The 55947-nt window shown below is 64.5% G+C and carries 56 protein-coding genes, 1 tRNA gene and 2 pseudogenes (2 of these 59 running past the window's edge); 38 read left to right on the top strand and 21 right to left on the bottom strand.

Annotated features, from left to right (window positions below):
* The 8 genes from nrdR to CIT39_RS19625 all read left to right on the top strand — a co-directional run.
* Positions 1-397: the 3' portion of a transcriptional regulator NrdR gene (nrdR, locus tag CIT39_RS19660; RefSeq protein WP_094891832.1), read on the top strand. 86 nt of this gene lie to the left of the window's left edge; 397 of the gene's 483 nt are visible here — the last part of the coding sequence; its start codon lies off the left edge, out of view; it ends in the stop codon at positions 395-397.
* Positions 394-1542: a bifunctional diaminohydroxyphosphoribosylaminopyrimidine deaminase/5-amino-6-(5-phosphoribosylamino)uracil reductase RibD gene (gene ribD, locus CIT39_RS19655; RefSeq protein ID WP_094977596.1), complete on the top strand. Its 1149-nt coding sequence runs from the start codon at positions 394-396 to the stop codon at positions 1540-1542. The genes nrdR and ribD overlap by 4 nt, the downstream gene beginning before the upstream one ends.
* Positions 1542-2153, top strand: a complete 612-nt coding sequence (locus CIT39_RS19650) for a riboflavin synthase (RefSeq protein ID WP_094977597.1) — start codon at positions 1542-1544, stop codon at positions 2151-2153. The genes ribD and CIT39_RS19650 overlap by 1 nt, the downstream gene beginning before the upstream one ends.
* 61 nt (positions 2154-2214) lie before the next feature.
* On the top strand, positions 2215-2706 hold the full coding sequence (ribH, locus tag CIT39_RS19645; RefSeq protein ID WP_094977598.1) for a 6,7-dimethyl-8-ribityllumazine synthase: 492 nt from the start codon (positions 2215-2217) through the stop codon (positions 2704-2706).
* Positions 2707-2708: 2 nt separating this feature from the next.
* Positions 2709-3203 (top strand): transcription antitermination factor NusB, encoded by a 495-nt coding sequence (gene nusB, locus CIT39_RS19640; RefSeq protein WP_094977599.1) that lies wholly within the window; start codon positions 2709-2711, stop codon positions 3201-3203.
* Positions 3204-3246: 43 nt separating this feature from the next.
* The gene (gene thiL, locus CIT39_RS19635; RefSeq protein WP_094977861.1) at positions 3247-4239 is read left to right on the top strand and encodes a thiamine-phosphate kinase; all 993 of its coding nucleotides are present in this window, start codon (positions 3247-3249) and stop codon (positions 4237-4239) included.
* 231 nt (positions 4240-4470) lie between these two features.
* Positions 4471-6591, top strand: a complete 2121-nt coding sequence (locus tag CIT39_RS19630) for a sodium-translocating pyrophosphatase (RefSeq protein WP_094977600.1) — start codon at positions 4471-4473, stop codon at positions 6589-6591.
* A 284-nt stretch (positions 6592-6875) separates the two neighbouring features.
* Positions 6876-8315, top strand: a complete 1440-nt coding sequence (locus tag CIT39_RS19625) for a peroxidase family protein (protein WP_244607400.1) — start codon at positions 6876-6878, stop codon at positions 8313-8315.
* A gap of 48 nt (positions 8316-8363) precedes the next feature.
* Here the strand turns inward: CIT39_RS19625 and CIT39_RS19620 are convergent, their stop codons facing one another.
* Complete coding sequence (locus CIT39_RS19620) at positions 8364-9365, bottom strand: Bug family tripartite tricarboxylate transporter substrate binding protein (RefSeq protein WP_094977602.1); 1002 nt, start codon at positions 9363-9365, stop codon at positions 8364-8366.
* A gap of 117 nt (positions 9366-9482) precedes the next feature.
* Complete coding sequence (locus tag CIT39_RS19615; RefSeq protein WP_162308588.1) at positions 9483-9968, bottom strand: outer membrane protein assembly factor BamE; 486 nt, start codon at positions 9966-9968, stop codon at positions 9483-9485.
* A gap of 98 nt (positions 9969-10066) precedes the next feature.
* Here CIT39_RS19615 and CIT39_RS19610 point away from each other — a divergent pair, with 98 nt between their 5' ends.
* The 8 genes from CIT39_RS19610 to CIT39_RS19575 all read left to right on the top strand — a co-directional run bounded on the left by CIT39_RS19610 (position 10067) and on the right by CIT39_RS19575 (position 15424).
* Positions 10067-10633 carry a ubiquinol-cytochrome C chaperone family protein gene (locus CIT39_RS19610; RefSeq protein WP_094977603.1) on the top strand — a complete coding sequence of 189 codons (567 nt, stop codon included), beginning with the start codon at positions 10067-10069 and terminating at the stop codon, positions 10631-10633.
* Positions 10630-11211, top strand: a complete 582-nt coding sequence (locus tag CIT39_RS19605; protein ID WP_094977604.1) for a YceD family protein — start codon at positions 10630-10632, stop codon at positions 11209-11211. Before CIT39_RS19610 ends, CIT39_RS19605 begins: the two co-directional genes overlap by 4 nt.
* Positions 11212-11509: 298 nt before the next feature.
* Complete coding sequence (plsX, locus tag CIT39_RS19600) at positions 11510-12571, top strand: phosphate acyltransferase PlsX (protein ID WP_094977605.1); 1062 nt, start codon at positions 11510-11512, stop codon at positions 12569-12571.
* Positions 12568-13548, top strand: a complete 981-nt coding sequence (locus CIT39_RS19595; RefSeq protein WP_094977606.1) for a beta-ketoacyl-ACP synthase III — start codon at positions 12568-12570, stop codon at positions 13546-13548. The genes plsX and CIT39_RS19595 overlap by 4 nt, the downstream gene beginning before the upstream one ends.
* A 134-nt stretch (positions 13549-13682) precedes the next feature.
* On the top strand, positions 13683-14024 hold the full coding sequence (locus CIT39_RS19590; protein WP_026311906.1) for an integration host factor subunit alpha: 342 nt from the start codon (positions 13683-13685) through the stop codon (positions 14022-14024).
* 26 nt (positions 14025-14050) lie between these two features.
* Complete coding sequence (locus tag CIT39_RS19585; RefSeq protein WP_094977607.1) at positions 14051-14638, top strand: MerR family transcriptional regulator; 588 nt, start codon at positions 14051-14053, stop codon at positions 14636-14638.
* A gap of 111 nt (positions 14639-14749) precedes the next feature.
* Positions 14750-14827, top strand: a tRNA-Pro gene (locus CIT39_RS19580).
* A gap of 321 nt (positions 14828-15148) precedes the next feature.
* A complete protein-coding gene (locus tag CIT39_RS19575; RefSeq protein WP_148667331.1) occupies positions 15149-15424 on the top strand; it encodes a hypothetical protein in 276 nt (91 codons plus the stop codon).
* A 133-nt stretch (positions 15425-15557) separates the two neighbouring features.
* Here CIT39_RS19575 and CIT39_RS19570 read toward each other — a convergent pair whose 3' ends face one another.
* From CIT39_RS19570 to CIT39_RS19560, 3 genes are all read right to left on the bottom strand, one after another.
* Complete coding sequence (locus CIT39_RS19570) at positions 15558-15815, bottom strand: hypothetical protein (protein ID WP_244607399.1); 258 nt, start codon at positions 15813-15815, stop codon at positions 15558-15560.
* A gap of 41 nt (positions 15816-15856) precedes the next feature.
* A complete protein-coding gene (locus CIT39_RS19565; RefSeq protein WP_334272994.1) occupies positions 15857-17140 on the bottom strand; it encodes an OpgC domain-containing protein in 1284 nt (427 codons plus the stop codon).
* 387 nt (positions 17141-17527) lie between these two features.
* Positions 17528-17767, bottom strand: a complete 240-nt coding sequence (locus CIT39_RS19560) for a hypothetical protein (protein ID WP_094891819.1) — start codon at positions 17765-17767, stop codon at positions 17528-17530.
* A 609-nt stretch (positions 17768-18376) separates the two neighbouring features.
* Between CIT39_RS19560 and CIT39_RS19555 the strand changes: the two genes are divergently transcribed.
* Positions 18377-19348 (top strand): SDR family NAD(P)-dependent oxidoreductase, encoded by a 972-nt coding sequence (locus CIT39_RS19555; RefSeq protein ID WP_094977610.1) that lies wholly within the window; start codon positions 18377-18379, stop codon positions 19346-19348.
* Between the two features lie 253 nt (positions 19349-19601).
* Positions 19602-20716: pseudogene (locus tag CIT39_RS19550) on the top strand (alpha/beta hydrolase family protein).
* 16 nt (positions 20717-20732) lie between these two features.
* Here CIT39_RS19550 and CIT39_RS19545 read toward each other — a convergent pair.
* Positions 20733-21239, bottom strand: coding sequence for a MarR family winged helix-turn-helix transcriptional regulator (locus tag CIT39_RS19545; protein ID WP_162308587.1), 507 nt, complete (start codon positions 21237-21239; stop codon positions 20733-20735).
* 406 nt (positions 21240-21645) lie between these two features.
* Here CIT39_RS19545 and CIT39_RS19540 point away from each other — a divergent pair, with 406 nt between their 5' ends.
* Complete coding sequence (locus CIT39_RS19540) at positions 21646-23172, top strand: porin (RefSeq protein ID WP_094977613.1); 1527 nt, start codon at positions 21646-21648, stop codon at positions 23170-23172.
* 284 nt (positions 23173-23456) lie between these two features.
* Here the strand turns inward: CIT39_RS19540 and CIT39_RS19535 are convergent, their stop codons facing one another.
* The 3 genes from CIT39_RS19535 to CIT39_RS19525 all read right to left on the bottom strand — a co-directional run bounded on the left by CIT39_RS19535 (position 23457) and on the right by CIT39_RS19525 (position 25337).
* Positions 23457-23927, bottom strand: a complete 471-nt coding sequence (locus CIT39_RS19535) for a GcrA family cell cycle regulator (RefSeq protein WP_094977614.1) — start codon at positions 23925-23927, stop codon at positions 23457-23459.
* Positions 23928-23998: 71 nt separating this feature from the next.
* Positions 23999-24196 (bottom strand): hypothetical protein, encoded by a 198-nt coding sequence (locus CIT39_RS19530; RefSeq protein ID WP_007603456.1) that lies wholly within the window; start codon positions 24194-24196, stop codon positions 23999-24001.
* A gap of 199 nt (positions 24197-24395) precedes the next feature.
* On the bottom strand, positions 24396-25337 hold the full coding sequence (locus tag CIT39_RS19525) for an acetamidase/formamidase family protein (protein ID WP_094977615.1): 942 nt from the start codon (positions 25335-25337) through the stop codon (positions 24396-24398).
* Positions 25338-25504: 167 nt separating this feature from the next.
* On the opposite strand from CIT39_RS19525, the gene CIT39_RS19520 reads away from it, so the two are divergent.
* From CIT39_RS19520 to CIT39_RS19505, 4 genes are all read left to right on the top strand, one after another.
* The gene (locus tag CIT39_RS19520; protein WP_094977616.1) at positions 25505-26272 is read left to right on the top strand and encodes a YdcF family protein; all 768 of its coding nucleotides are present in this window, start codon (positions 25505-25507) and stop codon (positions 26270-26272) included.
* Between the two features lie 61 nt (positions 26273-26333).
* Positions 26334-27116: a DUF169 domain-containing protein gene (locus CIT39_RS19515; RefSeq protein WP_094977617.1), complete on the top strand. Its 783-nt coding sequence runs from the start codon at positions 26334-26336 to the stop codon at positions 27114-27116.
* 9 nt (positions 27117-27125) lie between these two features.
* Positions 27126-28304 (top strand): saccharopine dehydrogenase family protein, encoded by a 1179-nt coding sequence (locus CIT39_RS19510; protein ID WP_094977618.1) that lies wholly within the window; start codon positions 27126-27128, stop codon positions 28302-28304.
* 28 nt (positions 28305-28332) lie between these two features.
* Entirely contained in the window at positions 28333-29508 is a 1176-nt protein-coding gene (locus CIT39_RS19505) for a saccharopine dehydrogenase family protein (protein WP_094977619.1), read from the top strand.
* 116 nt (positions 29509-29624) lie between these two features.
* Here CIT39_RS19505 and CIT39_RS19500 read toward each other — a convergent pair whose 3' ends face one another.
* Positions 29625-30821: an FAD-dependent monooxygenase gene (locus CIT39_RS19500; RefSeq protein ID WP_094977620.1), complete on the bottom strand. Its 1197-nt coding sequence runs from the start codon at positions 30819-30821 to the stop codon at positions 29625-29627.
* A gap of 147 nt (positions 30822-30968) precedes the next feature.
* Here CIT39_RS19500 and CIT39_RS19495 point away from each other — a divergent pair, with 147 nt between their 5' ends.
* Entirely contained in the window at positions 30969-31445 is a 477-nt protein-coding gene (locus CIT39_RS19495) for a MarR family transcriptional regulator (protein ID WP_162308905.1), read from the top strand.
* On the opposite strand, the gene CIT39_RS19490 is transcribed toward CIT39_RS19495, so the two are convergent.
* The 3 genes from CIT39_RS19490 to CIT39_RS19480 form a co-directional block, all read right to left on the bottom strand.
* Entirely contained in the window at positions 31414-32670 is a 1257-nt protein-coding gene (locus CIT39_RS19490) for an O-antigen ligase family protein (RefSeq protein WP_094977622.1), read from the bottom strand. The two genes, CIT39_RS19495 and CIT39_RS19490, sit on opposite strands and share 32 nt — an antisense overlap.
* A gap of 73 nt (positions 32671-32743) precedes the next feature.
* The gene (locus CIT39_RS19485; RefSeq protein ID WP_094977623.1) at positions 32744-34291 is read right to left on the bottom strand and encodes an undecaprenyl-phosphate glucose phosphotransferase; all 1548 of its coding nucleotides are present in this window, start codon (positions 34289-34291) and stop codon (positions 32744-32746) included.
* Between the two features lie 119 nt (positions 34292-34410).
* On the bottom strand, positions 34411-35544 hold the full coding sequence (locus tag CIT39_RS19480) for a glycosyltransferase family 4 protein (RefSeq protein WP_094977624.1): 1134 nt from the start codon (positions 35542-35544) through the stop codon (positions 34411-34413).
* 204 nt (positions 35545-35748) lie between these two features.
* Here CIT39_RS19480 and CIT39_RS19475 point away from each other — a divergent pair.
* Positions 35749-38086 (top strand): annotated as a pseudogene (locus tag CIT39_RS19475) (GumC family protein).
* A 163-nt stretch (positions 38087-38249) separates the two neighbouring features.
* Here the strand turns inward: CIT39_RS19475 and CIT39_RS19470 are convergent.
* Complete coding sequence (locus tag CIT39_RS19470) at positions 38250-39431, bottom strand: GNAT family N-acetyltransferase (RefSeq protein WP_094977626.1); 1182 nt, start codon at positions 39429-39431, stop codon at positions 38250-38252.
* Positions 39432-39560: 129 nt separating this feature from the next.
* On the opposite strand from CIT39_RS19470, the gene CIT39_RS19465 reads away from it, so the two are divergent.
* On the top strand, positions 39561-40604 hold the full coding sequence (locus tag CIT39_RS19465; RefSeq protein ID WP_094977627.1) for a polysaccharide deacetylase family protein: 1044 nt from the start codon (positions 39561-39563) through the stop codon (positions 40602-40604).
* Here the strand turns inward: CIT39_RS19465 and CIT39_RS19460 are convergent.
* Positions 40594-40815, bottom strand: a complete 222-nt coding sequence (locus CIT39_RS19460; RefSeq protein ID WP_094977628.1) for a DUF2842 domain-containing protein — start codon at positions 40813-40815, stop codon at positions 40594-40596. The genes CIT39_RS19465 and CIT39_RS19460 overlap by 11 nt on opposite strands.
* Before the next feature lie 103 nt (positions 40816-40918).
* Here CIT39_RS19460 and CIT39_RS19455 point away from each other — a divergent pair, with 103 nt between their 5' ends.
* Positions 40919-42001, top strand: a complete 1083-nt coding sequence (locus tag CIT39_RS19455) for a COX15/CtaA family protein (RefSeq protein ID WP_094977629.1) — start codon at positions 40919-40921, stop codon at positions 41999-42001.
* Positions 42002-42020: 19 nt separating this feature from the next.
* Here CIT39_RS19455 and CIT39_RS19450 read toward each other — a convergent pair whose 3' ends face one another.
* The 4 genes from CIT39_RS19450 to CIT39_RS19435 form a co-directional block, all read right to left on the bottom strand.
* Positions 42021-42365, bottom strand: coding sequence for a hypothetical protein (locus CIT39_RS19450; RefSeq protein ID WP_094977863.1), 345 nt, complete (start codon positions 42363-42365; stop codon positions 42021-42023).
* 117 nt (positions 42366-42482) lie between these two features.
* Positions 42483-43763, bottom strand: a complete 1281-nt coding sequence (locus tag CIT39_RS19445; protein WP_094977630.1) for an O-acetylhomoserine aminocarboxypropyltransferase — start codon at positions 43761-43763, stop codon at positions 42483-42485.
* Between the two features lie 148 nt (positions 43764-43911).
* Positions 43912-44496 carry a CoA-binding protein gene (locus CIT39_RS19440; RefSeq protein ID WP_094977631.1) on the bottom strand — a complete coding sequence of 195 codons (585 nt, stop codon included), beginning with the start codon at positions 44494-44496 and terminating at the stop codon, positions 43912-43914.
* Between the two features lie 19 nt (positions 44497-44515).
* Complete coding sequence (locus CIT39_RS19435) at positions 44516-45340, bottom strand: enoyl-CoA hydratase (protein WP_094977632.1); 825 nt, start codon at positions 45338-45340, stop codon at positions 44516-44518.
* Positions 45341-45425: 85 nt separating this feature from the next.
* Between CIT39_RS19435 and CIT39_RS19430 the strand changes: the two genes are divergently transcribed.
* From CIT39_RS19430 to CIT39_RS19405, 6 genes are all read left to right on the top strand, one after another.
* Positions 45426-45854: a PaaI family thioesterase gene (locus CIT39_RS19430; RefSeq protein ID WP_094977633.1), complete on the top strand. Its 429-nt coding sequence runs from the start codon at positions 45426-45428 to the stop codon at positions 45852-45854.
* A gap of 158 nt (positions 45855-46012) precedes the next feature.
* Positions 46013-46477 carry a 50S ribosomal protein L13 gene (gene rplM, locus CIT39_RS19425; RefSeq protein ID WP_091965253.1) on the top strand — a complete coding sequence of 155 codons (465 nt, stop codon included), beginning with the start codon at positions 46013-46015 and terminating at the stop codon, positions 46475-46477.
* 1 nt (position 46478) lies between these two features.
* Positions 46479-46958, top strand: a complete 480-nt coding sequence (rpsI, locus tag CIT39_RS19420; RefSeq protein ID WP_008137962.1) for a 30S ribosomal protein S9 — start codon at positions 46479-46481, stop codon at positions 46956-46958.
* Positions 46959-47186: 228 nt separating this feature from the next.
* Positions 47187-48401 (top strand): GGDEF domain-containing protein, encoded by a 1215-nt coding sequence (locus CIT39_RS19415; RefSeq protein WP_094977634.1) that lies wholly within the window; start codon positions 47187-47189, stop codon positions 48399-48401.
* A gap of 60 nt (positions 48402-48461) precedes the next feature.
* Positions 48462-48701: a hypothetical protein gene (locus CIT39_RS19410; protein ID WP_094977635.1), complete on the top strand. Its 240-nt coding sequence runs from the start codon at positions 48462-48464 to the stop codon at positions 48699-48701.
* 102 nt (positions 48702-48803) lie between these two features.
* On the top strand, positions 48804-49100 hold the full coding sequence (locus tag CIT39_RS19405; RefSeq protein ID WP_094977636.1) for an antibiotic biosynthesis monooxygenase family protein: 297 nt from the start codon (positions 48804-48806) through the stop codon (positions 49098-49100).
* A gap of 6 nt (positions 49101-49106) precedes the next feature.
* On the opposite strand, the gene CIT39_RS19400 is transcribed toward CIT39_RS19405, so the two are convergent.
* On the bottom strand, positions 49107-50243 hold the full coding sequence (locus CIT39_RS19400) for an AI-2E family transporter (protein ID WP_162308586.1): 1137 nt from the start codon (positions 50241-50243) through the stop codon (positions 49107-49109).
* Between the two features lie 134 nt (positions 50244-50377).
* Between CIT39_RS19400 and CIT39_RS19395 the strand changes: the two genes are divergently transcribed.
* Positions 50378-51088: a hypothetical protein gene (locus CIT39_RS19395; protein WP_094977638.1), complete on the top strand. Its 711-nt coding sequence runs from the start codon at positions 50378-50380 to the stop codon at positions 51086-51088.
* Between the two features lie 91 nt (positions 51089-51179).
* Positions 51180-51953 carry a gamma-glutamyl-gamma-aminobutyrate hydrolase family protein gene (locus tag CIT39_RS19390; protein WP_162308585.1) on the top strand — a complete coding sequence of 258 codons (774 nt, stop codon included), beginning with the start codon at positions 51180-51182 and terminating at the stop codon, positions 51951-51953.
* Positions 51954-52048: 95 nt separating this feature from the next.
* Here the strand turns inward: CIT39_RS19390 and CIT39_RS19385 are convergent, their stop codons facing one another.
* Positions 52049-52477, bottom strand: coding sequence for an EF-hand domain-containing protein (locus tag CIT39_RS19385; RefSeq protein WP_162308584.1), 429 nt, complete (start codon positions 52475-52477; stop codon positions 52049-52051).
* A gap of 1004 nt (positions 52478-53481) precedes the next feature.
* On the opposite strand from CIT39_RS19385, the gene CIT39_RS19380 reads away from it, so the two are divergent.
* From CIT39_RS19380 to CIT39_RS19370, 3 genes are all read left to right on the top strand, one after another.
* A complete protein-coding gene (locus CIT39_RS19380; protein WP_094977640.1) occupies positions 53482-53718 on the top strand; it encodes a hypothetical protein in 237 nt (78 codons plus the stop codon).
* Positions 53719-54029: 311 nt separating this feature from the next.
* Positions 54030-54569, top strand: coding sequence for a TRAP transporter small permease subunit (locus tag CIT39_RS19375; RefSeq protein ID WP_094977641.1), 540 nt, complete (start codon positions 54030-54032; stop codon positions 54567-54569).
* Positions 54566-55947: the 5' portion of a TRAP transporter large permease gene (locus CIT39_RS19370; protein ID WP_094977642.1), read on the top strand. Its footprint extends 223 nt past the window's final position; 1382 of the gene's 1605 nt are visible here — the first part of the coding sequence; the start codon lies at positions 54566-54568; the stop codon falls past the right edge of the window. The genes CIT39_RS19375 and CIT39_RS19370 overlap by 4 nt, the downstream gene beginning before the upstream one ends.

The following is a 55947-nucleotide window of genomic DNA, read 5'->3' as shown; positions in this document are numbered from 1 at the left end:
TGTGTGCGTCGCCTGCAATTTCCGCTTCACCACCTTCGAGCGCGTGCAGCTGCGCGAGCTCACCGTGGTCAAGCGCAACGGCCGCCGCGTGCCGTTCGACCGCGACAAGCTGATGCGCTCGGTTTCGATCTCTTTGCGCAAGCGGCAGGTCGAGCCTGAAAGGGTGGAGAAGATGGTCTCCACCATCGTGCGCGAGCTCGAGACCGGCGGCGAGGCCGAGATCTCGTCCGAGGTGATCGGCGAGACCGTGATGGAGCATCTGCGCACGCTCGACGACGTCGCCTACGTGCGCTTCGCCTCGGTCTACCGCAATTTCCGCGAGGCCAAGGATTTCGCCGACGTGCTCGGCGAGCTCTCCGGTGAGGAGGAAGCGCGGCTCGCCGCGATCCGCAAATGATCTTCCGTATCCTGGAGGATCAGTTCGCGCAGAAGGCCCGCGAGGCCAAGGATTCCGATCGCCGCTTCATGGAGCTGGCGCTGGCGCTCGGACGCCGCGGGCAAGGGCGCACCTGGCCGAACCCCGCGGTCGGTGCCGTCGTCGTCAAGGACGGCGTCATCGTCGGCCGCGGCTGGACCCAGGCGGGCGGGCGTCCGCATGCCGAGCCCGAAGCCCTGCGGCGGGCAGGCGAAGCCGCACGCGGCGCCACACTCTACGTCACGCTCGAACCTTGCTCCCATTTCGGCAAATCGCCGCCCTGCGCCGACGCGGTGATCGCGGCCGGCATCAAGCGCGTGGTGGCGGCAATCGAGGATCCCAATCCGGAGGTCGCAGGCCAGGGGCATGCGCGGCTGCGCGCTGCCGGCATCAATGTGGAATTGGGCCTGTGCGCGGCGGAAGCCGCATTCGACCATGCCGGGCATTTCCGCCGCATCCGGGACAAGCGCCCGCATGTGATCCTGAAGCTCGCAGTCTCGCCCGATGGCAAGATCAGCGCCGCCGGCGGCAAGCCGGTCGCGATCACCGGGGAGGCGGCGCGCAACCGCGTGCATCTGCTGCGCGCGCAGAGCGATGCCATCCTGGTCGGTATCGGAACGGTGCTGGCGGACGATCCGCTTCTCACCTGCCGCCTGCCGGGCCTGGAAGCGCGTTCGCCGGTGCGAGTGGTCCTCGACCAGAATCTGCGCATTCCGGCCGCAAGCCAGCTGGTGCGCTCCGCGCGCGAGACGCCGCTCTGGGTGGTCGGTTCTGAACTCGCCGAAGCCGCCGCCGCGACTCGTCTTGGCGCTGCCGGCGCCCAGATCATCCGCGTGCCGCCCGGGAGCGTTTCCGGGCTCGATCTTCCGTCCGTGCTCCATGCTCTGGCCGGGAAGGGCATCACGCGGCTGATGGTCGAGGGCGGCAGCCGGGTAGCGGCATCGTTCATTGCCGCCGACCTCGTCGACGAAATCTGGCTGTTCCGCGGAGCGGAAGCGGTGGGGCCCGGGGGAGTCGACGCGCTCGATGCATTGCCCCTGTCGAAAATCACGCAGTCGCAGGCCTACAAGGTTCATGCTAGCGAAACATTCGACAAGGATACTCTCACCATCTACGAGCGCGCGTAATGTTCACTGGCATTGTCACCGATCTCGGCGAGATCGTCGGCTTCACGCCGACGGCGCAGGGGCAGCTGCACCGGCTGCGCATCGCCTGCCGCTATGACCAGACCACCATTGCCGACGGCGCCTCGATCGCCTGCAATGGTGTCTGCCTGACGGTGGTCGCCTCGGGCGTCGAAGGCAGCAGGACCTGGTTCGACGTCGATGCCGCGGCCGAGACGCTGGCATTGACGACCGCGAAGCACTGGAAGCTCGGCACGCGGCTCAATCTCGAGCGCGCGCTGAAGATCGGTGATGAACTCGGTGGCCACATCGTCGCCGGCCACGTCGACGGTATTGCCACACTCGTCAGCCGCGAGGATCTGCCCGACATGGCGCGGTTCGAGCTCTCGACCACGCGGGAGCTGGCGCGGTTCATCGCCACCAAGGGCTCGATCACGCTCGACGGCGTCTCGCTGACGGTCAATACGGTCAGGGACGTGACTTTTTCGGTGCTGATCATTCCGCACACTCTCTCGGTCACGACGATCGGCGGCTGGAAGGCGGGGGACGAGGTCAATATCGAGGTCGATTTGATGGCCCGGTACGCGGCGCGGCTGACGGAAATGACAGTTTAAAACTTGGCTTACCCGGCTGCGGCGACTACATAGCGCCAACCCCTGTGAAACGGATCGAACGATGGCAGACGCGCGGCGCGCACCCCTGAAGGACCAGACCGACATCTCCGGCGCGCGCGCGCTGATCGTCGAGGCGCGGTTCTATGACGATCTCCAGGACGCGCTGCTGGACGGCGCGGTGGCCGAGCTGAAGGCGGCCGGTGTGACGCATGACGTCATCACGGTTCCTGGCGCGCTGGAGATTCCGGCGGCGGTGGCTATCGCCGTCGACGCGGCTGCCGCCAACGGCAAGCCCTACGACGCGGCGATCGCGCTCGGCTGCGTGATCCGCGGCGACACCATTCATTTCGAGATCGTGTCGCAGGAATCCTCGCGCGCGCTGATGGACCTTGCGGTGGCGCGCAAGCTGCCGCTCGGCAACGGGATCCTCACCGTCAATAATGAGGACCAGGCCTGGGCGCGGGCGCGCGCCAGCGAGCTCAACAAGGGCGGCGATGCCGCGCGCGCGGCGATCGCGATGCTGCGCATCAAGCGCCGGCTGGCGCGGGCCTGATCATGGCTGACAACAAAAAACCGGCGGGGCCCACGGAGAAGAAGGCGAACCGACGTGGTGCAGCACGGCTTGCGGCCGTGCAGGCGCTGTACCAGATGGACATCGCCGGCGCCGGCATCAACGACATCTTCGCCGAGTTCGAGAGCCACTGGCTCGGCAACGAGGTCGAGGGCGACACGTACCTGCCGGCCGAAGCCGCCTTCTTCCGCGACGTCGTCTCGGGGGTAGTGCGCGACCAGAAGAAGCTCGATCCCCTGATCGACGAGGCGCTGTCGAAGGGCTGGCCCTTGAAGCGGATCGAAGCGATCCTGCGCGCGGTGCTGCGGGCAGGGGCCTATGAGCTGCAGCATCGCAAGGACGTGCCCGGCCGCGTCGTCGTCTCCGAATATGTCGATGTCGCCAACGCCTTTGTCGACCGCGAGGAGACCGGAATGGTCAACGCCGTGCTCGACCAGATCGGCCGCCAGTTTCGCGGCGACGAGTTCGGGCGCGGGTAGTTTCCCGCGAGGGCGAAGACAGTGGTGGGTGTAGCTGCCGATGATGGCGAACAATCCTTCCCCCGAAGACTCCCTCATCGCGCGCTATTTCAAGCCGCTGGCGACCGATCCCGGCGCGTTCGGCCTGGTCGATGACGCGGCGGTGCTGTCGTCGTCGGGCGACGACATCGTCGTCACCACCGACGCCGTCGTCGAAGGCGTGCACTATCTTGCCACCGATCCGCCTGACACCATCGCGCGAAAAGCACTGCGGGTGAACCTGTCCGATCTCGCGGCCAAGGGTGCGGTGCCCGCCGGCTTCGTGCTGACGCTGGCGCTGCGCAGCAAGGAGGATGCCTGGCTGCGGCCCTTCGCGGACGCGCTGGGCGAGGACGCGAGAGAATTCGCCTGTCCGCTGCTCGGCGGCGACACGGTGTCGACGCCGGGGCCGCAGATGATCTCGATCACCGCCTTCGGCCGCGTGCCGAAGGGGCGGATGGTCGGCCGTACCGGTGCGAGGCCAGGCGATCGCATCCTGGTGACCGGCACGATCGGTGACGCAGCGCTCGGCCTCGAGGTGCTCACCGGCGGTGCCGCTGCGGCCGCGCTCGCGACCGATCCCGCTGCAAGGGAAGCCCTGGTGTCACGCTATCGGGTGCCGCAGCCGCGCAACCCGCTGGCACGGGCCGTGCGCGATCATGCGACCGCGGCGATGGACGTCTCCGACGGCCTCGCCGGTGATTTGACCAAACTATGCGCGGCGTCCGGGGTCTCGGCCACGGTCGACGTGGCGCGCGTGCCGCTCTCGGCGGCGGCAGCAGACCTGGTTGCCCGCAACGCCGTTTGCGTCGAGACGCTGCTTGCGGGTGGCGACGATTACGAGGTGCTGTGCACCGTCTCGCCGGCGCAGGCCGATGCACTGATTGCCGCGGGGCGGGCGACCGGCCTTGCCGTCACCGCGATCGGCACCATCGTCGCGGGCCAGCAGGGGCCGCGCTTCCTGGACGGCCAGGGCCAGGAATTGGTCTTGAGGCGGCTGTCCTACAGCCACTTCTAGGAATTGCTCCAAACCGGCATCCAGTTCTCGGCGCTTGCCTAAATACCTGCCGAGATCGGCGTTTTCGGCCTTATCCGGCGTTGCACCCTCAATTCGATTTTGGCAAGCTTGTGACCGACTAAGGCCGCCCCTCTTGGGCAGGGGCGGCTTTGTTCGAAATCAAGGCGCCGCACCGCAAGACGGACAACAAAAGGCGCCGGGGACACATCAAGGATCTGAGGCAAAAATCAAATGACAGCATTATGGTTGATTGTGCTCTGCGGAGTGCTTTCCGTCGTCTACGCGATTTGGGCGACGTCTTCGGTGTTGAGCGCGGATGCGGGGTCGCCGCGCATGCAGGAGATCGCGGCAGCGGTCGCGGAGGGGGCACAGGCATATCTGCGGCGCCAGTACACGACGATCGCCATGGTCGGCGTGGTCATCTTCGTCTTGCTCGTCTATTTCCTCGGAATCTACGTCGCCATCGGCTTTCTGATCGGCGCCGTCCTGTCGGGGGCGGCCGGCTTCATCGGCATGAACGTCTCGGTCCGCGCCAATGTGCGCACCGCGCAAGCCGCGACGACGTCGCTCGCCGGCGGCCTCGAACTCGCCTTCAAGGCAGGCGCGATCACCGGCATGCTGGTGGCGGGTCTCGCATTGCTCGGCGTGACGCTCTATTTCGGCTTCCTGGTGCATTCGCTGAAGCTTGCGCCTAACAGCCGTATCGTCATCGACGCCCTGGTGGCGCTCGGCTTCGGCGCCTCGCTGATCTCGATCTTCGCCCGTCTCGGCGGCGGCATCTTCACCAAGGGTGCGGACGTCGGCGGCGACCTCGTCGGCAAGGTCGAGGCCGGCATTCCCGAGGACGATCCGCGCAACCCGGCCACCATCGCCGACAACGTCGGCGACAACGTGGGCGACTGCGCCGGCATGGCCGCCGATTTGTTCGAGACCTATGCGGTGACCGCGGTCGCCACCATGGTGCTCGCTGCGATCTTCTTCGCCAAGACGCCCATCCTCGCCAACATGATGACGCTGCCGCTCGCGATCGGCGGCATCTGCATCATCACCTCGATCATCGGCACCTTCTTCGTCAAGCTCGGGCCGAGCCAGTCGATCATGGGCGCGCTCTACAAGGGCCTGATCGCAACCGGCGTCCTGTCGCTGATCGGCATCGCCGGCGTGATCTACAGCCTGATCGGCTTCGGCAAGCTCGATGGCGTCGACTACACCGGCATGGCGCTGTTCGAATGCGGCGTGGTCGGCCTCATCGTCACCGCGCTGATCATCTGGATCACCGAATACTACACCGGCACCGACTATCGTCCGGTGAAGTCGATCGCCCAGGCCTCGGTGACCGGCCACGGCACCAATGTGATCCAGGGGCTTGCCGTCTCGATGGAAGCGACCGCGCTGCCCGCGATCGTGATCATCGCCGGCATCCTGGTCACCTACAGCCTCGCCGGCCTGTTCGGCATCGCGATCGCGACTGCCACCATGCTGGCGCTGGCCGGCATGGTCGTCGCGCTCGACGCGTTCGGTCCGGTGACGGACAACGCCGGCGGCATCGCCGAGATGGCGGGCCTGCCGAAGGAGGTGCGCAAATCGACCGACGCGCTCGACGCGGTCGGCAACACCACCAAGGCAGTCACCAAGGGCTACGCGATCGGGTCCGCCGGTCTCGGTGCCCTCGTGCTGTTCGCGGCCTACAACCAGGACCTCAAGTTCTTCGTTGCGGACTCCGCGCATCATCCCTACTTCGCCGGCGTCAATCCGGACTTCTCGCTCAACAACCCCTATGTGGTTGTCGGCCTGTTGTTCGGCGGCTTGCTGCCGTATCTGTTCGGCGCGATGGGCATGACCGCTGTGGGGCGTGCGGCGAGCGCGATCGTCGAGGAGGTGCGGCGCCAGTTCCGTGAGAAGCCGGGCATCATGCAGGGCACCGACAAGCCTGATTACGGCAAGGCGGTCGACCTGCTGACCAAGGCGGCGATCAAGGAGATGATCATCCCCTCGCTGCTCCCGGTGCTGTCGCCGATCTTCGTCTATTTCGCGATCTATGCGATCGCGGGTGGCGGCGTGGCCGGCAAGTCGGCGGCGTTCTCGGCGGTCGGCGCCATGCTGCTCGGCGTGATCGTGACGGGCCTGTTCGTCGCGATCTCCATGACCTCGGGCGGCGGCGCCTGGGATAATGCCAAGAAGTACATCGAGGACGGTCATTTCGGCGGCAAGGGCTCCGACGCCCACAAGGCGGCCGTGACCGGCGACACCGTCGGCGATCCCTACAAGGACACGGCGGGTCCCGCGGTGAACCCGATGATCAAGATCACCAACATCGTGGCGCTGCTGCTGCTCGCGATCCTGGCGCACTGAACGGCGTCACCAGTTTGCAAGACAAGCCCCGCGGCGCGAGCCGCGGGGTTTTTGGCTCACGATAACGTTCATTCGCAGCCGCCTTTGTCGCAGGGGAACTGTGAGCTCAATTACAAAGTGTCTTCCCTGAGGGGGCTACCGTGCAGGTGCTGTCTCACCCACTGGAGGGAAGAATGACGCAAGCTGCAAACCTGAATCCAAGACACGGGAAAGCCGGACGCCAGCCGACCAGGGCGGGTTTGAAACCCCCCAGCGCCAATGCAGACCCCGGCATGTTCGGCCGGATGTTTGACTTGCCGGCCTTTACGGCACCGGAAGCTGCACTGCAGGCGCTTGCCGCCGCGATGAAGGACGCCAGTCCGGACGATCAGGTCGGCGACAATGCCAACGTCCCCTCAGGCTTCACCTATCTCGGCCAATTCGTCGATCACGACATTACGCTCGATCTCACGTCGCTTGCCGAGAAGCAGGAGGACCCCCACGCCACCACGAACTTCAGAACCCCAAGGCTCGATCTGGACAGCATCTACGGTCTGGGACCGGACGGCAGCCCGCAGCTCTACGCTCGCGATCCCAACAACATCACGCAGCCCGGGCCGAAGTTCCTGCTCGGCAAGACGGCGCCCACGCCGCGCGCGGCCGGCGTGTTTCCGAATGATCTGACGAGGAATTCGGAAGGACGAGCCCTGATCGGCGACCACCGCAATGACGAAAATCTCCTGGTCGCGCAGACGCACCTTGCGTTCCTGAAATTCCACAACAAGGTCGTCGATATGCTCGCAGCCGGTCCCAACCCACCGGCGGCCAACAAGCTCTTCTCCGAAGCAAGGAAGCTTGTGGCTTGGCACTATCAATGGATGGTGCTGCACGATTTCGTCGAGCGCTTAACGGAGAAGGGCATCGTCGCCCGGATTCTGCACGAGGGCCGGAAGTTCTACCGATTCCAGAAGGTGCCCTACATGCCGGTCGAGTTCTCGGCGGCAGCCTACCGGCTTGGGCACAGCATGGTTCGCGAGACATATAGCCACAACCGTGTGTTCACGCAGCCCGGCGGCTTTGCTGCGGCAAGCCTCAGCCTTGAGTTCTTCTTCTCCGGGCTCTCCGGCCGCATCCTGGGCGAAATTGCCGGCACCACTCCCAACGCACCCAATTCCCCACCCAATGTCAGCACTTTGCCCACGGATTGGATCATCGACTGGAGCCGCTTCTACGCATTCGATCCGGCGCCTCCGCCGACCCCAAACTTCCTGTTCAACCATTCGCGCAAGATCGATCCATTCCTGATTCCGAAATTGCACGATCTTCCAGGTGGCGGCGGAAGCCTTCCGTTCCGCAACCTGCAGCGCGGGGTCAATCTCGGATTGCCGTCGGGGCAGGATGTGGCGCGTGCGATGGGGATTCCGGTGCTCAAGCCAACGGAGATCGCAACCGGTACGGACGGCGCCGTTGCGGCCGCCCAGGGCTTCGATCGAAAGACGCCGCTCTGGTACTACATCCTCAAAGAGGCCCAGGTGAAGACCGGCGGCCTTCGGCTCGGTCCGGTCGGCGCGCGCATCGTGGCCGAGGTGTTCATTGGCATCGTCGCTGGCGATAACCAATCCTATCTCAGCCAGCAGAACTGGAAGCCGACGCTGCCGGCGAAGACTCCGGGCACTTTCCTGATGAGCGATCTGTTGCGCTTCGTCGGAGATATCAGCCCGATCGACGGCGTCACGACCGGATAGCAGTTGCTCAAGTCCCGGATGCCGCAGACGGCATCCGGGACACGAGAACTACTGCACATCCATCTGCAGCCCTTCCTTCTGGATGATGCCGGCGAACTTCTTCGTCTCGGCATCCACGAAGGCGGCGAACTGCTCGGGCGTGCCGTAGTCGGCGCGGGCGCCCATGGTGGCGATCTGCTTCTTGATGTCGTCGCGCTCCAGCATGGCCTTGACCTGCAGATTGAGCGCGCTCAGCACCTCGGGCGAGACGCCCTTCGGCAGGAACACCGAGAACCACGACGAGACGTCGAAATTCGCCAGCTCCGGCGCGCTCTCGCGCATGGTCGGCAGGTTCGGCGCGAGGGCGCTGCGCTCGGTCGTGGTGACGCACAGGCCGTTGAGCGTGCCGTTCTGCACCTGCGGCAGGCTCGGATAGAGATTGTCGAACAGGATCTGGATGTCGCCGGCGAGCGCGGCCTGGAGCGCGGGACCGGCGCCGCGGAACGGGATGTGCGTCATCTTGAGGCCGGTGAGCTGGAGAAACCAGGCGCCGGTGAGGTGAGGGCTCTGGCCGACGCCGGAGGAGGCGTAGCTGAGCTTGTCCGGATTGGCCTTGAGATAGGTGATCAACTCGGCGACCGACTTGATGCCGGTTTTCGGATGCGCCGACACGATGTTCGGGATCCGGATCATGTTGGAGACAGGCTGGAGCTGGTCCGGCTTGTAGGTCAGATTCTTGAAGATGCTGTAGGCGATCGCGTTTGGACCGGGGTTGCCGACCAGGATGGTGTGGCCGTCAGGCTTGGCGCGAACCACCTCGGCCGTGCCGATCGTGCCGCCGCCGCCGGAGCGGTTTTCCACGACGGCCGACTGGCCCCATGCGGTTTGCAGATGCGCGGCCAGGAGCCGGCCCAACACGTCGGTCGAGCCGCCGGCTGCGGCCGGAACGACGAGACGGACGTTTTCGGTCGGCTTCCAGTCGGCAAGGCTTGATCGCGGCAGGATCGCTGCGGCCGTAAGGCCGGCCGCACCGGTGAGCACGCGACGTCGGGATAGCAAATTTCTGGGCACGAATCCTCTCCCTGCTTCTTGTTTTGCAGGGAGCGTAGGGAACCAGGCACGCGACGGCAAGTCGCATGCGACTGCAATGGCCGCAACGACAGCGGCAGGACGCCGCAGGTGCGATTCTCAGTTAAAGCTAAGCAGCTTGAACAACGGCGCGAGGTAGCTCATCTCCTGGCCCGACGTCGGCGTAGTGCGGCTGATGAAGTCGAATATCTTGCCGTCCTGCAGGCCGTAATTCGCCAGCCGCCGGACGCGCCGGCTCTTGTCGAAATAGATCGCGATGACGCGCTGGTCGACCACCTTCTGGTTCATGAAGGCGACCACGCGCTCCGAGCGCTGCGAGATGTAGTAGAACACTTCGCCGTCGAGGGTCGCCACCGTGGAGGGCGTGCCCATCACGATCAGTACCTGGTCCTGGCTCGCGCCGATCGGAATCTGCTCCAGCGCGCCGGGTGGCAGGATGTAGCCCTTCTGGAACTGCTCGCCGGTGCAGCCCGTGAGCGCGGCGCCGACCAGGGCGACGGCGGCGAACATGCGCAAGCCGAGCCAGCGTGCATGAAGGCCGCGCCGCTTGTCCGCGCGCAGGCTGGTCTGGTTCGTTATCGTCATAGCGGAACTGATTCCGTCCCCTTGCGTCGCGCGAGGCGCTGAAGTACCGGGCTGAGCGCCACAATGCAACACACGCGCGCCTGCTTGCGGAAACCACAATGCTTTGGCCGTTCAATCACTTCAGGAAACCCCGGCTAACCCCGCGCGGCACCATTGAAGCCATCTATGGCATGATCGTGACGCAGGCGCGAGAACCCATATTTTACCGCGACTTGGGCGTGCCCGATACGGTTAACGGGCGTTTCGACCTGTTGCTGCTGCATCTCTGGCTGCTGCTGCGGCGCCTGCGCACGGTCCAGGGCGCCAGTGGAGGAGCCTCGGAGCTGTCGCAGGCGCTGTTCGATCGCTTCTGCGAGGACATGGACGACAATCTGCGCGAGATGGGGGTCGGCGACCAGACGGTACCGAAGCGGATGCGGGCCTTCGGCGAGGCGTTTTACGGCCGCGTCCAGGCCTATGACCAGGCCGTGGAGGCCGGCGGCGGCGAGGCCCTGGCAGAGGCGATCTGCAAGAATATCTTGAACGGGACCGGCCTGGACCGGGCGAAGCGGCTCGCGGCCTATGCGCGGGCCAGCGAGGCCGATCTCGGCCGGGCCGACGAGGCCGCGCTGCTGCGCGGCGCCTTCAGGTTTCCTCCAGCGCTTTCCGAGGGTGACACGCCATGAGCCGACCAAATACCGGATCCGAGCCCGATCCCTGGCGGGTCCCCGTCCTCGTTGCGCAAATCCCCGACACCGGCCTGCACCGCAAGCTCGAGGCCTCGGCCGCCGAGCGGCAGGCCATGGCGGAGACCGGCGGCCTGCGCGAGGTGCTCTCCGCCCAGGCCGACTTCGATGTGGTGCCGAGGAGCGGCGGCCGGGTCCAGGTGACCGGCAGCGTCCGGGCCCGAATCGGCCAGACCTGCGTGGTCACGCTCGATCCGATCGAGAGCGAGGTCGACGAGGAGGTGGACCTGACGTTCGCCCCCGAGGCCGAGGCGCGCCGCCTGGCCGACCTGATCGCGGAGCGGCGGGACGACGAGGATCCGTCCGAGGTCGCCGACCCGCCGGAGCCGATCGTCAACGGCATCATCGACCTCGGCCGCCTCGCCACCGACGCCCTGTTCCTGGCGATCGATCCCTATCCGCGCAAGGAGGGGGTCGTGTTCGAGGCGGAGGTCACCGCCCCGGATCCGGAGGACCATCCATTCGCGGTCCTGAAGGCGCTGCAAGACGAGAAGCAGGACAAGAAGAAAGGCAAATAGCTGGGCATTCCCGGGAGCACCGCTTTGCTACGGGGCGCGAGGTGCTTGCGTGAGTGGTTTGAAAGGCTGATTTATCTGTTTGATTTCAATGTGCTTCCTGTGTATTTGCCAGTTGGCGGCCGGACCGCCCTGAAAGCAAAAGGCTGGGGGCAAGAGGTTGTTTCGGGATAACAAAACGCTATTGTCGCGGCCCGGCCGGGGCGCGGCGTGGCGCTCGACCGATCGCCATGTCCGTGGCGAACCCATTCTGCGGCCCCGCTCGTTCAAGACCGCACCAGACCAGGTTTCCGGGACTTTTATGCCAAGCAAGGTTCGCATCGCGCTGGACGCCATGGGGGGCGACGGAGGCGCCGCAGTGGTCATTCCCGGCGCCGCCATCTCGCTTCAGAGGCATCGGGGGGCCGAATTCCTGCTGGTCGGGGACCGCGCCATGATCGAGCCCGAGCTGGAGAAGCATCCCGACCTCAGGGCCGCTTCGAGGATCATCCACACCGACGTGGCCGTCAGCGGCTCGGACAAGCCGAGCCAGGCGCTGCGGCGCGGCCGCAAGACCTCCTCGATGTGGCTTGCCATCGACGCGGTGAAGAAGGGCGAGGCGGATGTTGCGGTCTCCGCCGGCAACACCGGCGCGCTGATGGCGATGTCGCGCTTCCATCTGCGCACGTTGCCGGGGGTCGACCGTCCGGCAATCACCGGGGTATGGCCGACCAAGCGCGGCGATTCCGTCGTGCTCGACCTCGGCGCAACCATCGGCGGCGACGCGCACCATCTGGTGTCGCTCGCGGTGATGGGGGCTGCGATGGCAAGCGTGCTGTTCGACAAGAAGCGCCCCACGGTCGGGCTGCTCAATATCGGGGTCGAGGAGATCAAGGGGCACGAGGAGATCCGCGAGGCCGGTGAAATCCTGCGCGCCAGGAACCTGCCGGAACTCGACTATATCGGTTTCGTCGAGGGCGACGGCATCGGCAAAGGGCACGCCGACGTCATCGTGACCGAAGGTTACAGCGGCAATATCGCGCTCAAGGCTGCCGAGGGAACCGCGCGGCAGATGGCGGAATTGCTGCGCGAAGGGATGCAGCGGAGCTGGATGACCAAGCTCGGCTATCTCTTGGCCCGCGACGCCTTTCAGGCGCTGCGCAACAAGATGGACCCGAACAAGTCGAACGGGGGCGTGTTCCTGGGGTTGAACGGATTAGTGGTCAAGAGCCATGGCGGAATCAGCGCCGAAGGCTTTGCCTCTGCGATCAATGTTGGCTATGAGATGGTCAAATTCGATCTCCTGAACAAGATCAATCAGATGCTCAACCGCGAAGGTGGTGCACTCAATTCCGTGCAGGCCGCGCAGGAGGCTGTTTCGTGACTCAGATTCGTTCGGTCGTGCTGGGCTGCGGCTCTTATTTGCCGGAGCAGGTGGTGACCAACGCCCAGCTGGCGGCGCGTATCGACACCTCCGACGAGTGGATCGTGCAGCGCACCGGCATTCGCGAGCGGCACATCGCGGGCGAGGGAGAGTTCACCTCGCACCTCGCGATCAAGGCGGCGCAGGCTGCGCTGACCGACGCCGGCCTGGATGCGCAGTCGATCGACTTGATCGTGCTGGCGACCTCGACGCCGGACAACACGTTTCCCGCGACCGCCGTTGCCGTGCAGCACGCCCTCGGCATCAACCACGGCGCGGCCTTCGACCTCCAGGCGGTGTGCTCGGGCTTCGTGTTCGCGCTCGCCACCGCCGATAATTTCCTGCGCACCGGCGCCTTCAAGCGCGCGCTGGTGATCGGCGCGGAGACCTTCTCGCGCATCCTCGACTGGACCGACCGCGGCACCTGCGTGCTGTTCGGCGACGGCGCCGGCGCGGTGGTGCTGGAGGCGCAGGAGCAGCCGGGCAAGGCTGCGACCGATCGCGGCATCGTCACCACGCATCTGCGCTCCGACGGCCGCCACAAGGCAAAACTGTTCGTCGACGGTGGCCCGTCCTCGACCCAGACGGTCGGTCATCTGCGCATGGAAGGCCGCGAGGTCTTCAAGCATGCGGTCGGCATGATCACCGACGTCATCGTCGACGCCTTCGAGGCGACCGGGCTCAATGCCGACAGCATCGACTGGTTCGTGCCGCACCAGGCCAACAAGCGAATCATCGACGCTTCCGCCCACAAGCTGCATATCGCGCCGGAGAAGGTGGTGCTGACGGTGGACCGTCACGGCAACACCTCGGCCGCCTCGATTCCGCTGGCGTTGTCGGCAGCGCGCAAGGACGGTCGCATCAAGCGCGGCGACATGGTTCTCATGGAGGCCATGGGCGGCGGCTTCACCTGGGGCTCGGCGATGGTGCGCTGGTAGAGCCACAGTCGATAAAATTTTGCCGGAATCAGCCGCGATTATCGATGCGCCTGCATTGATGAGCGCTGTTGACCGCCGTATCGTAAGCTCATAATTTCAGACAACAATTGTTCGCCGTGATGTGGGGCAGGGCGATGACCGATCAAAGTAAAACCGTAACGCGTGTCGATCTGTGCGAGGCCGTCTACCAGAAGGTGGGCCTGTCGCGCACGGAATCGTCCGCCTTCGTGGAACTCGTGCTGAAGGAGATCACCGACTGCCTGGAAAAGGGCGAGACGGTGAAGCTGTCTTCGTTCGGGTCCTTCATGGTCCGCAAGAAGGGCCAGCGCATCGGTCGCAACCCGAAGACCGGCACCGAGGTGCCGATCTCGCCGCGCCGGGTCATGGTGTTCAAGCCGTCGGCGATCCTGAAGCAGCGCATCAACGCGCAGCACCGTACCAACGGCGACGGCAGCAAGGTTCAACCCGAGGCGTAAGTCGCCCCGCGCAGAGGATTTGGCATTTGGACAAGGCGCCGGATGCGTTCCGAACCATCAGCGAAGTAGCGCAGGAGCTCGACATCCCGCAGCACGTGCTGCGGTTCTGGGAGACCCGGTTCTCCCAGATCAAGCCGATGAAGCGCAGCGGCGGCCGCCGCTATTACCGCCCCGACGACGTCGACCTGCTCAAGGGCATCCGCCGGCTGCTCTACGGCGAGGGCTACACCATCCGCGGCGTGCAGCGGATCCTGAAGGAGCACGGCGTCAAATCGGTGCAGGGTCTCGCCGACAGCGCGGCCGCGGTCTCGTTCGGGGCCATCGAGGACGCCATCGGCGCCAGCCTGATGGAGCCCGAGGACGAGGAGGCGCCCATCATCAAGGGCGTCACCGATGCCGACGAGGACGACTACCAGGGTGACGAGGAGGAAGGCATCGACTTCCGCTTCAGCGAGGTCGACGACGAGGACATCCTCACCACCTTCCGCAAAGGCGGCACGACTGCCGCGGCCCCGGCCGGCCCCAGTGCGCTGGACCGGGAACGGTTAGGGCGCGTCCTCGCCGACCTCGTCGCCTGCCGCGAGATGCTGGACCAGGCGCTGAAGGACGGGTGAGGGGCCTTTTCCGCGGCTTTGCGGGCAGTTCCGGCGACTGTGGGCAGGGACGCCAAAATGCTGCGGCCTCGCCTTGCGCATCGCGCCGATCCTAGCTAATGGAACGACGTTCGGAGCGTGGCGCAGCCCGGTTAGCGCACTAGTCTGGGAGACTAGGGGTCGGAGGTTCAAATCCTCTCGCTCCGACCATTTTTTCAAAGCATCTGTTGGGTGGATGACCGGGGCGTAGGGCTCGCTCTGGCCGAGGACGCGTGCGCGACGGTCGCCGGGGCTGCTTCGGTGGCCGGCAGGCCAAAATGCCGAAAACAACCCCATGCACAGTAGCGATGTCGTTGGTTGTATGAGGTTTTTCCGAAGCGATTTGACGCGCCGAGCAGAACAGGGCATGATGTCGATATGCCAGCGTGTGGGCGGGTCATGTATCGGATTGGACTGGTCTGAGGGTTCGCGCTGACCGCCTCGCCCATGTTGGCGGGTGACCGATCGGCAGATCGAGAAACTGATCGGCTCATGCAGGTCCTTCGTGACGAGATCGCGCGCGAGGATTGTCTGTGGCGCGAGAGCCTGACGCGATGGTCTGATCAAACGTTGGATGAGCAGCAGAAGATTTCTGGACTCGTCGCCTATTTCTGCAGTCAGAAGAATAGAGAACAGATCGTCCAAGGGGACACGACCGAAGATCTCATCAGGCACGAAGTTGCGGCGTACGACCAGTTATGGGCGCAGGAGAGGGCGATTGCGATCGGGCGGCAGATTCGGGAACTCAGGGAGCGTCGGCTTCGCTAGAAGCGGACGTGCCATGGAAATGCCCACCTACCTCAAATACCTCAGCACCGCGGGACTCGCTTCCCTGCGCGCCGGGGGCGTATCCTATCCTCGCATTTGAGCAAGCGCGTCCAGGTTTCGGGCATCGTTCCTCCTACCTCAAATACCCCACCACCAACCCCGTCGTCTCATCCACCAGCACCTTCACCGTCTTCTCCGTCAGCATCTCGGCGCCGTTCAGCACGGTGTTGTGCGCGACCGACTCGATCGTGCTCACGCACATGAACGCGGCGAGCGCGGGGTCGATCTTGCGCATCTGCTTGCGGCGGCTTTCGAGATAGGTGCGTCCCAACGCATGGCCTCGCGGTTCGCCCCCGCTCATCTGGGCGACAAAGGCGCCGGCTCTGACCACGAACCGAATTTCTTGGGAGCTGCGGACCGGGGGCGACCTGGTCAAGGCTCTTTGTCGACGTCGGTGCGGTTGGTCAAACCTTTGTTAAGGCGGCTGCCGCGCATCCATCCGCGAGCGACCTGCGCCGCGCTGCCGGCGCCGCGCAGCACAAGATGCTCGAGGGCGCCGGTGCTTTCCGGCGCCTTCTTTCCATCTACCGGACTCTCATGTGAAGATTTCTCCACTCGCTTAGACCAGGATCTGTAGTAGGCAACCGCCGTCATGATCGCGATCCCCGCGGCTCCGACGAGCAGTTGGGCGAGGATGCCGTTCCCTGCCAACTGCAGGATGAAGTACCCGATGAAGGCCAGGAGAATGCCCACACAAAACACTTCCAGAGACTGCTGGCCGCACTTTACCAGGGGTCGCCAGATGGTGGCTCGCAGCCCGGGCGCATCGATCGGTATGAACCGGGCACCAAGGATGATCAGCACCATCAAATGAAGATAGCGGTAGGGCGCCAGGTTGGTCTTGTCGTTGGGATTGAAAAGCTCGAACAAGGCAGGCGCAAACAAGGCCCGGAGCTGAGGCTGGTGAGCAGCCAACGTCATGAGCGCCGCAAAGATCAGATAGGCAATCGCAACAACCAGCACGAGCCTGGACCGCAGCAGGAAATGCAGACGCCCCGCACCCGTCAACGCGAGCCATGCGCCCGTGACAAACAGAAGCTGCCACGCCAGCGGATTGAAGTACCAGTTTTCCGATGGATAGGAAGGCAGGTTCCAATGGAATCGCCGCGCAGCCAGATAAAGCAGCACCGACCCGATCATGACGGCATCGGGAAATCTCAACATCAACCAGAGGATCGGAGGAAACAGGCCCATCAAAACGACGTAGAGCGGCAGCACGTCCAAATTCAGAGGCTTGTATCTCAGCAAAAGCCCCTGCGTCATCATCTCGATCGGCGCGCTGGTGACCGGTGCGGCGTTGAACAGATCGACCAGATCAGGCGCGTTGAACCTTTCCGACAGGAAATGGATGAAAGCCAAGTAGATCATGAATAGCAGGATATGCGCCGTGTAGATTTGCCAAACGCGCCTCAATAGCCTGCTGGCTCCGAACACAAAGCCCCGCTCCATCTTTCGCGTATATACGAGCGCCGAGGTGTAGCCGGAGATGAACACAAACAGATCGGCCCCGTCGCTGAATCCATAATTCCGGAACGAACACCACACCAGCACCGTGCCGGGGACATGGCCGAGAAACATCGCCCAGTTGGCGAGGCCGCGAAACAGGTCGAGACGCAAATCACGTTGAGGTGGTGGCGGCGCAAGCCCGAGCTTCATTCTGCTTTCCGTCGTGCAAACGATTCACGATCGATGTCCGCGCCCCAGCACGGAGAAGCCGCCGAGGTCGCTCACGCCAGATGCCGGGCCGAGAGCCTCGTTTGAGAAGGATCAAATGGCCAGCCGCGAGTTCAGTTTGATACGGTCAATACGACAATGTTGGCGCACTCAGGTCAGCAGGATATTGACCTGAGTCAAGCGACCTGCCGTGAGCCGCGGTACCATGCATGACTTCGAGCGCGCGGAGACCAAACGGCGTCCGGAGTTTTCCAGGGTAACTGGCAGGAAATCTCAGTTCCGAGCAAAACGCGCGCGCTGTGTCATCGGACCTGGCCCGGTGGGCGTTTCCTCGGTTGGTCGTGTTCTGGTCAGTAGTTTTGCGGGGCCTTACGCGTGGCCCTTGATCTCGTAATGGCCGGGCACGCATTTGTACCGATCCAGGCGCCAATTGGCGTGATAGATCGGATGCTCGCCCATCCATTTCGCCAACGGCGCCTGTGCGCCGATCGCACACTGCATCATCGATATCTCGGGCGTCATGTTGCTGTCGGTCACGATTTCCTCGATGCAACTGCCTGAGCTGGCTGCACTCAGCCGGCAGAGCACGGCAACGACGGTCACGAACATTCCTGTCACCTCATCGGTAGTTTCAGACCACGAAGAAGATGCAAGCGGAGTGCCAGAGCCTGTGACACGCAAGCCACACGCTGGCCTGGCCGACTCGACCCAGCGTCATTTGGCGATTCGGATTGTAAAAAAATTGCCCATAAACCGAAGCCGGACAATTACGGGAATCGGCCAGTAAAGCTCCGGTTGCGGCGCCAGCGCCTTCGGCTGGTGCTTCGCGCACGGTGGGCCAGCGCATGTGCTTCCCAGCGACAACGGAGCAAGCGCCTCGTCCTTCGAGACGACCGCTGCGCGGTCTCCTCAGGATGAGGCTAAAGGGCACGGCCCTCGTTGCAACTGCCTCCATATACTCCGCCCTCATCCTGAGGGCCCGCCAACGGCGGGCGTCTCGAAGGATGTGCTGCGGGTGGGGCTGCCTCACACGCACGGACCGTGTGGTGATCGCACCGGCGCGGCCGATAGTCCGCGCGCCGAAATAATTGATGCCGAAGATTGCTTCGCCGATCCGCTTTCATTTGCCGATGCGGCGCTGCTACATTTCGCGCGCGCGGCCGGTCAGCGGCACTGCGACGAAGAAACAGACCGACAAGGGGAGGGGCCGAAAGTCCCATGAAGGATTTCGCAGGAAAGATCGCCGTCATCACCGGCGGCGGCACGGGAATGGGGCGCGAGCTCGCACGGCAGCTCGTCGCCGAGGGCTGCAATGTCGCCATGTGCGACGTCTCGGAAGCCGCGATGGCCGAGACCAAGCGGCTCTGCGAGGTCGAGACGCTGCCGCAAGGCCTGCGCGTCACGACGCATGTTGCCGACGTCTCGATCGAGGATCATCTGAAGCGCTTCCGCGACGAGCTCGCCGAGCAGCAGAAGACGGACAGGATCCATTTGCTGTTCAACAATGCCGGCATCGGCGGCGGCGGCAGCCTGTTCACCAACACGCGCGAGCAGTGGGAGCGCACCTTCAACATCTGCTGGGGCGGCGTCTATCTCGGCGTGCGCACCTTCCTGCCGATGCTGGTGGCCGCCGACGAGGCCCATATCGTCAACACCGCGAGCGTCAACGGCTTCTGGGCTTCGATCGGGATGGGGCAGGCACACACCGCCTACAGCTCGGCCAAGTTCGCGGTGAAGGGATTTACCGAAGCGCTGATCAACGACCTCCGCCTGCACGCGCCGCACGTCAAATGCTCGGTGGTGATGCCCGGCCATATCGGCACTTCGATCGTGTCCAATTCGCGCAAGGTGCAGAGCGCCGACGGCTCGGAGCGGCTCAACGCGGACGAGGTCGCGCTGACCCGCAAGCGCATGGTCGCGGCCGGCGTGCCGGATGCCGACAAGATGTCGGACGAGGACATCCAGGCGGTGTTCGCCGAGCGCGCCCGTAGCTTCCTCGAGGATGCGCCGACCACGGCTGCACAGGCCGCGAAGATCATTCTCGACGGGGTCAAGGCGGAGCGCTGGCGCATCCTCGTCGGCGAGGACGCCAAGCGCCTCGACGAACGCGTCCGCGCCACGCCGGAGCAGGCTTACGACCGCGCCTTTTACGAAAGCTTTACGCAGGAGGTCGGCTGGCGGCTGGGTTGAGATCGCCTCCAGGGCGCGCCGATATAGGTATGATCATCATCATGGCAAGAGGCGTGCAGGTATTTGTAGGTGCCACACCTCCTGCCAATGTTGATCGCCTCATGACGAATTGGAATGTCACGCATGCGAGCGGACCGGGTTCGTTCAAGCGATGGTGATCTCGAAGGGCTCTCATTCAGTGCACGGCTGCTTGGTCGGTGCACTGAATTGGTTTACTCAATGAAGGGTAACGCGATGATAGAGCGTAGCTCCGATGATACCCGCATGCCTCTCCGACGACTGGATCCTCTGCCCGGAGCGGGAGGACATTTCCGCTGAATTCACGCGGCTCCTGACCGCGGCCCAGGAGGGCGGCGCCACGATCGCTGAATGCCTGATGATCGCGCGGCAGCTGAAGCGGGGCGACGACCGGTCCTGGCATCGCGAGTGGAAGAAGCTGGCGCAGGCCAATCGGCATCGCGCCGAGGCAGCGTTCGCGGAGGGCCACATGGCGAGCGCGCAGCGCAACTGGCTGCGCGCCATGAACTATTATGGTGCGGCGGCGATGCCGCTCGAGCCGGACGACGAGCGCCGCTGGGTTGCGGTGCTCGCGATGCAGGAATGCGCGCGCCGCTACCTTTCGGCGCGCAGCCCGGCGGGCGAGGTCGTGACGATCCCCTGGCTCGACGGACATGCGCTGCAGGGCTACTTCCTTCCGGCGCCGTCGGGAAGCGGGCGGGCTCCGACCGTGATCTGCATCGGAGAGCCCGGCCACCGCAAGGAGGAATTCCTGCACAAGCTCGTGCCGCATGCGCGCGAGCGCGGATTCTCGATGCTGGCGCTCGACCTGCTCGGCGACCAGCGCGACGACATCATCGACGAGCTGTTGCGGCGGGGGATCTCGAAAGCGCGATTCCCTGCGTCATGGACTATCTGGAGACGCGCGGCGACATCGATTTCGCCCGGGTCGGGATCATCGCCGACGGCTGGGGCTCGTCCTTCGTGGCGCGCGCGGTGTTGCAGGAGCCGCGGCTTGCTGCCGCCGTCTGCGATGGCGGCCTGTGGGACCTGCACGAGCGGGCGTTCTTTGCCAGCCGTTTCGCGATGAGCGACGTCACCATCGTGCCGGTGCCGCACGCGCCGCTGATGGCCTCCAGCGCCGACTGTCCGGTGCTGATCACGCTCGGCGAAGACGGCTGGCTCAAGGCCGACCGGGCGCGCCAGATCGTCGAGAGCTCCCGGCTCGGCAGCTCGGATGTCATGTTGAAGGTGTTCACTTCGGCCGAGACCGGCGCGGCGCAGGCCCATGCGGACAATCCGAGCCTTGCCAACGAATATATCTTCGACTGGCTCGAATCGCGGCTCGGCGCCGCCACGCGGCGGATTTGACCGCCGCACCAAGCCTTCAGAAGTCGATCGAGATCCGGACGCAGGCTTTCTGCAGGCGATTCTTCAGCGTCGCGAGCTTGCCGGTGAATTCCGTCAATTCGTCCTCATCGAACCCCTGGAAGACGAATTCGCGGATCGTCTTGTACTGCTCGTTGAGGCTCGCGATGTGCTTCTGGGTCTTGTCGGCGAGCGACAGCCGCACCACGCGGGCGTCGGTCGGGGAGGGACGACGGCGGAGCAGGCCCTTCTTCTCGAGCAGCTTGGACTGGGTGGTGACGAAGGATGGATCGACGTGGAGCAGCTTGGAGACGACGTTGACCGGAATGCCGTCGTCCTTGTCGAGGTCGGAGATGGCCATCAGGATCAGCCATTGCGGGCCGCTGATGCCGAGCGTCTTCGCCCAGAACTGACGCAGCTCTTCCAGATACATGTTGATCGACGAGATCTCCCAGGTGAAGCGCCTGATGATATCCAGGTTGCCGATCGAGCGCAGGCGCGCTCCTTCTTTCCTCGTCGCGGACACAGCGTCACTCCCGTGAACCGATCGTTTAGGCCGGTTGCTCATCGACGGCCATAGTCCACGCAAGCCTGCTCTGACGCAAGTGCAGAGCAGGCTAATTGTGTCAGTAGGATTACAAAGATGATCGGCTCAACAGATTGGCTCACCCTGGGTGTTGCCTGTGGGGCACAGGTTTAGGTGAAACAGAAAGCTGACTAAATAAAGTATTTTGATCGGCGGAACGGCGCAGGCATATTGCTTCTGACGGTGGGGGGTACTCGATCGTCCCGTTGCAGGTGGTTCGCTCACGTCCCTCGCGTTCAAGCGGGAGTGTCCGAAAGCGCAAAGCGGCCGAGCGGATTTGAAGAGACGGGGATCTGGGGGGCCTCACGGTCCAGTCTCCGCAAAATGGACAACTTGGAGGTTTTATATGAAAGTGGTGAAGAGCCTTTTGCTCGGCACTGCGGCGGGTCTGATCGCCGTCGGTGGAGCCCAGGCGGCCGATCTTCCGGTCAAGGCCAAGGCGATCGAGTACGTGAAGATCTGCTCGCTGTACGGAGCGGGTTTCTACTACATCCCGGGCACCGACACCTGCATCAAGCTGGGCGGTTATCTGCGTGCCGAAGTCGCGCTCAACTCGGGCGGTCACTACAATGGCCAGTTCAGCGGTGTCGCAGGTGGGCACGACCGTCTGAGCAACTACTACAGCATGCGTTCTCGTCAAGATCTCAACATCGATACGCGCACCGCGACCGAGTATGGCGTGGTCCGCACCTTCTTCGATGCGACATTCACCTGGACGTCGGGAAGCTATGCCGGTGCAGGCACGGGTGCTACCGGAGGCGCCACCGCCTATGATTCGGCCCCGGCAGGAACGAGCGGTTCGGGCTCGGTCTCCGGCGGTGCGCTTGGCGTCTACTTCGCTTTCATCCAGTTCGCCGGATTCACGATGGGTAAGGCAGTGTCGCAGTTCGACGCACCTTGGACCAACTATCCCGGCAACAACTTCGACGGTCTCGTCGGTGGCGGCGGCACGGTTACGGGTGTCAACCAGTTCACCTATACCGCTGACTTCGGTCAGGGTATCACGGCGGCTATCTCGGCGCAGGACCAGGTTGCCTACGGCCAGACGAACATCTGGAACACCACGGGCGCGACCGCTGGCGGCATCGTCGGTGGTGCTTACGGTCTGAACGACATCGGCGGTACGCGGTCGCCCGACATCATCGGCATGGTGCGTGTCGACCAGGCGTGGGGCCTGTTCCAGGCGTCGGTTGCGGCGCACGACAACCACGCCGGTTACTATGGCGCCAGCGAAACTACCGGAGCAGCGTCGGACAAGTGGGGTTGGGCTGCTGCGCTGGCCTTGTCGATCAAGAACATCCCGACAGGCGCGGGTGACGTGCTCAACATCCAGGGCGTCTACACCGAGGGTGCGAGCCGCTACAACTTCCAGAGCCTGGCGACGACGAGCTACTCCATGTTCAGTGGCAGCGGCAATGGCGCTTACCAGAGCGTCGGCTTCGCTGGTGTGTCCGACGCCGTATTCGGGGCCGGCACGGGCCTCGAACTCACCAAGACTTTCGGCATGCGCGGTGCGTTCACCCACAATTGGAATGCGTACTGGAACTCGGCTCTCTACGGTGCGTACGGTGCCGTCCGTTACAGCGGCACTGCGAAGGGTCTGATCTGCGGCAGCGCAGGCATGGCCGCTCTGGCTCTGACCGGCACTTGCAATCCGGACTTCGACATCGCTCAGGTGGGCTTCATCACCCGCTGGACTCCGGTCAAGAACCTGACGTTCTCGGGTGATTTCAACTGGACCAGGATCGACCAGAAGTATTCCGGCACGGTTGCTTACGGTGGAAGCGCGGCCACTGCCAAGCCTGCAGCCGTCTACGAGTTGAAGGATCAGGACAGCTTCACCCTGCTGCTGCGCGCCCAGCGCAACTGGTGATGTGATCTGACGACGACCAGGCCCCGGCGGGACACCGCCGGGGCCTTTCTTCCAATGTGGCATTCGGAAAATCCGGTGGCGGTTGCGGGCGGCGAAGACGAGCCATGCGATTCGATCACCTGCAAACTTATTTACTTACCTGAGTTAATCAGCTATATATCGCTCAGCCAAATACGAAAGTTGCGGCTCTTAGCTTCATGCTAAGCCTCCAGAAACCTCCGGTGATGCCCCGCCGGAGGTTTTTCGTTTTTGGGGTGCTGTTTCAAAGCGTCTCGAGCGAAATATCAGCCACGCATCACGCGGGCCCGTCCGTTCGGCCGGTAGGCGAGGCGGCTGTGGCCGCTGCAATAGGGCTGGCTGTCCGGCGCGGAATTGCCGCAGAAGCAGAAATCCTCGGCGCCCGGCGTCGAGATCGGCCAGCGGCAGCGGTTCTCCGAGAGCTCCAGCAGCGAGCAGCGATTGGCCTCGTCGATCGGCCCGGCCACGACCGGCGCGTCGGTGTCGCCATAGATCGTGGCGAGCATCTCGTATTGCAGCCGCGGCACGGTTCTCGGCGCCCGCGCCGGCCGGTCCTGAACCTTGCGGTCGTCGATGGTGCGGCCGCGCGTGAGATTGAGGCGGGACAGCTTGCCGATCACGGCATTGCGGCTGACTCCGATGTCGGCGGCGATCTCGCGGCACGAGAGGCCGGCCTCGAAGTGCTGCTTCAGAAGTTCAATTCGTTCGTCGGTCCAGGTGGGCGAAAGAACAGGCATGTGTCACGGTCCCAGGTTGCAGATGTGGCCATCCGCCTTCCGAGATCCGTCCGTTCACGTCCGGCGCGCGCTCACGTCCTGCCATTGTCGCGAATCGACAGAAGCCCGTCCTTGATGGCGAGACGGATGCCTTCCTCGATCAGGGTACGTGCGACGCCGGGAACGCTGGTGCCGTGGGTGCCCTGTCTCACCAGCTTCTCCAGATAGGTGATGGTCGAGAGCGCCAAGGTTACGGGAATACGGTCAGTCTCGGCTTTTTCGGTGGCCATGGCCGAACGCTAGCCTCATACTCGGGTACATAAAAGTAACGATTAAGACTCTATTTAGGTTCAGGGGTGGGAGTCAAATCCGGGCAAGTCCAGTGTGACAGCTCGTTGAAATCGCTGGAGATTTTTCACGTGGTTAGGCGCGCCGCGCGGGACATCGGGCAGCGGCGTGGCGTCGACAGGTCGGGAGGTGCGGGCCGGCTCAGCCGTGCACGATCGCCTTTTCGATCATGCAATGGATGCCCTTGGCGCCGTTGACGGTCTGGGTCACCCTGAGGTCGGCGGCCAGGCTGCACAGCATGTAGGCGTCCTCGCGCGACAGGTTTCGCGTCTCGCCGAGCAGAGCGATCATGTCCCGCAGCGCGCGCACCACGCACTGGTCGAGGTCGGGATCCATCGCCATGGTCATGTAATGCGTGGCCGTTTCGGCGCGGGGATAGTCGAAGGTCAGGTCCTTGCGCAGCGTCAGGCGGAAGCGCCCCTGCAGCGCGGTCTCGATCGCGGTGACGCAGACCTCGCCGTCGCCCTGCACGCCGTGGCCGTCGCCGCAGGAGAACATCGCGCCCGGCACGAACACCGGCAGATAGAGCGTCGCGCCGGCGCCGAGCTCCTTGTTGTCGAGATTGCCGCCCATGGCGCGCGGGATCAGCGAGGAGATGCGGCCCCAGGCCGGCGGCGGCGACACGCCCATCACGCCGAAGAACGGTTTGAGTGCGAGATCGAGGCCCCACGGCATGCGGCCGACCATCCGCGTCCGGTCCAGCGGAATGTTCAGGATACGGGTCTCGTGGAAATCGTCGGGCAGGGTGCCGGACAGCGGCTTGATCATGTTCCAGCCCCAATCCTGCCGGAGCTGGACGTCGAGGATCTCGACTGCGAGCACGTCGCCGGGCTCGGCGCCTTCCACCGCGATCGGCCCGGTGAGGATGTGCCCCGGCAGCATGCGTTCGTTATTGGCGTGAACCTCGAACATCTCGGGGGGAATGTGAAACTTGTCGCGGTCGGGCAGCATGTCCGGGCCGCCGCTGATGGTGTCGACCGTCACCTCGTCGCCGCTTTTGACGGTGAGGACAGGCTCGAGCGCGGCTTCGAAGAAGCCCCAATGACAGGTTTTGGGGTTGGAATGCAGGTGGTGATGGGTCATTTGCCGGGTCCGGTCGCTTTCATCAGGCCGGGCTTGACCCGGCGATCGATCCTCTTTCAAGAAGCTTTCTGAAGATCGTCGGGTAGGTCAAGCCCTGCGCGGACCGGCAAGATCATTCCAGCGAGGCTCCCCTGTTTTTCGTTCTGTCCAAGACCCTCGGCACCGCGCTGCTGCCGATCAACCTTCTGGTCGAGCTCGGTATCCTGTCGCTGGTGCTGATGGCGACGCGCTTTGCCGCGCTTGGCCGCAAGCTTGCCGTGACCACGCTGGTGTTGCTGGCGGTGGCGGCGTTCTCGCCGCTCGGCAATCTCCTGATCTATCCGCTCGAGTCGCGCTTTCCCGCGTGGGACCCCGCGCGCGGCGCGCCCGACGGCATCATCGTGCTCGGCGGCTCGGTCGACACCGATCTGTCGGCGGCGCATCGCACGCCCGTCGTCGCACACGCGGCCGATCGTCTGTTCGCGCCGGCCGAGCTCGCGCGCCGCTATCCGAATGCGCGCATCGTGTTTACCGGGGGGAGCGCGAACCTGGTTTCGACCGATGCGAAAGAGGCCGACTATTCCGCGCCGATCCTGGAGAATCTCGGCATATCGAAGGACCGCCTGATCCTCGAGCGCAATTCGCGCAACACCTGGGAGAACGCGATCTTCACGAAACAGCTGGTCACGCCGAAGCCGGGCGAGCGCTGGCTGCTGGTGACGTCGGCCTTCCACATGCCGCGCTCGATCGGAATCTTCCGCAAGGCCGGATTCGACGTCGAGGCCTATCCGGTGGACTGGCGGATGGGCGGGCGTGACGATCTCTTCTCCTTCACCAATATGGGCGCGGACGGGCTGGGCCGAACCGAAGTCGCGGTGCGCGAGTGGATCGGCCTGGTGGCTTACCGTCTGATGGGCAGGACCGGCGAGTTGCTTCCGGGACCGGGCAAGGACTAGAACGAGAGCTGCACAACAAGAACATAGCGCCAGCGCAAGATCGCCGGCCCGGAGGAAGCCAATGCAACAGCAGAGTGCAGACAGTATCGATCTCGGCGGCCTCGTCGCCGATCTCAACAACCTGCTGCGGCTGAAGACGAATGTGATCGGCATGAAGCTGTTCGCGCGCGCCGCGGACATGGAGGCGATCCCCAAGATCCGGCGGCCGAATGCGATCCACACCACCGACCAGATCGTCAGCATGGCTTCGCGCCTGGGCTGGACCGTCGGCATCACCTCAGAAGATCTCGTCGGCGCACAATGCCGCGCGGTGATCGGGCTTGCGCCGCAGGACGAGAAATGGCTCGCCGGCGAAAATTACGTCGGGGTCTGGCACGGCACCGCGGAGGACGCGCGCAAACGCCAGGAGGCGCTGGACGTGGTTCCGTTCGGACAATATCAGGCGCTCGCCGTCAGTCCGCTCGCCAGCGGCCGGCTCGATCCGCCCGACATCTGCCTGGTCTATGCGACGCCGGGGCAGATGATCATCCTGATCAACGGGCTGCAATATACCGGCTACAAGAAGTTCGAATGGGGCGTGGTCGGTGAGACCGCGTGCGCGGATTCCTGGGGGCGGGCGCTCAAGACCGGGGAGCCCAGCCTGTCCTTGCCATGCTATGCGGAACGGCGCTATGGCGGCGTGCCGGACGAGGAGATGCTGATGGCCTTGAAGCCGTCCCATCTCGCCAAGGCGATTGAAGGCATGAAGGCGCTGGCCAGGAACGGCCTGCGCTACCCGATACCGCCCTACGGCATTCAAAGTGACGTCCGTGCGGGCATGGGCGTGAGTTATGCGAAGAAGTAAAGGCCGATCATGAGCTCTGCGAAATTCGACATCGTCGTCTACGGTGCCACCGGTTTCACCGGCCAGCTCGTCGCCGAATATCTGACCCGGCATTACAAGAGCGACAAGACGCTCAAATGGGCGATGGCAGGCCGGAGCCTCGGCAAGCTGAAATCCGTGCGCGATGCGATCGGCGCGCCCGGTAATACAGAGTTGATTGTCGCGGATGCGTCCGACGCGGCCTCGCTGAGGGCGATGGCGGAGCGGACGATGTCGGTGATCACGACGGTCGGTCCGTATCAGCTCTACGGTGAGGAACTGTTGGCTGCCTGCGTCGCCACCGGCACGGATTATCTCGATCTCTGCGGCGAGCCGATCTGGATGCGGCAGATGATCGACATGTACGAGGCGGCTGCGAAAGAGAGCGGCGCGCGCATCGTCTTCTCCTGCGGCTTCGATTCCGTGCCGTTCGAGCTCGGCACCTTCTTCGTCCAGGAGGAGGCCAAACGCGTGTTCGGCGCACCCGCCGCGCGCGTGAAGGGCCGTGTGCGCGACATGCGCGGCACGCTCTCGGGCGGCACCGCCGCGAGCGCGAAGGCGACCTTCGACGCCGTCGCCAGGGACATCAGCCTGATCGCGATCCTGAACGATCCGTTCGCGTTGACGCCGGGTTTCACCGGCCCGAAGCAGCCGAGGGGTAACAAGCCGCTGATGGAGGAGGACCTGAATTCCTGGGCCGCCCCGTTCATGATGGCGCTGATCAACACCCGCAACGTGCATCGCTCCAACATGCTGATGGGATTTCCCTACGGGCAGGAGTTCGTCTACGACGAGATGGTCCTGACTGGTCCCGGCGAGAAAGGCGAGGCCAACGCCAGGCGCGTGATGGCGGCCAATGCCGAGAAGACCGGCCCGAGCGCGCCGAAGCCGGGCGAGGGGCCGTCGAAGGAGGAGCGCGAGAACGGGCTCTTCAATCTGCTCTATGTCGCGATCGCACCCGACGGCCGCATGGTCCGCGCCGGCGTTACCGGCGACCGCGATCCCGGCTACGGCTCGACCTCGAAGATGATCTCCGAATGCGCGATCTGCCTGCTGCGTGACACGACGGACGTCGCCGCCGGATTCTGGACGCCGGGCGCAGCAATGCAGCACAAGCTGATCGAGCGGCTGCGGGACAATGCGGGACTGACGTTCACGGTGGAAGCGTAAGGTCGGCGTTCTGCAGGAAACCTCATCCGTGTCCGCGAAGTTCGACATCGTCGTCTATGGCGCGACCGGATACACCGGCCAGCTCGTCGCCGAATATCTCGCTGCGAACTATGTCGGTGACGGCGCGCCGACATGGGCGATGGCAGGGCGGAGCAGAGACAAACTCGCGTCCGTTCGCGATGCGATCGGCGCACCCGCGAACACCGCGCTCATCGTTGCGGACGCTGCCGATCCCGCATCGCTCCGGGCGATGGTGGATCAGGCAAAGCTGGTGGTCACCACTGTCGGTCCCTACCAGCTCTACGGCTCCGATCTGCTTGCGGCCTGCGTCGCGTCGGGCACTGACTACATGGATCTCTGTGGCGAGCCGATCTGGCTGAAGCAGATGATCGACAGGCATGAGGCGACCGCCAAGGCGAGCGGCGCGCGCATCATGTTCTCTTGCGGCTTCGATTCCATCCCGTTCGAGCTCGGTGCGTTCTTCGTGCAGGAGGAGGCCCGGCGCCTGTTCGGAGCGCCGGCGCCGCGCGTCAAGGGACGCGTCCGCGGTCTTAGCTGGAAGTTCTCCGGCGGCACCTCCGCGAGCGCAAGGGTCACCTTCGAAGCGGTTGCCCAGGATCTCAGCCTGGTGTCGATCCTCAAGGACCCGTTTGCCTTCACGCCGGGCTTCGAGGGACCCAAGCAGCCGCGCGGCAACAAGCCTGTTTTCGAGGAGGACCTGCAATCCTGGTCCGCTCCGTTCGCGATGGCGCTTCTGAACACGCGCAACGTCCATCGCTCCAACATGCTGATGGGATTCCGGTATGGCCGGGATTTCGTCTACGACGAGATGGTGCTGACGGGAGCGGGGGACGAAGGGCAGGCCAACGCCAAGCTCGTCATGGCCGCCAATAGCGACAAGACCGGCCCCGCAGCGCTCAAGCCCGGCGAGGGGCCGTCGAAAGAAGAGCGCGACAGCGGTCACTATGATCTGCTCTATGTCGCGATCGCGCCCGATGGCTGTACCGTTCGCGCCGCGGTGAAGGGCGATCTTGATCCCGGCTATGCGTCGACGGCGAAGATCATCTCCGAATGCGCGGTCTGCCTGCTGCGCGATGCGCCCGATGTGCCGGCCGGTCTCTGGACACCGGGCGCGGCGATGCAGCACAAGCTGATCAAGCGGCTGCGGGATAGTGCCGGGCTGAGCTTCGAGGTGGAGAGCTAGGTCAGCTCTCGTAGGGTGGGCAAAGTGAAGCGTGCCCACGTTCTTTCGCAATCATTGAGAGGGTCGTGGGCACGGCGCGTTGCGCCTTTGCCCAGCCTACGGCACCGGTCGTCCGGCTACACCGCCCGTGCATCATAGGCGTACATGAAATCCATGTGCTTTGCGCCGAGCGGCAGCAGCAATTTCATCATCTGATTGCGCATCCACGCGCCGGTGGCGCTGAATTCGCGCTTGTTGTTGCCGTTGCGGCGCGCCAGCGCGACGATCTTCTCGGTGCGCGGGCGGCGCTCGGCCTCGAAGGCCTGGAAGGTGGCGCCGAGCTCCTGGCCCTCCTGCATCAGGCGGGCGAGCCGCATCGCATCTTCGAGCGCGAGCGAAGCGCCCTGGCCCGCGTGCGGGCTGGTCGCGTGCGCGGCGTCCCCGATCAGCAGCGAACGCTTGCGCGACCAGGCCGGCAGGGTCGCGACGTCGAGCGTGTCGGTGACCACGATGTTCTCGGCGGCTTCGATGATATCAGGGATCGGATCGTGCCAGCCGTGATGGAAGCCGCGCAAATGCTGTTTCAGCGTTGCCTGGTCGAGCGCGCGAAACATCGCTGCATCCATGCCGTGGGCCGGCTGGGTGCTCCACCACATCACGCCGTCGCTGGGATCCGGGCTGCAATAGCCGTAGCCGAAGAAGCCGCTCTGGCCGAACGTGGTCTCGACATGCCGGCCGATCGACTGGCGGTCGAGGACGGCATGCGGCACGAAGCCGCCGAAGCCGATCAGCCCGGTGTTGAAGGGTTGCGGCCCCTCCGGCACGACCTGGCGGCGTGCCACCGAATGGACGCCGTCGGCACCGATCAGGAAGTCGCCTTCGGCGGTGGTGCCGTCGGCGAAATAGGCGACGATCGGCTGGTCGCCGCGATCCTCGACCTTGATGAGGCTCTTCTCGAAATAGAGCGAGGCGCAGGCACACCAGGCCTTGTCGATGAGCATCTCGTTCAGCGCGGCGCGGCAGACGTTCACCGCGGGCTGGCCGAAGCGCTGCGCCATGTCGCGGTTGATCGAGCCGAGCTTTGCGCCGCCTTGCGAATAGAAGTCGAAGGACTCCGCGACCGAGCCGCGGTTGACCAGCTCATTCGCGAGCCCGATCTCGTCCATCACATGCATTCCGTTCGGCGCGATCTGGAGGCCGCCGCCGATGCCCTTGGAATAGGGCCATGCCTCGTAGATCGCGGATTCGATGCCGGCGCGGCGCAACAGGATCGCGGCCACGGGTCCGGCAATGCCGGCGCCGATGATCAGGGCCTTGCGGGGACGGTAGGACATGGCTTGCTCCCGACGTTTCCGTGGTGCTAGGAGAAATTACGGTCGCTAAATCTCTTAGTGACTAAGATATATATCGCCTAAGATATGAGGCTGACCTTGTCAAGGACGAAGGCGCGCGCGGCGCTGTTGCAGGAGCTCGAGGAGGCGATGCGCAGGTCTTCCGCGCAGGGCGTGCTTTACGGGCAAACCGTTGCCAACGTTGCCGGAATTGCCAATTCCGACCTCGAATGCATGGACATCCTGTATCTCGAGGGCCGCGTCACCGCAGGCCGGCTCGCCGAGGTCACGGGCCTCACGACCGGCGCCATTACCGGCGTGGTCGACCGGCTCGAAACGGCCGGCCTCGTCCGCCGCGAGCGCGACGATGCCGATCGCCGCAAGGTCTTCATCGCCGTCGTGCCGGAAGCGATCGCGAAGATCAGCCAGTTCTACGTGCCGATGCAGCAGGCGATGGAGAAGGTCTATAGCGGCTATTCCGACGAGGAGCTGCGCCTGCTGCTGCGCTTCGCCAATGAAGGCTACAAAGGGGTGGTCGCGGCAACCGAAGCGCTGAAGGGACTGCTCGACACGCCGCCGGAGAAACGTCCGGCCCTCAAGCTGAAGACGCGTCCTCGCCGGCCCTGATCTTGTAGATCTGCGCGGCCGCGATCATGCCCCACATCGTGCCCAGCATCATCCAGAAGTGCCGCCAGTGGTCGGTGTCGATCACGAAGCTTTCGCCGACGGTGCCGACGAAGGCGGAGAAGACGGCGAGATATGCACGCTGCCAGGGTACGGGGACGAAGACGTGCCTGAAGCCCATGATGACGGTGGTGAAGACCAGCGCGGGATAGCACACGCCGGACAGCCAGCCGCCGGACATGAAGGCGTTAAGATAGGAGTTGTGGGTGTCCTCGGGGAAGAAGCGGTGGAATTGCAGGGGGCCGATGCCGAACGGCAGGTCGAGCGCCATCTCCGCGCCCAGGATGTGGCGGCCGAACCGGCCGAAGCGGCCCTCGTCGTAGCTCTGGTCGAAGCTCGCGCGCTGCTTGAACATCTCGGCGGTGGAATCGAACGACAGCAGCACCGCGATCAGCGCAAGGCCCAGCACGGCGGCGACGATCGCCATGACGATGATGCGCGAGCGCTGCGCGTTGGTGCGGCTGGTCAGCACCATCAGCGCCAGCATGAAGGCGGAGGTCAGCACCAGGCCGCCCCAGGCCGCACGCGAGAAGGCGAGCAGGATCGCGAGCGACATGATGCCGAAGGCGATGACGTTGCGGAAGGCCTTGCGGAACTTGTCCGAGACTACGCTCTGGAGCGCGAACAGCGCGGGCAGGATCAGGAAGGCGCCGAGCACGTTCGGGTCCTTGAACGTGCCGCGCGCGCGGCCGTAGAGCGTGAGCAGGTCGTTGCCGCCGGGCACCAGATGGAAATAGCCGGCAATCGCCAGCAGCGAGGCGATCATCGCGCCGACCACGAGGCCGCGGCGGAGCATGTCGAGCCGGGCCGCAGTGTCCTCGGAGGTGACCATCGCGAAGAACACCACGGTCACTGCCATGTACCAGGAGGTCGCGATCCAGCTCACCACCTCGGACTGTCCGTACAGCGGGATCGCGCTGATGGTGTAGCCGACATTGAGCAGCACCAGCATCAGCACCAGCGGCATCAGCGCCAGTCGCAGCCGCAGGCCGGTGGCGAAGAAAATGACGGCCGCGAGCAGCGTCGTGATCTCGTAGGGGCTCGGCTCGATGAAGACGACCGCGCCGGAGGCGCCGACCAGCCACACCAGCGCGCGCTGCAGCGCCAGCACGCCGGGCGCAGCCGGTACGGCCAAGTTCACTTCACCGGCAGTCGCCGCATACGCCATTACATGCTCACGCTACTCGTACGCTACAAACCCGTTGTCATCGCCTGGCTTGACCGGGGCATGACGGAGAAACTCAATACGCGTTCTCGTTCTTGGTCAGCAGCGAGATCGGCGTCTTCAGGAGAATGTAGAGGTCGAACAGCACCGACCAGTTCTCGATGTAATAGAGGTCGAACTCGACGCGCTTCTGGATCTTCTCTTGATTGTCGATCTCGCCGCGCCAGCCGTTGATCTGGGCCCAGCCGGTGATGCCGGGCTTGACGCGGTGGCGGGCGAAATAGCCGTCGACGGCCTCGTCGAACAGCCGGCTCTGCAGCTTGCCCTGTACCGCGTGCGGGCGCGGCCCGACCAGAGAGAGATTGCCGGAGAACACCACGTTGAAGAGCTGCGGCAGCTCGTCGAGGCTGGTCTTGCGGATGAAGCGGCCGACGCGGGTGACGCGCGGATCGTTCTTGGTCACGACCTTGGAGGCGGTGGGATCGGCCTGATGGTGGTACATCGAGCGGAATTTGTAGACGTCGATGCGCTCATTGTTGAAGCCGAAGCGCTTCTGTTGGAACAGCACCGGGCCGGGGCTGTCGAGCCTCACCGCCAGCGCCACCAGCCCCATCACCGGCAGGGCCGCGAGCAGCGCGAGGCTGCCGACGACGCGGTCGAACAGCCATTTCATCACCAGATCCCAATCGGTGATCGGCGCCTCGAACACGTCGAGCGTCGGCACCTCGCCGAGATAGGAATAGGAGCGGGGCCGGAAGCGCAGCTTGTTGGTGTGAGCGGAGAGGCGGATGTCGACCGGCAGCACCCAGAGCTTCTTCAGCATTTCCAGGATGCGCGTCTCCGCCGAGATCGGCAGCGCGAACAGCACGAGATCGACGCGGGTGCGGCGGGCGAATTCGACGATGTCGTCGACCTTGCCGAGCTTGCGGGCGCCGGCGCAGGTGTCGAGCGCGCGACTGTCGTTGCGGTCGTCGAACACGCCGAGCACGTGGATGTCGGAATCTTCCTGCGCCTTCAGTGCTTCGACCAGCTGCTCGCCATTGCTGTCGGAGCCGACGATGATGGTGCGGCGGTCGAGCCGGCCCTGGCGCGCCCAGCCGCGCACCAGCGAGCGCAGCACCAGACGCTCGGCGATCAGCGCGGCGAGTCCGAAGAAGTAGAAGGCGGCTAGCCACAGCCGCGAGATTTCACTGCCGTATTTGGCGAAGAAGGAGATGCCGATGAACAGCAGGAAGACGAACGACCAGGACGAGATCATCCGCGTCATCTGCCGGAGCTGCCCCCGGAACAGTTGCACCTGATAGATGTCGGCGGCCTGGAAGCAGACCACGGCTGCGATCGATACGGCGATGACCTCGGCGGGATAGACCCAGCTGAAGCCGGAGAGCTGCATGACATAGCCGACATAGAGCGCGATGCCGACGAGGTTGAGCAGCGTGAAGTCGGCGAGGCGGACGAATCCGGTGATTACGATCGGCGAATAGGCGCGGGAGACCTTCTGGTTGACGACGTCGAGGGCTGCGGGCGAGAGCCGGCGGCGACGCTCCACGAAGGGTTCGTCAGCGGGTTTCGCCGCGGCGCTGGTCGCGGCATCGAGCATCGAGCGTGCGTTGAGCGGTTCCACGGGTCCACGTCCATTTCAAGCATCCGCGGGCCAATGGCGTTGGCACCCCGGGCGGCATCCCCTGGTCCTTGGATTATCGAACAAATCGGAAGATTCTCTAAAGCGGGCTTTAAGGATGGTTAATGATTGGCAAATGCGTCGCGATAGCCGGCGATCACGCCGTCGACCATGGCGGCTTGCGAGAAATGCGCCGAGATGCGTTCGCGCAACAGCACTGCGCGCTGTGCGGTGGTCTGCGGATCGTCGAGTGCAGCGGCAATGGCCTCCGCCATGGCTTCGGAATTGCTCGGCGCGAACAGAGCCGGATTGTCGGAACCGAAGATCTCGGGGATGCCGCCGATACGCGACGCGATCATGGGAATGCCGGCCGCGCCGGCCTCGATCACGACATAGGGCATGGAATCGCCGCGCGAGGGGACGACGAGCAGCCGTCCCTTGGAGAAGCCGTAGCGCGCCTTGACGTGACCGAGGAAGCGGATCGAATGGGTGAGGTCGAGTCTCTCGACCTGCGCCTTCAGCGCCGCTGTCTCCTCGCCGTCGCCGCCGAGCGTCAACGTGACCTTCTTGCCGCCCTCGTGCAGGCGCGCCACGGCGTCGACCAGCACATCGGCGCCCTTGATGTGCCTGAACTCGCCGACGTAGCAGAGGTCCGTGGCGTCTTCGGCAGTCGCGACGGGCTCGAACTCCTCGGGCGTGACGCCGTTGAAGACGCAATGCACCACGCCTTTGGGGGTGCCGACGATGCGTTGATAGGTGTCGCGAGCGAACGCACTCTCGAACAGGAACAGGTCGGTCGCGTCCATCAGCGTCCGCTCCAGCCGTGCGTAAAACTCGCCCTTGAAGGTGTTGAGTGGGTAGTGCAGCGAGCCGCCATGCGGCGTGTAGATGCGGATTGTGTCGTCGGAGCGTCGCCGCATCCGGATGAACGCGCCGGCCTTGGCGCCGTGGCCGTGCATGACGTCGGGCTTGAGCGTGGCGATCAGGCGTCGCATGCGAAGCCAGACCAGGACATCGTCCGGCGACGGCTCGCGGCGAATCGCGAGCCGGTGCACGCCGAGCTTCAGCCGCGGCGCGAGCTCGGCCAGCGCCTTGTCGGCGCGCTCGCCGCCGGTGAGGCTGTCGGCGAGGATGCCGACATGATGGCCGCGGTCGACCTGGCCGTTGGCGACGTCAAGGATGTGGCGGAAGATGCCGCCGACCGGAGCACGCACGGCGTGCAGGATACGAAGCGGCCGGTCAGGAGAGGGGGGCATCAATCAAAACCAGCGCTCGACGGCAAATGCGGAACAATTCCCAGGAAAATATCGAGATGGATTAAGGGGGCTCGTGGTTAACAAACGGTGACGAGTGCGCCTGCGCAAGTCGCCGCATGCCGCGATTAACCCAGCGGCAACCTTAATGGAGTGTAATCGCGCCGGTTGAGGTAGCTTGGTGGCGTTGCGCTGCGGGAGTGTTCGATGCGATTAGCGTTCTGGCGTGCCGGCAAGGACAAGGCCGTTGTCGCGCGGGCTGTTGCAAAGTCCAAAACCAAAGTCGCGCCCAAAGCTGAGGTCAAGGTCGAGCCCAAGGTCGAGCCCAAGATCGAACCCAAGATCGAGCAGAAGACCGAAGTCAGGCCTGCGCCGCTCGTCACCAAGCAGGCCCAAGTCGAATCCGGCGATATCGACCTGCACGCGCTCGGCGCGGCATTGGCGCGCAAGCGTGGCTGGATCATCGTGCCGACGGTGCTGGCGCTCGTCGCATCCGTCGCAATCGTCAATTTCGTCACGCCGCGCTACAAATCCGAATCGCGCATCCTCATCGACGGCCGCGAGAACGTGTTCTTGCGACCCAGCAGCGACCGCACCGAGGAACGGCAGGCGCTCGACGCCGAGGCCGTCACCAGCCAGGTGCAGCTCGTGCTGTCGCGCGATCTGGCGCGGGAGATCATCAAGAAGAACAAGCTCGCGGAACGCCCCGAGTTCGATCCGGTCCTGCAAGGCATCTCGCCGCTGAAGTCGCTGGCCGCGATGATCGGTATCGGCCGCGATCCATTCTCGATGACGCCGGAAGAACGCGTGCTCGACGCCTATTACGATCGCCTTCAGGCCTACGCCGTCGACAAGTCGCGCGTGATCGTGGTCGAATTTCAGTCCGCCGATCCGGAGCTTGCCGCACGCGTCGCCAATTCGATCGCGGACGGTTATCTCGTGCTCCAGCAGGGCGTGCGCCAGGAGCAGGCCAAGAACGCCAGCCAGTGGCTTTCCGGCGAGATCGACAGCTTGCGCAAGAAGGTCTCCGACGCCGAGGCGAGGGTCGAGGACTTCCGTTCGAAGTCGAGCCTGTTCATCGGCACCAACAACACCACGTTGTCGAACCAGCAGATGGGCGAGGTGAACACCCAGCTCAACAATGCGCGCTCGATGAAGGCGGATGCGGAATCCAAGGCGCGGCTGATCAAGGAGATGCTCCAGAGCGGCAAGCCGATCGAGGCGTCCGAGGTCGTGAACTCGGAATTGATGCGGCGGCTGTCGGAGCAAAAGGGTAACGTTGCGCGCGCAACTCGCCGAGCAGTCGTCCACGCTGCTTGGCAACCACCCGCGGATCAAGGAGTTGAAGGCCCAGCTTGGCGACCTCGACAATCAAATCCGCGACGAGGCGGCCAAGATTTCCCGGTCGCTCGAAAGCGACGCGCGCATCGCCAGCGGGCGGGTCGACGGCCTGACCGTGAGCCTCGAGCAGCTCAAGAAGCAGGCGACCTCGACCAACGGCCAGGACGTCCAGCTCCGCGCGATGGAGCGCGAGGCAAAGGCGCAGCGCGATCTGCTCGAGAGCTATCTCGCCAAGTATCGCGAGGCCAATACCCGCGAGACCATCGACACCGCGCCGACCGACGGCCGCGTCATCTCGCGCGCCGTCGTCTCGAACACGCCGGCCTATCCGAAGAAGCTGCCGATCGTGCTGATCGCGACGATCGCAACGCTGCTGCTCTCGTCCGGCGTCGTCGTCACCGGCGAGTTGCTGAGCCAGACCGCGCCGCGCGCGGTGGCCGCGCTCAGGCCGGTGCAAGCGCAAGCGCCGTTGCGCCAGGAACCCGTTGTCCAACCGGTTGCCCAGCCGGTCGTTCAGCCGGAGATCGAACCGATCGCAGATCCGGTCACGGCGGAGCTGGCGCCGCTTCAGCCGGAGATGACCGATGATGCCGAAGTCACCGAATTCACCGAGATCGAAAATCTGGCCGACAGCCTGCGCGCCGCGGGTGCTGCGGCGAAGAAGGTCACGGTGCTCGGCACCGCTTCCGGCGAAGCCATTACACTGTCGACGCTGACGCTGGCCCGGCATCTGGCGCGCGAGGCCCGCGTCGTCGTGGTCGATCTTGCCGCGTCCTCGCCGACGATTGCCGCGGTATCCGTCGATGCTTCGGCGCCCGGCCTTGCCGAGCTGATGCAGGGTGAGGCGTCGTTCGCGCAAATCATCACGAAGGACAAGCTGTCGCGGCTGCATCTCGTCATGGCCGGCCGTCCCGGCTTCGACCGCAGCGTGCTGCAATCGCCGCGGGTGACGCTCGCCATCGACGCGCTGCTGCGCGCCTATGATCACGTGCTGATCGACGCTGGCGGCGCCTCCGACCTCCCGGCCGAACTGCTGACGGCGCATGCCCGCGCCGTCGTAGTGCCGGATGCGTCGATGGCGAGCGATGCGCGCACGCTGATGTGCGAGCAGCTGAAGGCGGTCGGCTTCAGCGAGGTGACGATGCTGAGCAAGCCGGTGCAGCCGTCGAATGCGGTTGACGCGCCGCGCGTGGTGGCGGCTTAGTTCTTATCCTCTCTCCGCAGGCTCGATATCGTAGGGTGGGCAAAGGCGCACTCGCGCCGTGCCCACCACTTCGAATTGGTGGGCACGCTTCCGCCTTCGCTCTGCGAGCTACGGCGGACAAGCCGCTTTGCCCACCCTACGATATCGGCGCACATGGACAGATTTACCCGAACGCCTGCCGCAGCCGTCGGGCCAGGTCGAACAGCATCTGGTTCTGCTTCACCAGCCGCTTGCCGTGGCTGAGCGATGACATCGCCATCGCGGCGAGCCTGCCGCGCGAGGTCAGCGGGACAAAACTGTCGAAGATCTCTTCGTCGTCCTTGCAGAACATCCGCTTGTAGTCGTCCGAACCGATGCCGAGGTCGAGTGAGCGGTAGCCGCGCTCGGCGTAGCGATCGATGATATAGCGCATCAGGATCAGGCCGGGGCTGTAACGGGCGTGCTCGGACATCGTGTAGGTGTTGAACATCATCGAGAAGCGCTCGCCGTCGGCGACGCCGGCGAATATCGCGATCACCTCGTCGTCGCATTCGAGCGCATGGATGTCGATGACGCGGCCTTCACCGCGCGGCGCAAGGCAGGCGCTGCGGATGAACTCTTCGACGCCCGGTTCGGCGAAGACGTTCGGGAGCTTCTGTTCTGCCATCCGCACCGGCTTGACGCGGAAGAACCAGTCGAGAAGGCGGGTGACGTCCGCGTCCGACGTGGCAAGGTGATAGCGATAGCCGGCGAGCGCCTGGAGCTTCTTTTCCTTGCTCTTGAGGCGGCGGCGGAAGGAATTGCTGATCCGCGATGCCGGCGGCCCGCCTGGCTCCATCACCAATTGCGGACAGCCGTTGATCGGGCTCTGTCGTGGCAGAGCTGCAAACGGGTTCTGCTGGCCGTGCCAGCGCTGCGGCTGCTGCGTCAGCACGAGTACGTCGACGTGCTCGCGGAGCGGCGCGAACAACGTATCGAGATCGGCGGCAACGGTCTGCGCGGCACACGCGGCGTTCCACAGGCCCATGTTGAAGGTCGTATGCTTGCCGCCCATGAAGCAGGCCGTGTGCACGCCGTGGCTTTGGCGCAGCGAGAGCGGCAGCAGCAGCAGCGGCCTGTGGTCATCATCGCGGGCGATGACGACGAAGGGGCGCGCGCCTTCGCGCTCGCCGACCAGTCGCTGCCAGGGGCTCAGTAGATCAAATCGCTGATAGGGCGTGAAGAGATGGCCGGGCTGCTCGAAGGCGCGCCAGATCGCCTCGGCGGCGTCGAGATCGGTGACGATATCGACATGCGCGATACGGCTCGCTTTCGACCGCGCTGGCGCTTCTGCCGTCCGGCTTTGCATCGCCGCAGCCATGGTCATTCACGAAACCTGTCGAGAAATCAAGATAGACGTAATTCGGCCGGTGGCCGACCTTTGCAAAGAAATGTCAACAAAGGGTAAGGACAATGGAGAGGGAACGGGCGCTCGAGGGCGCGAAGGGTCAAGATATTGGCATCCGACGACAGATGGCTGGAGCGGCTGCGCCTCGAACTGGCCTGGTTCACCGGCCAGGCCGCGCTGCGCAGTCGCGGTGCCGGCGCCATTCTGCGCTTTGAACGTGTGCGTCCGCGCCGGCGCGGCGGATTTCAGCCGCTGCGCGCGAGCGAGATCACGCCACGATTTCTCGACCGCGCCATTCGCGCATTGAAGCGCTGGAATTATGAGTTTCTCGGCATGGACGAGGTCTGCCGCCGCGCCGTGACGCTGCCGGAGCAGCGGCGTTTCGTGGCGCTCACCTTCGACGGTGCGCCGAAGGATCTGATCGACTTCGCCTATCCGGTGCTGTCGCATCACGCCGTGCCCTTCACGATCTACGTGCCCACCGCTTTTCCTGATGGCGTCGGACAGGCCTGGTGGCTCGGGCTCGAACAGGTGATTGCGCGCGAGAGCCGCATCAGCCTGATGATGGGCGAGAAGGAGCAGCGTTTCGTCGTCACCGACAGTGCCGAGAAACAGGCGCTGTTTTCGCATCTCGAGCGCTGGCTGCGCTCGCTGTCGCCGGCGGATCTGTCGGCGGCGATCGCCGATCTCTGTACGCGCTACCGGATCGATCTTGCCGCGCTCTCGCGCGAGGCGTCGATGGATTGGGAGGATCTCGCGAAGCTCGCCGCCGATCCGCTCGTCACGATCGGCAGCGCGACCGTGAACTATCCCGTGCTCGCGAACATGAAGGACAGTGCGGCGCTGCGCGAGATGACGATGGGCAAGGCCGTCGCCGAATCCGCCTTCCGCCGCGAGGTCGGTCATTTCGCCTTTCCGTTCGGCGATCGCGCCTCCTTCCGGCGCAGTCACGTCATGATGGCAGAGGAAGCCGGCCTTGCCAGCGCGGTGTCGACGATATCAGGTATCGTCGATGCGGAGGGGCGGACCAATCTGCGCGCGCTGCCGCGGATTTCCTGGGACGGCCGTGTGCGCTCGCTGCGCATGCTGCGTGTGCTGGTGTCAGGCCTCGCCTTTGCGCCGGTGAAGCCGACGGGCAGCGCTACGAATTAGATTTGAGGCGATCAGGCCGCTGCATCCAGCTCACGATCGGCATCGCCGGCAGCACCCAGCCCAGGCCGACCACCACGTAATAGATCGCCTGACGCCAGCCGGATTCGGCGATCCACGGCATCTGCGCCGCCGCCATGCCGAGCAGGGCCCAGACGGTGCAAAGCATCAGGAGCAGGATGGCGCCGAGGAACTTGCGGGTGCGGATCGTCATGGCGATTATGAGCGGCTTTCGCGTAACTTGCGCTGCGGGAGCGGGGGACTATAAGGGGCACGCAGTCCGGTTCAAGCCTTCAAGTCTTGGTTTTGCTCCCGAAATGACACCGATTTCCGCCCCGTCCAACCCGCATCGCGCCGTGCGCTGGTGGCTGATCTCCGTCGCCGCGCTGATCGCGCTGATGGTGCTGGTCGGCGGCGCGACGCGGCTGACGGAATCCGGCCTCTCGATCGTCGAATGGAAGCCGGTCACGGGCAGCCTGCCGCCGCTGTCGGAGGCGCAGTGGACCGAGGCGTTCGAGGCCTACAAGAGGATCCCGCAATATCGCGAGCTCAACGCGGGCATGAGCCTGTCCGAGTTCAAGCAGATTTTCTGGTGGGAATGGAGCCACCGGCTGCTTGGCCGTTTCATTGGCGTCGCCTATCTCTTGCCGTTCCTGTTCTTCCTGTGGCGCGGTGGCCTCTCCGGTGAGCTGAAGCGCAGGCTGTGGCTGCTGTTCGCGCTCGGCGGTCTCCAGGGCGCGGTCGGCTGGTGGATGGTCGCCTCGGGCCTGACGGAGCGCGTCGAGGTCTCGCAATATCGGTTGGCGACGCATCTCGTGCTCGCGCTGCTGATCTTCGCCGGCATCGTCTGGACGGTGCGACGGCTCAAGGAGCGGCCGCAGATTGCAGCATCGGCGCGGCTGCGATTCACGAGCGCGCTGCTGCTCGTCGTGACGTTCGTGCAGATCTATTTCGGCGCGCTGGTCGCGGGCCTCCGCGCGGGGCGCGCCTACAACACCTGGCCGCAGATCGACGGCGCGTTCATTCCCTCGGCCGAGCGGCTGTGGTTCGAGACGCCGTGGTGGCGCAACATGTTCGACAACGTGCTGACGGTGCAGTTCGAGCACCGCATGACCGCCTATGCGCTGTTTGCGCTGGCTGCGCTCCACGCGATTGACGCGGTGCGGTCGCGCGCAGGTGCAGCCGCGAGCGGCGCGCTCTCGCTGTTCGCGGCGGTGAGCTTGCAGGCGGTGCTCGGCATTCTCACGCTGCTCAACCAGGTGCCGATCGACCTCGCGCTGTCGCACCAGGCGGTCGCAATCGTCGTGCTGATGCTCGCCGTTATGCAGGTGGAGCGGCTCGCTTCGCGGCAATCTGCGCAGGCGCAGTCGCGCGCGGTTCCAGTTGGCCAGCCCGGCTGATCACCATCAGCCCGTCTGATCAGCAATACCCGTAGATGCCGCACGAGTAGGGCAGCCGCCAGAAGTAGTCGACCTGCTTCCCGCCGTAATACGAGCCCTGATAGTCGTAGTCCCAGGGCCGGCCGTAATAGCCGGGCAGCGTGTGGGAGCCCGGCAGCAGCGGCGTGCCCGGCAAGTTGCGGATGTAGCTGCCGATGCCATAGGCCGGCGAGATCAGCGCATCCGGATCGGTATCGACATAGACCAGCGGCGGCTCCTGTGGCGGAGCAGCGGCGCGCCGCTTCGGCGTGGCCGGCAGATCGGCGGCAACGGCAGCTGAGACCGTCAACATGACCGCTAGGGCAGGCACCATCCAGCGCAGCATCATCGGCTCCGAATCAAAGGGCGATCCAAGGACGATGTATGCGGCAGATATGGTTAATGACTGTTAACTGACGGCGCTGTCCGGGGCGACTTTGCGTGTCGCCCCGGATGACAACAGCTACGCTCCCAGCGCCTGTTCCAGATCCGCGATCAGGTCTTCCTTGTCCTCGATGCCGATCGAGAGCCGCACCACGTCGGGGCCGGCGCCGGACTTGATCTTGGCGGCGTCGTCGAGCTGGCTGTGCGTGGTCGAGGCCGGATGGATCACCAGCGAGCGGGTATCGCCGACATTGGCGAGATGCGAGAACAGCTGCAGCTTCGACACCAGGCTGACGCCGGCGTCGTAGCCGCCCTTCAGGCTGAAGGTGAACACGGCACCCGCGCCCTTGGGCGCGTATTTGCGCGCGAGCTGGTGGTACTTGTCGCTCGGCAGGCCCGCATAGCTGACCGAGGCTACCGCCGGATGACCGGCGAGGAATTCGGCGACCGCTTTCGCATTGTCGCACTGCTTCTGCATGCGCAGCGGCAGCGTCTCGATGCCGGTCAGGATCATGAAGGCATTGAAGGGCGACAGCGCGGGGCCGAGGTCGCGCAGGCCGAGCACGCGGCAGGCGATCGCGAAGGCGAAATTGCCGAACGTCTCCTGGAGCTTGATGCCGTGATATTCCGGCCGCGGCTCCGACAGCATCGGATATTTGCCGCCGGTCGACCAGTCGAAGGTGCCGGCATCGACGATGATGCCGCCGAGCGAATTGCCGTGGCCGCCGAGGAACTTCGTCAGCGAGTGCACCACGATGTCGGCGCCATGGTCGATCGGACGAATGAGGTAGGGCGAGGCCAGCGTGTTGTCGACGATCAGCGGCACGCCCGCCTTGCGCGCCACCGTCGAGATCGCCTCGATGTCGGTGATGCTGCCGGCGGGATTGGCGATGGACTCGATGAAGATGGCCTTGGTGCGCGGCGTCACCGCGCGCTCGAAGCTCGAGATGTCATCGGGATCGGCCCACACCACGTTCCAGCCGAAGCTCTTGAACGCATGCGTGAACTGGTTGATCGAGCCGCCATAGAGCTTTCGCGCCGCGATGAACTCGTCGCCGGGCTGCATCAATTGTTGCAGCACCACGACCTGCGCGGCATGGCCCGAGGCCACCGCCAGCGCCGCCGTGCCGCCTTCGAGGGCTGCGACGCGCTCTTCCAGCACCGCATTGGTGGGATTGCCGATGCGGGTATAGATGTTGCCGAATGCCTGCAGGCCGAACAGCGAGGCGGCGTGGTCGGCGTCGTTGAACACGAACGAGGTCGTTTGATAAATCGGAGTCGCGCGCGCGCCGGTGGTGGGGTCGGGCTGTGCACCGGCGTGCACGGCGAGGGTTGAAAATCCCGGAAGGCGATCGCTCATTGAGGGCGTCCTGTTCTTGTGGCCTGAAATCGCGCGGCATGCTGATCGGCGCCGCGCCCGCCGTCAAGGCGCCGCGTCACATCAGGATCATTTGGGAATGATCTTGCTACGCATTGTCGCGATCGCGAAAGGAATCCTTCGCGATGCGTCAGCTTTGCTCGCTCTTGTTTTTTGCGGCGCGGTCGGAGGCCGCGGTGTCGCCGCCGCCGACGCTCATCCGATTGAGGGATAGCCGCATGCCTTGCGTCGGTGCCGGCGCGCGCTTGGAACTGAGCGTGCGCGAATTCACGCCCATCCAGGAGATCTCGGACGACAGGCGGCCATATTCGATCTTGGGACAGCGGTTCATCACCACCTTGATACCGACCGACTCGGCTTTCGCTGCCGCCACCTCGTCACGCGCGCCGAGCTGCATCCAGATCACCTTCGGCAGCGGGTCGAGGGTAAGCGCCTCCTCGACCACGGGCAGGATGTGACTGGAATTGCGAAAGATGTCGATCATGTCGATGGGACGGTCGATGTCGGCGAGCGAGGCGACGAAGGGCTTTCCGAGCAGCTCCTTGCCGACATGGCCGGGATTGACCGGGATCATGTCGTAACCGCGCTGTGCCAGATATTTGAAGGCGAAATAGCTCGGCCGCACGTTGACCGGCGAGGCGCCGACCATCGCGATCGACTTCACGGAGTTGAGGATGGCGCGGATGTAATTGTCGGGATAGGCGTCGTGGTTCATTTGTCGTCTTTTCTTGTTGTCACTCATCCCGCCATGTCGGCGCACGCTTTTCGATGAAGGCGCCGATGCCTTCCTCGGCGTCGCGCGCCATCATGTTCTCGGTCATCACCTCTGCGGCATAACGATAGGCCTCCTCAAGGCTCATCTCGGCCTGGCGATAAAATGCCTCCTTGCCGAGCTTGACGGTGTAGGCGGATTTCAGCGCGACCTGCTGCGCGAGCTCGATCGCAGCGCCGAGTTCTGTGCCGGCGGGCACCACGCGGTTGACGAGCCCGATCTCGCGCGCGCGGTCGGCCGTGACAGGCTCGCCCGTCAGCAGCATCTCCATGGCCTGCTTGCGCGGGACGTTGCGCGACAGCGCCACCATCGGCGTTGAGCAGAACAGGCCGATGTCGACGCCCGGCGTGGCGAACTTGGCGTCCTCCGAGGCGATGGCAAGATCGCAGCTTGCCACGAGCTGGCAGCCGGCCGCGGTCGCGATGCCCTGGACGGCAGCCACCACGGGCTTGGGCAGGTGTACGATCGCCTGCATCATTGCGCTGCAGGCGGTCATCATCTCGGCGAAAAAGGCGCGGCCGCGGTCGGGATCGGTGCGGCGCGCGGTGAGTTCCTTCATGTCGTGGCCGGCGGAGAAAGCCGGGCCGTTGGCCGCGATTACGACGCCGCGGATGGCCTTGTCGCCGCCGATATCATTGAGTTCGGCATGCAGGCTGGCGATCGTCGCTGCCGACAGGCTGTTGCGCGCAGCGGGCCGGTTCAGCGTCAGGACCGCGATGGAGCCTTTGGTCTCGCGCAGCAGGATCGGCGGTTGCGGGGAGGGGGCGCGGGCGGCCTGGGCGGACATCGAAGCGTTTCCGTTGGATTATTGCATTTGAATGACGCAGATAACTTAATGTAACAGGACAAGTGAAGCGAGGGTGGGGAACAGCATGGCGTTAGCGAAAATGAGCGTGGCGGATGTCGAGCAGTTCCTCCGCGTCGAATTTCCCCAGGCGTTCAGCGGCGACGACATCATGATCGAAAGCGCGGACGGCCAGACCTGCCTCCTGCGGCAGCGTTTCAGCGAGAAGATGCTGCGTCCCGGCGGAACCGTATCCGGCCCGACGCTGATGGCGCTAGCCGATTTCGCGATGTACGTGGTGCTGCTGTCCGCGATCGGACCGGTCGGGCTCGCCGTGACCACCAATCTCAACATCAATTTCCTGCGCAAGGGCCAGCCCGGCCAGGACGTGCTGGCGGAGGCGCGGCTGCTCAAGCTCGGCAAGCGGCTGGCGGTCGGGGAGGTGAAGCTGTTGTCCGGCACCTCGCCCGATCCGATCGCCCATGTCACCTCGACCTATTCCATTCCAAATGTTTGAGCTTTTCGCAGGTAATATAGCACCATATTTTCAAGCTATTGATATTGCGACGCTAATTCACGTCGTTGGGCATTGACCGTTGCGCGTCCCTTCTTTAGAAAACCGCCCAGTCCGGTGCGGTGTTCGCGCCGATGCTCCCCGTCCACGGAAACTCTGACATGAAAACCTTTTCGGCAAAGCCGGCTGAGGTGACGAAGAAGTGGGTGCTGATCGACGCCAAGGGTCTGGTCGTCGGCCGCCTCGCCACCATCGTTGCCATGCGCCTGCGCGGCAAGCACCTCCCGACCTACACCCCGCACGTTGATTGCGGCGACAACGTCATCATCATCAACGCGCAGCATGCGGTTCTCACCGGGCGCAAGCGCGAGCAGAAGACCTACTACAAGCACACCGGCTATGTCGGCCACATCAAGGAGCGCACCGCGCGCCAGATCCTCGAGGGCAAGCACCCCGAGCGCGTGCTGGAGAAGGCCGTCGAGCGCATGATCCCGCGTGGTCCGCTCGGTCGCGTCCAGATGGGCAACCTCCGCGTCTATGGCGGCGCCGATCATCCGCACGAGGCTCAGACGCCCGAGAAGATCGATATCGCCAAGTTGAACCGCAAGAACACGAGGGCCGCATAACATGGCCGAATCCATTCAGTCGCTCGACCAGCTCTCGCAGCTCAAGACGGCGGCGGCGCCCGATGCGCCCAAGCACGAGAAGAAGGTCGACAAGTTCAACCGCGCCTATGCCACCGGTAAGCGCAAGGACGCGGTCGCTCGCGTCTGGATCAAGCCGGGCGCCGGCAAGGTCACGGTCAACTCCCGCGAGGTCGAGGTCTATTTCGCTCGTCCCGTGCTGCGCATGATGATCGAGCAGCCGTTCTCGGTGGCCGCCCGTTCCGGCCAGTACGACGTGGTCTGCACGGTTGCCGGCGGCGGCCTGTCCGGCCAGGCCGGCGCGGTCCGTCACGGCATCTCAAAGGCGCTCACCTATTTCGAGCCGGAGCTGCGCACGGTGCTCAAGAAGGGCGGTTTCCTGACCCGCGACTCGCGCGTGGTCGAGCGCAAGAAGTACGGCAAGGCCAAGGCCCGCCGGTCCTTCCAGTTCTCGAAGCGTTAATCGCTTCGGTCATATTCGCCGCGAAAGCGGCTTCAATGAGATGCAAAAGGGCGCTGATTTCAGCGCCCTTTTTGTTATTCGTTTGTCTGCAAATTGATGGCGTGTTTCCAGAAAACTTGGGCGCCCGCGAAAACCTGAATGGAACCCGCCAGATTTAGCGTCGCCTTCGGAAGGGCGCGCAAATCGGATGTACCGATCGCGTAACTGCTATGGCTTAAGGGGGCCGACATGATGTCGCTCGATAGCATCACGCTCTATTTGGTCGCCACCATGGTCGCCGCATTGCTCGGCGCCATGATGGTTTTCTTCGGCAGGCAGGAGAACAGCCCTGCACTGAAATGGTGGGGCACCGCCTATCTCCTCGGTGCCGCCTCCGTAGCGCTGTGGACCGCGGCCGGCGACAGGCTGGGCCCGCATCTCTACCTCGCGCTTAACGCGGTCGGCCTCGTCGCCTGCGGCATGGTGTGGAACGCGGCGCGCGTCTTCCACGGCCGCAAGCCGAACTGGCCCGGCCTCGTGCTCGGTGCGCTCGCCTGGGTCGCCGCCGTCGCGTTGCTCGACCCCGAGGCATCCATGGTGCGGATGATCGTCGGCGCCGGCATCGTCTCGGTCTACGCGGCACTGACCGCCAGCGAGCTCTGGACCGAACGGCGCAAGAGCCTGCAACGACGCTGGCCGGCCGTCGTGATGCCGGTGATGCACGGCTGCGTGTTGATGCTGCCGGTTCTGATCGGCGGCTTCCTGCGTCCGCACGATGCCGGCTTCTCCCAGAGCATCTGGGTCAAGGTGTTCGCGGTCGAACTCATCCTCTACGCCGTCGGTACCGTGTTCGTGATCTTCATGCTGGTGTCCGAGCGCACGGTGACCGCGCACCGCACCGCCGCGTCGACCGATCCCCTGACCGGCATGCTCAACCGCCGCGGCTTCTCGGAAGCCTGCGGCCGCGTGATCGAGCGCGAGGCCAAGGCCGGACGTCCCGTCACCGTGATGATCTTCGACATCGACCATTTCAAGTCGATCAACGACCGCTTCGGCCACCCCGCCGGCGATGAGATGCTGAAGCTGTTCTCCACCGTCGTCGTCAACAATCTGCGCATCACCGACATGTCGGGGCGGATCGGCGGCGAGGAATTCGCGGCACTGCTGCCGTGTTCGCTGGAGGAGGGCGTGCTGGTCGCCGAGCGCGTACGCGAGGCGTTCGAGACCTCCGGCGTCGTGGTCGACGAAGGCCCGGTCGACACCACCGTCAGCATCGGCGTCGCCGGCGGTCCTGCCGGCACCGAGCTCGAAGTGCTGCTGGCATCCGCCGACACCGCGCTCTATCAGGCCAAGCGCGGCGGCCGCAACCGCGTCGAGGCGGCGGAGGAGCTGCCGCTGTCGCTGGAGAACTGGCGCCGCCAGAGCGCCGCGCGGATCAGTACGCCGCGGCCGGCCACCGCCTGAGACGCAGGGCAGCAGCCGCGGTAATTCCCTGTTTACCATTCGATCCCTACCATTGCGGTCATGGAATCGATCCGTCGACAGAACCCGCAAGCTGCCTTGATGTCGCTCGAAGCCGCTGCGGCCTCGGCACGCTGCGGGTTCGCCTGCCTGTTCTCGACCGCGGACGAGTACGAGAGCGCGCTGATCACCGAGCGCCGTGCGCAGGGGCGTTACACGCAAGGCCGCCGCAGCTACTGGCCGCTCGCATTGTTCGTCGGTTGTGCCCTGATCGTGGCGGGCACCGTTCTGCTGCTGGTCTGAGAGGTCCGCATTTCCGGGCCGAGCAGGGCGCCGGTTTGGCGCCTTTTTCTTTTTCGCCCGCTGCGCTAGACACGCCCATCGAACAAAAAGGGGTGGAAACCGATGATCACCGAGATCGCGCAAATCGACGTCAAGCCGGGCAGCGAGAAGGACTTCGAGGCCGCTGTCGCCAAGGCCAAGGCCGCTTTCGGCCGCTCCAAGGGCTTTCACGGCTTCGAACTGCACAAATCCATCGAGAAGCCGCAGCGCTACCGGCTGATGGTGAAGTGGGCGACGCTGGAGAACCACACCGTCGATTTCCGCGGCTCGGAGAATTTTGCCGAATGGCGCGGCCTCGTCGGCCAGTATTTCGCCTCGCCCCCGGAGGTCGAGCACACCGAGACCGTGCTGACGACCTGAGCTGGCTCAGGTCGCCTCCGCCAATGGCGCCTCATAGGTCTTGAAATGGTCGATCATGACCTTGCCGATGGCAACCAGCGGCAGCGCCAGCGCCAGGCCCCAGATGCCGAACACGACGCCGAGCACGATCTGGAACGCGAACAGCGTGGCCGGCGGGATGTCCAGCGCCTGCCGCTGCAGGATCGGCGTCAGCACGTAGCTCTCCATGGCGTGCACGCCCATGAAGAGCAGAAAGGCCGATAGCGCCGGGATCCAGCCCGAGGCGAGGCTCGCCAGCACCACGACGACGCCCGCGATGATGGCTCCGAGGGTCGGGATGAAGGCGAGCAGGCCGGCCTGAATTCCCAGGATGAACGAGCCGGGGATGCCGATGACGGCAAGCCCGATCCAGGTCACCACGCCGACCGCGAGCATGACGATGATCTGTGCGATCAGCCAGCGCTCCAGGGTTTCGCTGATGCGATCGATGATCAGGGCGACGCGGGTGCGGTGCCTCGCCGGCGCCAGATACAGCAGGCCGTCGTGATAGACGCTGGGCTGGGCGGCGAAGGCAAGGCCGAGGAACAGCACGATGAAGATGTTGCCCACGCCGTGGATGGTGCCGAGCAGCAGCTTGAAGGTCTGGCTCACGATCGCGCCGCCGCTGGAGGCCAGCGCGCCCGCACTGGGCAAGGAACCGCGGGAGGGCGCCGCCGCTGCGGGCGCCGCCTCCGACGGAATATTCGCCGAGGAGTCGGTCACGCCGTTGCCGAAATCGAAGAAGCTGGTGTCGATGCCGTGGCTGTCCAGAAAGGACTTCACGTTTCCGATCTGCGACTTGATGGTCTTGCTCAGCAGCGAAGCCTGTTCGGCGATGGTGGCGCCGCCGAGATAGGCGATGCCGACGAGCATCAGGGCGAGCGCGGTGCAGACGATCGCGAGCCGTACCGGATGCGGCAGGGGCACCCTGCGGCCAAGTGCGCCGGTCAGTGCGTTGAGGCCGAGACCGAGCAGCGTGCCGGTGAAGATCAGCAACACGGTGGCGGCGAAATACCAGGTGAAGGCGAGCAGCGCGGTGAACAGCACGACGCCGATGCCCCCGACCGAGATCGCCCAGGCGAGGTCGCCGCGGGTCCGGGAGCGTTCATCTTTGGACATGGTCACGTCGGGTCCTCTCAGCGCAATTCGCGCCGTACTCTCTCGACAAACGCGCTTCGGAGCAAGGCCGCGTCGACGCGCCGGTTTGACGCCGGCGTGCCGACGGTGCAGAGCGATGAGGAAAGAACAATGGGGGCGGTTTGAGCTTCATCAGCAAATGGGCCGGTCTGCTCGGGCTTCTGGCCGTGCTCGTGATCGGCGACCAGATCCGGATCAACCGGCCCGGCCACAAATTTCGCCTGACGGTCGAGGTGACGACGCCCGACGGGATCAAGACCGGGTCCGGCATTCTGGCCGTCGTGCCCGACCGCAACTATAACCGCGGCGGCCGCACCACGACACGCGGGGAGGCGGTGTTCGTCGACCTTGGCCAGGACAGCGCCAAAGGCAGGAATCTGGTGGCCTTGCTGGCGCACCGGCAGGGCGCCAAGCTGGACTTCGACGACATCAACTATATCGCGCTGCGTGCCTACGGCGCCGCGCGAGGCAGTCGCGTCTCGTTCAACGATATCCAGCGGCAGACCGGCGTGGTCCCGTTGGAGGGAGACCTCGTGCCGGTCCTCGTGAACTTCGGAGACCCCAGGGATCCCGGGACGGCGCGCCTTGTCGCCGGCGACCACGCGGAGGCGGTTCTGGGCGAGGGCTATGCGATCCGAGGCCTTACGGTCGAGGTCGTGCCCAACGGGTTCTGGCCGATCGATTTCGGTGGGGCGCTCGGGGAGCCGGTGACACGCGGAATCGACGCGAAACTGCCCTGGCTGGCCGCGCCGGGCGATCCGGCGGCGACCGCACTGAAGGCCGCAGGCCTGCCCGCTGGCGGCGAGCCCCGGGAGGCATTTGCGCGAAAATAGCATTGCCGTCCCGCGATCCCTTCTGTTGAATTTGTGCCATCGGAGGGGCATGTTCGGAGAATCTTCTTCACGGAGAGGCACGGAACGACAGATGAGAAAGCCGGTCGTCGGCGTGATCGGGAATGCCCATCGCGTCGAAAATCGATTTCAGGTCCAGATGGTCGGCGAGCGCAATTTGCGCGCCGTGGCCGAGGTTTCCGGCGGCCTGCCGATGATGTTCGCGGGAGCGCCTGATATTACCGACATCGGTGCGCTGCTCGACACGGTCGACGGCATCGTGCTGACCGGCGCCCGCGCCAACGTGCACCCGACCCGTTTCAACGTCGATCCGTGTGAGGCGCACGAGCCCTACGACATCCACCGCGACGAGGTGGCGCTGGCGCTTTCGGTCGCCTGCGTCGCTCGCGGCGTGCCGCTGTTCGGGATCTGCCGCGGCCTCCAGGAGATGAACGTCGCCTTCGGCGGCTCGCTGCATCCGGAGATCCGCGAAATTCCCGGCCGCATGAACCATCGCATGCCCCGGCTCGAGAACGGCGAGATCCACCCCGATCCGACCGTGGTGTTCGCCGACCGTCACGACGTCGAGCTGACGCCGGGCGGCGCGTTCGCAAAGCTGCTCGGCTGCGAGAAGATCAGGGTCAATTCGCTGCACGGCCAGGGCATTCTCGAGCCCGGCAGGCGCGTGCTGGTCGAGGGCGTCGCCGAGGACGGCACCATCGAGGCGATCCGGATCGCGGAAGCCCCGACCTTCGCGCTCGGTGTGCAATGGCACGCCGAATACGATCCCCAGCACAATCCCATCAATCGCAAGCTGTTCGAGGCCTTTGGCGAAGCGCTGGTCGCAAGGCAGCGCGCGGCGGCGTAGATCACGGTCGGGTCCGGGACAAGCGAAGCGCAGATTCGGGTCCTACGCCGCTCGGAGGTCTCCTGTGGGATAGCTCGCTCGGCGAACTGCAGGACCTATTTTCCGGCTCGCATGAACGCCTGCATTTCTTCCGGCGTGAGCTTGCCATCCTTATTGCTGTCCATGGCCTTGAAAATTCGCTCGTGGGCTGCCTGAAACTCCGCCGACGAGAGGGCTCCGTCGCCGTCGGCGTCCATCAGCGCAAACACCATGCGGAACATGATCGGAGGCCCCATCGCGTCCGCACCCATCGTGCCGCGCCCCTTCATGGCGGGACCCATCATGCCTCCACTCATCATGCCTCCACCACCCATCATGCCTTGTCGCTCGCCGGACGGGCTTGCGGGCGGCGTCGTTTGCGCGGGCGCCGGTGCCTGATCCGATCCCGGGTGATGGCCGCCCTCGTGATCAGATGCCGTCTGAGCCAACGCGGGATAGGTCAGCGCTGCGAGCAACAGCGCTGCAGCAAGAGTTGGACGTCGCATGGCTGTTCCTCCGATGTTGATCTGAAATGACGATGATGCCGACGCGGACCAGGATCGGCTTGAGGCACGTCAATATGGTAGGTAGGAAACCCCGCTCGATGTGTCCTGAATGTGCCTGTCGGGAACCAGCCTCGTGGGATGGTTGCGCGAAAGCGATCACGATCTGGTTCTTCGCCGCTCCATGATGGGTTTCGCAACATTCAACGCATGCGACGGGCTCCGCTACATGCAGACATACCTTCGCGATCTCGCGGCGCGTTTCGCCCGAGGCTTGCTGTCGTTTCGCGCTCTTCGAAAGACCAAAGGGCGCAGGGAAGGCCGGGCGCCGGCGGCACCCGCAAGTCCGTGCGCAACAGAGATGCACACGGGGTGGACCACAGGTGTTGCCGGTCGCCCGGCCTTCCCTGCGCGGATGGTTTTAACGGTGTCCTTCGTGCTCTCCTCGGGGAGCGTTGCACTATTGCCCCCGTCGCCCTGCGGATGGCTGATGCACGTGCCCGGTCGGGCCGCCGCATCACCGCAAGCCTTGACGCCAGAACCCCGGGCGTCAGGACCACACGACTTCTCCGTCCGCGGACGGTCCCGCCGAAATCCCCGAAGGCTTGCGTGTGCTCGCCCTCAGGTCTCGACAAGACCGCTATGACTGCGCCGTGTCGTATCGCGTCGCCTGAGGACTCACAGTTGCCCGCCCTGTCATCACGCATCCGCGCCGGCGCTGCCGCGTCCACCGCACCCCGGCCCGCATCTCGTGACGATCGCGAAGCGCCCCTTTGGTAGGGCCGGGATGGCGCCTCTGTGCCACAAATCCGAAATTCGGGAAAGTGGAATATTTTTGACGCAAGGGCTTGACCGGGTGTTTTGCCCGACGCCTCTCGAGACTGACCCGGAGCGGGTCGGGACGCATTGCGCTATCCCAATGCCGGGAGGCGCTTGATCGGCAAGACTTGCTTGGCGGGGCTGGTAGATGCAGCTTAGGCTCTGTCCCAAGACGGAGGATTGCCTTCATGACTAGACCTGCGAAGACGGAAAGCGAACTCATCGCCATGGCAAAGGCCGAGTTGAAGGTTCACGCCGACTGTCCCGATGGAATGACAATCTCGATCCTCCGCGATGGTCGTTCCTGGGAGTTTCGAGCCAGTGCAGACCGGGCCAACTCGGATCGGCCCGGCTACCCCGAATGCGTGGCGATGCTCGTCCAGATCGGCGACCACCTCTGCAAGCAGTACGACGTCGAGGGCTAGGCAGTCCGTTCGAGGATCGCATTGCCGGAAGCCGCTGCACGCCAGCCGGATTCATCATTGCGCCCATATTTTCGGCGCAGCTGCGGCAAACTGTCAATTTTCTGGTTGACCCGAAATTGGCCGACGGTAAATGTATCTTGCTTCACGCGGCGGGTGAGACCTGAGCAGGTCTTGCCAAAAACCGACAACAAGAACGGGCGGAAGCATCAGGAGGGTGGACTAGCTCCCGCGCGGAAGTGGACGGACGCTGATTCAGCGCCATTGTCCTGCTCGTTTGGGGTCAGCACTCAGCGAGCGGGGAAAAGGCATCGATGCGCCCATTGTTGGCGGTGAGTACGGCTATCGACTGGCTGAATGAAAAAGTCGGCAGCGTCTGCAACATCCTTATACTCGCGGCCTGTCTCGTCAGCGCTGCAAACGCGATGATCCGGTACGCCTTCAGCTACAGCTCCAACAGCTGGCTTGAGACGCAATGGTATATGTTCGCTGTCGTCGTGATGTTCGGCTCGTCCTATACTTTCAAACGCAACGAGCATGTCCGCGTCGAAATCATGTACCTCATGCTGTCCGAACGCGGCCAGCTATGGCTCGACTTGATCGGGACATTGGTTTTCCTCGTCCCGGCGTGCGTGCTCCTCAGCTACCTCTCATGGTCGATGTTCTACAACTCGTTCGTCATCGGCGAGATGTCCAACAACGCCGGCGGCCTCATGCGGTGGCCGATCAAGTTCGTCCTGCCGGCCGGGTTCTTCATGGTCGCCCTGCAAGGCGTCTCGGAGGTCATCAAACGCGCGGCCGCCTTGCGCGGTGAAGTCACGATCGATGCGAAATACGAGCGGCCGACCCAATGATCACGATTGAGATGATGCCGCCGCTGATGTTCGGCGGGCTGGTCCTGGCAATGCTGATCGGGTTCCCCGTCGCCTTCACGCTGGCCGCCCTCGGGCTTTCGTTCGGATTCCTCGCGATCCACGAAGGATTCTTCGGGTTCAGCTTCCTCCAGGCCATCCCGGAGCGCATCTACGGCAGCGTTCTCGCCAACGAACTGTTGCTGGCGATTCCGTTCTTCACGTTCATGGGCGCGATCCTCGAACGATGCGGCCTCGCGGAGGATATGCTGGATTCCATGGGGCAGCTGTTTGGCCCCATCCGCGGCGGTCTCGGCTATTCCGTGATCATCGTCGGCTTCATCCTCGGGGCCATCACGGGCACCGTGGCCGCGCAGGTGATCGCGATGGCGCTCATCTCGATGCCGGTGATGATCCGCTACGGCTACAACATGCGCTACATCACCGGCGTGCTCGCAGCGTCCGGCACCATCACCCAGCTGGTCCCACCCTCGCTGGTTCTGATCGTGCTCGCGGACCAGCTCGGCAAGTCGGTCGGTGACATGTATCTCGGCGCCTGGGGCCCATCGATCCTCCAGATCGCACTCTTTGCCGGCTACACGTTCGTGCTGAGCGTGATCAAGCCGGGCCACGTCCCGGCGGTGCCGAAGGAAGCAAGGACGCTGACGGGCTGGGCGCTCTGGCGTAAATGCCTTCTGGGCATCATCCCGTCTGCCGTCCTGATCTTCGTGGTGCTCGGCACCATGATGCTCGGCCTTGCCACCCCGACCGAAGCGGGCGCGATGGGCGCAGTCGGCGCCATCGTTCTTGCCGTCATCCATCACAAGGATTTCAGCTCGGCCGGGCACAAGATATTGCTCATCGGCGTGGCGGCCGCGGGTGTCGGCACCATCATCGGCATCTACTTCACGCCGAATCTGGTGTTCAAGATCGCCTTCGCGATGGCCTATCTCGCGGTCGCCTGGGTCTGCATCGAGGCGATCAGGATTCCGGACCTGCGCATCCTGGTCAAGCAGGGCTACGAGACCACGATGCGCATCACCTGCATGGTGACGTTCATCCTGATCGGATCGACCTGCTTCTCGATCGTCTTCCTCGGTTGCAACGGTGGTGTCTGGCTCGAGCACATGCTGACATCGCTGCCGGGCGGGGTCTGGGGCTTCCTGATCTTCATGAACCTGTTCATCTTCTTCATCGCTTTCTTCCTGGACTTCTTCGAGATCGCCTTCATCATCATCCCGATGATCGCGCCGATCGCGCAGAAGCTGCTCACTCCCGTCGTCGGGGCGGATGCTGCCTTGATCTGGTTCGGTGTCATGCTCTGCGTCAACATGCAGACCTCCTTCCTGCATCCGCCCTTCGGCTTCGCCTTGTTCTACCT

This window comes from Bradyrhizobium symbiodeficiens (genome assembly GCF_002266465.3).
In the GTDB taxonomy this organism is placed as follows: domain Bacteria; phylum Pseudomonadota; class Alphaproteobacteria; order Rhizobiales; family Xanthobacteraceae; genus Bradyrhizobium; species Bradyrhizobium symbiodeficiens.
This window is presented reverse-complemented; position numbering and strand designations above follow the sequence as displayed.

Coding starts and splice junctions, on each gene's coding strand:
- ribD (WP_094977596.1), top strand. CDS start 394: ATGATCTTCCGTATCCTGGAGGATCAGTTCGCGCAGAAGGCCCGCGAG.
- CIT39_RS19650 (WP_094977597.1), top strand. CDS start 1,542: ATGTTCACTGGCATTGTCACCGATCTCGGCGAGATCGTCGGCTTCACG.
- ribH (WP_094977598.1), top strand. CDS start 2,215: ATGGCAGACGCGCGGCGCGCACCCCTGAAGGACCAGACCGACATCTCC.
- nusB (WP_094977599.1), top strand. CDS start 2,709: ATGGCTGACAACAAAAAACCGGCGGGGCCCACGGAGAAGAAGGCGAAC.
- thiL (WP_094977861.1), top strand. CDS start 3,247: ATGGCGAACAATCCTTCCCCCGAAGACTCCCTCATCGCGCGCTATTTC.
- CIT39_RS19630 (WP_094977600.1), top strand. CDS start 4,471: ATGACAGCATTATGGTTGATTGTGCTCTGCGGAGTGCTTTCCGTCGTC.
- CIT39_RS19625 (WP_244607400.1), top strand. CDS start 6,876: ATGTTTGACTTGCCGGCCTTTACGGCACCGGAAGCTGCACTGCAGGCG.
- CIT39_RS19615 (WP_162308588.1), bottom strand. CDS start 9,968: ATGACGATAACGAACCAGACCAGCCTGCGCGCGGACAAGCGGCGCGGC.
- CIT39_RS19610 (WP_094977603.1), top strand. CDS start 10,067: ATGCTTTGGCCGTTCAATCACTTCAGGAAACCCCGGCTAACCCCGCGC.
- CIT39_RS19605 (WP_094977604.1), top strand. CDS start 10,630: ATGAGCCGACCAAATACCGGATCCGAGCCCGATCCCTGGCGGGTCCCC.
- plsX (WP_094977605.1), top strand. CDS start 11,510: ATGCCAAGCAAGGTTCGCATCGCGCTGGACGCCATGGGGGGCGACGGA.
- CIT39_RS19590 (WP_026311906.1), top strand. CDS start 13,683: ATGACCGATCAAAGTAAAACCGTAACGCGTGTCGATCTGTGCGAGGCC.
- CIT39_RS19575 (WP_148667331.1), top strand. CDS start 15,149: ATGCAGGTCCTTCGTGACGAGATCGCGCGCGAGGATTGTCTGTGGCGC.
- CIT39_RS19565 (WP_334272994.1), bottom strand. CDS start 17,140: ATGAAGCTCGGGCTTGCGCCGCCACCACCTCAACGTGATTTGCGTCTC.
- CIT39_RS19560 (WP_094891819.1), bottom strand. CDS start 17,767: ATGTTCGTGACCGTCGTTGCCGTGCTCTGCCGGCTGAGTGCAGCCAGC.
- CIT39_RS19555 (WP_094977610.1), top strand. CDS start 18,377: ATGAAGGATTTCGCAGGAAAGATCGCCGTCATCACCGGCGGCGGCACG.
- CIT39_RS19540 (WP_094977613.1), top strand. CDS start 21,646: ATGAAAGTGGTGAAGAGCCTTTTGCTCGGCACTGCGGCGGGTCTGATC.
- CIT39_RS19535 (WP_094977614.1), bottom strand. CDS start 23,927: ATGCCTGTTCTTTCGCCCACCTGGACCGACGAACGAATTGAACTTCTG.
- CIT39_RS19530 (WP_007603456.1), bottom strand. CDS start 24,196: ATGGCCACCGAAAAAGCCGAGACTGACCGTATTCCCGTAACCTTGGCG.
- CIT39_RS19525 (WP_094977615.1), bottom strand. CDS start 25,337: ATGACCCATCACCACCTGCATTCCAACCCCAAAACCTGTCATTGGGGC.
- CIT39_RS19515 (WP_094977617.1), top strand. CDS start 26,334: ATGCAACAGCAGAGTGCAGACAGTATCGATCTCGGCGGCCTCGTCGCC.
- CIT39_RS19510 (WP_094977618.1), top strand. CDS start 27,126: ATGAGCTCTGCGAAATTCGACATCGTCGTCTACGGTGCCACCGGTTTC.
- CIT39_RS19500 (WP_094977620.1), bottom strand. CDS start 30,821: ATGTCCTACCGTCCCCGCAAGGCCCTGATCATCGGCGCCGGCATTGCC.
- CIT39_RS19495 (WP_162308905.1), top strand. CDS start 30,969: ATGCGCAGGTCTTCCGCGCAGGGCGTGCTTTACGGGCAAACCGTTGCC.
- CIT39_RS19490 (WP_094977622.1), bottom strand. CDS start 32,670: ATGGCGTATGCGGCGACTGCCGGTGAAGTGAACTTGGCCGTACCGGCT.
- CIT39_RS19480 (WP_094977624.1), bottom strand. CDS start 35,544: ATGCCCCCCTCTCCTGACCGGCCGCTTCGTATCCTGCACGCCGTGCGT.
- CIT39_RS19470 (WP_094977626.1), bottom strand. CDS start 39,431: ATGACCATGGCTGCGGCGATGCAAAGCCGGACGGCAGAAGCGCCAGCG.
- CIT39_RS19460 (WP_094977628.1), bottom strand. CDS start 40,815: ATGACGATCCGCACCCGCAAGTTCCTCGGCGCCATCCTGCTCCTGATG.
- CIT39_RS19455 (WP_094977629.1), top strand. CDS start 40,919: ATGACACCGATTTCCGCCCCGTCCAACCCGCATCGCGCCGTGCGCTGG.
- CIT39_RS19450 (WP_094977863.1), bottom strand. CDS start 42,365: ATGCTGCGCTGGATGGTGCCTGCCCTAGCGGTCATGTTGACGGTCTCA.
- CIT39_RS19445 (WP_094977630.1), bottom strand. CDS start 43,763: ATGAGCGATCGCCTTCCGGGATTTTCAACCCTCGCCGTGCACGCCGGT.
- CIT39_RS19440 (WP_094977631.1), bottom strand. CDS start 44,496: ATGAACCACGACGCCTATCCCGACAATTACATCCGCGCCATCCTCAAC.
- CIT39_RS19435 (WP_094977632.1), bottom strand. CDS start 45,340: ATGTCCGCCCAGGCCGCCCGCGCCCCCTCCCCGCAACCGCCGATCCTG.
- CIT39_RS19430 (WP_094977633.1), top strand. CDS start 45,426: ATGGCGTTAGCGAAAATGAGCGTGGCGGATGTCGAGCAGTTCCTCCGC.
- rplM (WP_091965253.1), top strand. CDS start 46,013: ATGAAAACCTTTTCGGCAAAGCCGGCTGAGGTGACGAAGAAGTGGGTG.
- rpsI (WP_008137962.1), top strand. CDS start 46,479: ATGGCCGAATCCATTCAGTCGCTCGACCAGCTCTCGCAGCTCAAGACG.
- CIT39_RS19415 (WP_094977634.1), top strand. CDS start 47,187: ATGATGTCGCTCGATAGCATCACGCTCTATTTGGTCGCCACCATGGTC.
- CIT39_RS19410 (WP_094977635.1), top strand. CDS start 48,462: ATGGAATCGATCCGTCGACAGAACCCGCAAGCTGCCTTGATGTCGCTC.
- CIT39_RS19405 (WP_094977636.1), top strand. CDS start 48,804: ATGATCACCGAGATCGCGCAAATCGACGTCAAGCCGGGCAGCGAGAAG.
- CIT39_RS19390 (WP_162308585.1), top strand. CDS start 51,180: ATGAGAAAGCCGGTCGTCGGCGTGATCGGGAATGCCCATCGCGTCGAA.
- CIT39_RS19385 (WP_162308584.1), bottom strand. CDS start 52,477: ATGCGACGTCCAACTCTTGCTGCAGCGCTGTTGCTCGCAGCGCTGACC.
- CIT39_RS19380 (WP_094977640.1), top strand. CDS start 53,482: ATGACTAGACCTGCGAAGACGGAAAGCGAACTCATCGCCATGGCAAAG.
- CIT39_RS19375 (WP_094977641.1), top strand. CDS start 54,030: ATGCGCCCATTGTTGGCGGTGAGTACGGCTATCGACTGGCTGAATGAA.